Origin of the sequence: Psychrobacter sp. AOP31-B2-9, from assembly GCF_052378005.1 — a bacterium.
Taxonomy (GTDB): Bacteria; Pseudomonadota; Gammaproteobacteria; order Pseudomonadales; family Moraxellaceae; genus Psychrobacter.
On the sequence record NZ_JBQSXG010000002.1, the window covers coordinates 1 to 57,671 of the forward strand.

The 57,671-nt window shown below is 41.4% G+C and carries 46 protein-coding genes and 3 tRNA genes (1 of these 49 running past the window's edge); 21 read left to right on the forward strand and 28 right to left on the reverse strand.

What is annotated here, in order from left to right; translation table 11 throughout:
• Positions 1-138: 138 nt before the first annotated feature.
• From ACT3SX_RS00415 to gltX, 6 genes are all read right to left on the reverse strand, one after another.
• Positions 139-792: a LysE family translocator gene (locus ACT3SX_RS00415; RefSeq protein ID WP_192519321.1), complete on the reverse strand. Its 654-nt coding sequence runs from the start codon at positions 790-792 to the stop codon at positions 139-141.
• Between the two features lie 293 nt (positions 793-1,085).
• Positions 1,086-1,161: transfer RNA gene (locus tag ACT3SX_RS00420), tRNA-Glu, on the reverse strand.
• Between the two features lie 149 nt (positions 1,162-1,310).
• Positions 1,311-1,386, reverse strand: a tRNA-Ala gene (locus ACT3SX_RS00425).
• A gap of 250 nt (positions 1,387-1,636) precedes the next feature.
• Positions 1,637-3,628: an oleate hydratase gene (locus ACT3SX_RS00430; protein ID WP_442069472.1), complete on the reverse strand. Its 1,992-nt coding sequence runs from the start codon at positions 3,626-3,628 to the stop codon at positions 1,637-1,639.
• A 240-nt stretch (positions 3,629-3,868) separates the two neighbouring features.
• Complete coding sequence (locus tag ACT3SX_RS00435; RefSeq protein WP_192519323.1) at positions 3,869-4,234, reverse strand: hypothetical protein; 366 nt, start codon at positions 4,232-4,234, stop codon at positions 3,869-3,871.
• Between the two features lie 143 nt (positions 4,235-4,377).
• Entirely contained in the window at positions 4,378-5,904 is a 1,527-nt protein-coding gene (gene gltX, locus ACT3SX_RS00440; protein ID WP_192519324.1) for a glutamate--tRNA ligase, read from the reverse strand.
• A 336-nt stretch (positions 5,905-6,240) separates the two neighbouring features.
• Here gltX and rsmH point away from each other — a divergent pair, with 336 nt between their 5' ends.
• The 7 genes from rsmH (at position 6,241) to ACT3SX_RS00475 (ending at position 15,689) form a co-directional block, all read left to right on the forward strand.
• Positions 6,241-7,347 carry a 16S rRNA (cytosine(1402)-N(4))-methyltransferase RsmH gene (gene rsmH / locus ACT3SX_RS00445; protein WP_192519325.1) on the forward strand — a complete coding sequence of 369 codons (1,107 nt, stop codon included), beginning with the start codon at positions 6,241-6,243 and terminating at the stop codon, positions 7,345-7,347.
• Between the two features lie 223 nt (positions 7,348-7,570).
• A complete protein-coding gene (ftsL, locus tag ACT3SX_RS00450) occupies positions 7,571-8,056 on the forward strand; it encodes a cell division protein FtsL (protein ID WP_192519326.1) in 486 nt (161 codons plus the stop codon).
• Positions 8,053-10,158, forward strand: a complete 2,106-nt coding sequence (locus ACT3SX_RS00455) for a peptidoglycan D,D-transpeptidase FtsI family protein (RefSeq protein WP_192519327.1) — start codon at positions 8,053-8,055, stop codon at positions 10,156-10,158. The genes ftsL and ACT3SX_RS00455 overlap by 4 nt, the downstream gene beginning before the upstream one ends.
• 83 nt (positions 10,159-10,241) lie before the next feature.
• Positions 10,242-11,906 carry a UDP-N-acetylmuramoyl-L-alanyl-D-glutamate--2,6-diaminopimelate ligase gene (locus ACT3SX_RS00460; protein WP_192519328.1) on the forward strand — a complete coding sequence of 555 codons (1,665 nt, stop codon included), beginning with the start codon at positions 10,242-10,244 and terminating at the stop codon, positions 11,904-11,906.
• Between the two features lie 97 nt (positions 11,907-12,003).
• Positions 12,004-13,470, forward strand: a complete 1,467-nt coding sequence (locus ACT3SX_RS00465) for a UDP-N-acetylmuramoyl-tripeptide--D-alanyl-D-alanine ligase (protein ID WP_192519329.1) — start codon at positions 12,004-12,006, stop codon at positions 13,468-13,470.
• 3 nt (positions 13,471-13,473) lie between these two features.
• Positions 13,474-14,592: a phospho-N-acetylmuramoyl-pentapeptide-transferase gene (gene mraY, locus ACT3SX_RS00470; protein ID WP_192519330.1), complete on the forward strand. Its 1,119-nt coding sequence runs from the start codon at positions 13,474-13,476 to the stop codon at positions 14,590-14,592.
• A 170-nt stretch (positions 14,593-14,762) separates the two neighbouring features.
• A complete protein-coding gene (locus ACT3SX_RS00475) occupies positions 14,763-15,689 on the forward strand; it encodes a putative RNA methyltransferase (RefSeq protein WP_192519331.1) in 927 nt (308 codons plus the stop codon).
• A 36-nt stretch (positions 15,690-15,725) separates the two neighbouring features.
• Here the strand turns inward: ACT3SX_RS00475 and ACT3SX_RS00480 are convergent, their stop codons facing one another.
• The 3 genes from ACT3SX_RS00480 to ACT3SX_RS00490 form a co-directional block, all read right to left on the reverse strand.
• Positions 15,726-16,520: a YdcF family protein gene (locus ACT3SX_RS00480; RefSeq protein WP_192519332.1), complete on the reverse strand. Its 795-nt coding sequence runs from the start codon at positions 16,518-16,520 to the stop codon at positions 15,726-15,728.
• Positions 16,521-16,789: 269 nt separating this feature from the next.
• A complete protein-coding gene (locus tag ACT3SX_RS00485) occupies positions 16,790-17,332 on the reverse strand; it encodes a peroxiredoxin-like family protein (RefSeq protein WP_192519333.1) in 543 nt (180 codons plus the stop codon).
• 223 nt (positions 17,333-17,555) lie between these two features.
• A complete protein-coding gene (locus ACT3SX_RS00490) occupies positions 17,556-18,695 on the reverse strand; it encodes a leucine-rich repeat domain-containing protein (RefSeq protein ID WP_192519334.1) in 1,140 nt (379 codons plus the stop codon).
• A 1,027-nt stretch (positions 18,696-19,722) separates the two neighbouring features.
• Between ACT3SX_RS00490 and ACT3SX_RS00495 the strand changes: the two genes are divergently transcribed.
• The 8 genes from ACT3SX_RS00495 (at position 19,723) to ACT3SX_RS00530 (ending at position 32,364) form a co-directional block, all read left to right on the forward strand.
• Complete coding sequence (locus tag ACT3SX_RS00495; protein WP_192519335.1) at positions 19,723-19,908, forward strand: hypothetical protein; 186 nt, start codon at positions 19,723-19,725, stop codon at positions 19,906-19,908.
• A gap of 40 nt (positions 19,909-19,948) precedes the next feature.
• Positions 19,949-21,739: an N-6 DNA methylase gene (locus ACT3SX_RS00500; RefSeq protein WP_442069469.1), complete on the forward strand. Its 1,791-nt coding sequence runs from the start codon at positions 19,949-19,951 to the stop codon at positions 21,737-21,739.
• 136 nt (positions 21,740-21,875) lie between these two features.
• Positions 21,876-23,456, forward strand: coding sequence for a type I restriction-modification system subunit M (locus ACT3SX_RS00505; RefSeq protein ID WP_442069467.1), 1,581 nt, complete (start codon positions 21,876-21,878; stop codon positions 23,454-23,456).
• The gene (locus ACT3SX_RS00510) at positions 23,453-24,688 is read left to right on the forward strand and encodes a restriction endonuclease subunit S (RefSeq protein WP_442069465.1); all 1,236 of its coding nucleotides are present in this window, start codon (positions 23,453-23,455) and stop codon (positions 24,686-24,688) included. The genes ACT3SX_RS00505 and ACT3SX_RS00510 overlap by 4 nt, the downstream gene beginning before the upstream one ends.
• Positions 24,689-24,720: 32 nt before the next feature.
• Positions 24,721-27,927: a type I restriction endonuclease subunit R gene (locus ACT3SX_RS00515; protein WP_442069463.1), complete on the forward strand. Its 3,207-nt coding sequence runs from the start codon at positions 24,721-24,723 to the stop codon at positions 27,925-27,927.
• 135 nt (positions 27,928-28,062) lie between these two features.
• Positions 28,063-29,316 (forward strand): nucleoid-associated protein, encoded by a 1,254-nt coding sequence (locus ACT3SX_RS00520; protein ID WP_442069461.1) that lies wholly within the window; start codon positions 28,063-28,065, stop codon positions 29,314-29,316.
• An 8-nt stretch (positions 29,317-29,324) separates the two neighbouring features.
• Complete coding sequence (locus ACT3SX_RS00525; protein WP_442064390.1) at positions 29,325-30,602, forward strand: hypothetical protein; 1,278 nt, start codon at positions 29,325-29,327, stop codon at positions 30,600-30,602.
• Positions 30,603-30,711: 109 nt separating this feature from the next.
• Complete coding sequence (locus tag ACT3SX_RS00530; RefSeq protein WP_442069459.1) at positions 30,712-32,364, forward strand: RNA-binding domain-containing protein; 1,653 nt, start codon at positions 30,712-30,714, stop codon at positions 32,362-32,364.
• A 70-nt stretch (positions 32,365-32,434) separates the two neighbouring features.
• Here the strand turns inward: ACT3SX_RS00530 and ACT3SX_RS00535 are convergent, their stop codons facing one another.
• The 7 genes from ACT3SX_RS00535 to ACT3SX_RS00565 form a co-directional block, all read right to left on the reverse strand.
• A complete protein-coding gene (locus tag ACT3SX_RS00535; protein ID WP_442062795.1) occupies positions 32,435-32,896 on the reverse strand; it encodes a hypothetical protein in 462 nt (153 codons plus the stop codon).
• A gap of 134 nt (positions 32,897-33,030) precedes the next feature.
• Entirely contained in the window at positions 33,031-33,291 is a 261-nt protein-coding gene (locus ACT3SX_RS00540) for a helix-turn-helix transcriptional regulator (RefSeq protein ID WP_442062793.1), read from the reverse strand.
• A gap of 160 nt (positions 33,292-33,451) precedes the next feature.
• Positions 33,452-34,339, reverse strand: coding sequence for a recombination directionality factor (locus ACT3SX_RS00545; protein ID WP_442062791.1), 888 nt, complete (start codon positions 34,337-34,339; stop codon positions 33,452-33,454).
• A gap of 106 nt (positions 34,340-34,445) precedes the next feature.
• Positions 34,446-35,585: a YqaJ viral recombinase family nuclease gene (locus ACT3SX_RS00550; protein WP_442062789.1), complete on the reverse strand. Its 1,140-nt coding sequence runs from the start codon at positions 35,583-35,585 to the stop codon at positions 34,446-34,448.
• A gap of 110 nt (positions 35,586-35,695) precedes the next feature.
• A complete protein-coding gene (locus tag ACT3SX_RS00555; protein WP_192992339.1) occupies positions 35,696-36,688 on the reverse strand; it encodes a DUF932 domain-containing protein in 993 nt (330 codons plus the stop codon).
• A 35-nt stretch (positions 36,689-36,723) separates the two neighbouring features.
• Complete coding sequence (locus ACT3SX_RS00560; RefSeq protein ID WP_192518649.1) at positions 36,724-37,014, reverse strand: hypothetical protein; 291 nt, start codon at positions 37,012-37,014, stop codon at positions 36,724-36,726.
• Between the two features lie 117 nt (positions 37,015-37,131).
• Entirely contained in the window at positions 37,132-38,052 is a 921-nt protein-coding gene (locus ACT3SX_RS00565; protein ID WP_442062787.1) for a YagK/YfjJ domain-containing protein, read from the reverse strand.
• Between the two features lie 748 nt (positions 38,053-38,800).
• Here ACT3SX_RS00565 and ACT3SX_RS00570 point away from each other — a divergent pair.
• Positions 38,801-39,898 (forward strand): hypothetical protein, encoded by a 1,098-nt coding sequence (locus ACT3SX_RS00570; RefSeq protein ID WP_442062785.1) that lies wholly within the window; start codon positions 38,801-38,803, stop codon positions 39,896-39,898.
• Between the two features lie 42 nt (positions 39,899-39,940).
• On the opposite strand, the gene ACT3SX_RS00575 is transcribed toward ACT3SX_RS00570, so the two are convergent.
• Positions 39,941-41,302: a tyrosine-type recombinase/integrase gene (locus tag ACT3SX_RS00575; RefSeq protein ID WP_192522964.1), complete on the reverse strand. Its 1,362-nt coding sequence runs from the start codon at positions 41,300-41,302 to the stop codon at positions 39,941-39,943.
• Positions 41,303-41,585: 283 nt separating this feature from the next.
• A tRNA-Ser gene (locus tag ACT3SX_RS00580) sits at positions 41,586-41,676 on the reverse strand.
• A 130-nt stretch (positions 41,677-41,806) separates the two neighbouring features.
• Between ACT3SX_RS00580 and ACT3SX_RS00585 the strand changes: the two genes are divergently transcribed.
• From ACT3SX_RS00585 to ACT3SX_RS00595, 3 genes are all read left to right on the forward strand, one after another.
• Complete coding sequence (locus ACT3SX_RS00585; RefSeq protein ID WP_225739093.1) at positions 41,807-42,703, forward strand: DNA/RNA non-specific endonuclease; 897 nt, start codon at positions 41,807-41,809, stop codon at positions 42,701-42,703.
• Positions 42,704-42,766: 63 nt separating this feature from the next.
• Complete coding sequence (locus ACT3SX_RS00590) at positions 42,767-43,030, forward strand: hypothetical protein (RefSeq protein WP_192518645.1); 264 nt, start codon at positions 42,767-42,769, stop codon at positions 43,028-43,030.
• Positions 43,031-43,296: 266 nt separating this feature from the next.
• A complete protein-coding gene (locus ACT3SX_RS00595; RefSeq protein WP_192518644.1) occupies positions 43,297-43,680 on the forward strand; it encodes a DUF2147 domain-containing protein in 384 nt (127 codons plus the stop codon).
• Between the two features lie 114 nt (positions 43,681-43,794).
• Here the strand turns inward: ACT3SX_RS00595 and ACT3SX_RS00600 are convergent, their stop codons facing one another.
• The 4 genes from ACT3SX_RS00600 to ACT3SX_RS00615 form a co-directional block, all read right to left on the reverse strand.
• Complete coding sequence (locus tag ACT3SX_RS00600; RefSeq protein WP_192518643.1) at positions 43,795-45,057, reverse strand: ammonium transporter; 1,263 nt, start codon at positions 45,055-45,057, stop codon at positions 43,795-43,797.
• A 79-nt stretch (positions 45,058-45,136) separates the two neighbouring features.
• The gene (locus ACT3SX_RS00605; protein ID WP_010197981.1) at positions 45,137-45,475 is read right to left on the reverse strand and encodes a P-II family nitrogen regulator; all 339 of its coding nucleotides are present in this window, start codon (positions 45,473-45,475) and stop codon (positions 45,137-45,139) included.
• A 483-nt stretch (positions 45,476-45,958) separates the two neighbouring features.
• Positions 45,959-46,813 (reverse strand): universal stress protein, encoded by an 855-nt coding sequence (locus ACT3SX_RS00610; RefSeq protein WP_192518642.1) that lies wholly within the window; start codon positions 46,811-46,813, stop codon positions 45,959-45,961.
• 148 nt (positions 46,814-46,961) lie between these two features.
• The gene (locus ACT3SX_RS00615; protein WP_192518641.1) at positions 46,962-48,461 is read right to left on the reverse strand and encodes a SulP family inorganic anion transporter; all 1,500 of its coding nucleotides are present in this window, start codon (positions 48,459-48,461) and stop codon (positions 46,962-46,964) included.
• Positions 48,462-49,061: 600 nt separating this feature from the next.
• On the opposite strand from ACT3SX_RS00615, the gene murD reads away from it, so the two are divergent.
• Together murD and ftsW are read left to right on the forward strand one after the other, a co-directional pair.
• Complete coding sequence (gene murD / locus ACT3SX_RS00620) at positions 49,062-50,474, forward strand: UDP-N-acetylmuramoyl-L-alanine--D-glutamate ligase (protein WP_192518640.1); 1,413 nt, start codon at positions 49,062-49,064, stop codon at positions 50,472-50,474.
• A 266-nt stretch (positions 50,475-50,740) separates the two neighbouring features.
• Positions 50,741-51,937: a putative lipid II flippase FtsW gene (gene ftsW / locus ACT3SX_RS00625; RefSeq protein ID WP_192518639.1), complete on the forward strand. Its 1,197-nt coding sequence runs from the start codon at positions 50,741-50,743 to the stop codon at positions 51,935-51,937.
• Between the two features lie 103 nt (positions 51,938-52,040).
• Here the strand turns inward: ftsW and gluQRS are convergent, their stop codons facing one another.
• From gluQRS to ACT3SX_RS00655, 6 genes are all read right to left on the reverse strand, one after another.
• Positions 52,041-52,982, reverse strand: coding sequence for a tRNA glutamyl-Q(34) synthetase GluQRS (gluQRS, locus tag ACT3SX_RS00630; protein ID WP_192518638.1), 942 nt, complete (start codon positions 52,980-52,982; stop codon positions 52,041-52,043).
• Positions 52,983-53,254: 272 nt separating this feature from the next.
• Positions 53,255-53,692 carry an RNA polymerase-binding protein DksA gene (gene dksA, locus ACT3SX_RS00635; protein ID WP_192518637.1) on the reverse strand — a complete coding sequence of 146 codons (438 nt, stop codon included), beginning with the start codon at positions 53,690-53,692 and terminating at the stop codon, positions 53,255-53,257.
• Between the two features lie 583 nt (positions 53,693-54,275).
• The gene (locus tag ACT3SX_RS00640; protein WP_192518636.1) at positions 54,276-55,124 is read right to left on the reverse strand and encodes a metallophosphoesterase; all 849 of its coding nucleotides are present in this window, start codon (positions 55,122-55,124) and stop codon (positions 54,276-54,278) included.
• A 430-nt stretch (positions 55,125-55,554) separates the two neighbouring features.
• Entirely contained in the window at positions 55,555-56,373 is an 819-nt protein-coding gene (locus ACT3SX_RS00645; RefSeq protein WP_192518635.1) for a metal ABC transporter permease, read from the reverse strand.
• A gap of 99 nt (positions 56,374-56,472) precedes the next feature.
• Positions 56,473-57,279: a metal ABC transporter ATP-binding protein gene (locus ACT3SX_RS00650; RefSeq protein WP_192518634.1), complete on the reverse strand. Its 807-nt coding sequence runs from the start codon at positions 57,277-57,279 to the stop codon at positions 56,473-56,475.
• Between the two features lie 121 nt (positions 57,280-57,400).
• Positions 57,401-57,671 carry the end of a Fur family transcriptional regulator gene (locus tag ACT3SX_RS00655; RefSeq protein WP_192518633.1) on the reverse strand. The gene runs 293 nt beyond the window's last position, so the window shows 271 of its 564 coding nt (coding positions 294-564); its start codon lies off the right edge, out of view; it ends in the stop codon at positions 57,401-57,403.

Sequence of the window (57,671 nt, forward strand, 5' to 3'; positions counted from 1 at the left end):
GTATATAGCGTTAGACTCTACGCTAGCATGAATTTTGTCCATTACACCCTATATAAGAAATAATAGACATAAAAAATCCCAGTCACCGTATGATGACTGGGATTTTTTATGGAAATAACTTTTTCGCTGTTAAGATGCTTAACCCTTCTCGGTCAGCAGTTTAATACCCAAACCAAAAAATATTATGCCGCTAATCTTGTTTAATAAAGTTTCGATAGACGGTTTTTCACGCAGGCTTTTGCTAAAGCGTGACGATAACAGCGACAGACAAGAAAACCAGATAAAACCAGTGATAGCAAAGGTAATGCCCAACATCAAAAATGACAACATGCCATAAGCATAGCTAGAGTCAATAAACTGGGGAAGAAAGGCTAGGAAAAATAGCGCGACCTTCGGATTAAACACGTTGGTTAATACGCCTTGTTTATAAGTTTTCCAGCCTTCTTTATTCTGATTGCTGGCAATACTTTGGTCGCTAGCTAAGCTATTTGCTATCGAGCTTGAGTTTTTGCTTAGCAGCATTTTTAGACCCAAATAGCACAAGTAAGCCGCCCCAATGTATTTAACGATCATAAATGCCATTGGTGAGCTGGCGAGCAATACTGATAATCCTAAGGATGCCAATAGCGTATGTACCAAAATACCTGAGGTAATGCCTAGTACAGAGTGAAACCCAGCGGTCTGTCCTTGTGAGACACTACGAGTAATAATATAGATACTGTCAGTGCCTGGCGTTAGGTTTAATAAAATCGCCGCTAAGATAAACCCTAGATAATTTTCGATACCAAACATTGCAATCACTTCCCTTTAGTCACGCTAAGCCTCATCATTTATCGTATGTGGCTGCACTTTATAAACACGCTTATTAGATCGATAGTAACGAGTATTAGATAAGTTGGCAATAGCGCTATTAGCAGTATGCTAGCAGCTATTAATAATAAGCTAACGACAGCGGAATAGAGGGTGTTAAGAAACCAATAGACATAAAAAATCCCAGTCACCGTATGATGACTGGGATTTTTTATTGTTCGCTTATTAGTCTAACCTGATGCTAAGCAAAAGTGCTAATAAGTGACGCCGAATAGTGGCGTCCCCAGGGGGATTCGAACCCCCGTTACCGCCGTGAAAGGGCGGTGTCCTAGGCCTCTAGACGATGGGGACGCATAGAGTGTCATAACTAAGGGTTACAACGGTACTTCACAATATCAGATGGCTTATTATAAATAAGCATTGCCTAGGTGCTGATATCGTACTTTAGCGAGTATTGATAATGTAGCATCTGTTGATGTTAATCTTTGCTATAAATAGCATGGTGGAGCTAAACGGAGTCGAACCGTTGACCCCTTGCATGCCATGCAAGTGCTCTACCAACTGAGCTATAGCCCCTCGCTAAGAGTGTGCGTATTTTATGTAAGAGCGGCAGCCTTGTCAACTACTATTTTTAAAATAATTGGTTTTTTTCATATAAAGATAATGATTTAACCATTTTTAGGCCATTTATAGTCTAAATTGAGGACAGGCCCTAATCTTATTCTATTGTTTTATGATGAATATAAGCTGATAGTGAGCCAAAAAGAGGCAGAAAAATATCACGGCTATACAAGATAACCGTAATATTAAAACCAGCTTAATAGCGTTATTTGTTCCACAGCCCTTTGATAGCTTCCCACTGTTGAGAGAGTAAATGGTTACTGGGTTTATCGTCTTTATTACTTGTTGAGTCAGATGGCGGCAGGACATGCTCATAGTAAGTGTTTTTGAGGAGATGACGTAATATGCTTTCGCCAATAAAGCCTTTACCATCATTGAGCGTGTTCGCCGCTCTCAGTAAGTGACGGATATCATATTGTGAAGGATCAATATCGGGCACTTGTTTTTTGACATCAAGTAATGAGTAAACAGCAATACGAGCCGTGCGAACAGAGCTTTCGACGGTAAACACCACGTCATTATTGGTTTCGACGAACTGTCCTACCAGTCCTAAATTGGTACAGCCTTTGGGTACAATATCAGGGCGATCGCCTTTGGCTCTAGGCATAAACATTGAGGTAATATAAGGCATATATGCCGTTTTGACGATGGTATTGTCTATGACATTATCGCTCTCACTACTGATTCCCAAATGATAACAAAGCTCGCTTAAAATCTCGCTACCCGTACATTTAGGCATAGGTTTTTTAACATGATTGCCCTCTTTATCCATCAGTAAACTGTATACCCAAAGCACTAAAGTGTCTTTTGGCTGATCAGGGAAATGTGGTTGGCGGTTACAAGTAAAGCTCATGAGCCAGTTTGAATCCGTAAAGGTAATGATGCCACCTGTGGCTGTTTTACCAGAGTAGGGGTCATTAACCGACAAGGTTTTAAGCTTATTCGTCAGCGCTGAAGGCTTGCAGGTCAATGTCGCTGACATCCAAGAAGACTGATCGACATGAGTATTGAATTTTTCAGGATGCCCAAAGACTGTAGATTTTTTTGCTAAGTTATTCCAAAGTTGCCAACCAGATGATTGACCCATGGTGTCTTTATTGAAGTCTAATTTTGGTGAGGTCTCGTTATCGCCATAACGGGTGTCTTCAGTCATGGAGCCTGTGGTAACAATGACAAAATCTTTATCCGTTATTGAGATGTTGGCAGGTTTGCCAGCTGTTTGAGCGATAATCGTGCGAACTTGTTTTTTAGCAGTGTCATCAGCGGTACCATCAACATCAACATCAACATCAACATCAACATCAATGTCTAAGTCGGTCACTAGCGTGTCGTATTGAAAGTTGACGCCTTTTTCGATCAAGTAGTTACGTAATGGTAGGACGAAACCATCGTACTGGTTGTATTTTGGGAATACCAGCGCAGACATATCATGCAGACCATCTAAGTCCTGCAAAAACCGATGCATGTAAAGCTTTAATTCTAGCAAGCTATGCCAGTTTTCAAAGGCAAACATAGTCCGCCAAAACGTCCAAAAGTTACTATTAAGAAAACGCTCACTAAAGTAATCTTCAACAGTCAGATCATCCAAGGTTTCTTTACGTTTTAGTAGTAGTCGGATGATTGCTAGCTGGTCTGCTTTAGCCAAGCCAAAATAGCTAAAATCTTTTATCTCACCCTGATTATGTAGTAAACGAGCAATAGAATAGTTGGGGTCATCGTCGTTGACAATGCGATACTCATCTAACGTACTGTATGGCTCAGGCATTTCAAGTGCGGGTATGTCTTGAAATAAATCCCAAAAATTCTCGTAAGTAAACTCCATCTCGCGACCACCGCGAACCATATAACCGCTTTCTGCTGTACCTTTGCCGTCTAGCGAACCACCCGCTATGTCTAACTTCTCTAACAAAGTGATGTTTTCTGCAGGAACTTTGCCATCTCTGATACTGTAGTAGGCACTTGCTAGCCCTGCGATACCACTACCCACAATGTATACTTTACTGTCTTGATAGGCGTCAGTCGGTCTGCCGATATTGCGCTGATAGTTACCGATTTTGTCCGCGAAAGGTAGGCTTTGCGAGGGGCTGTTATGAAAATAAGTGCTACTAGCATCAGGCTGATGTGTAAAGCTATTGGTTTTATTATTGTGATTATTAAATGCTAAGTCTTCATTAAGGTTATTTTGGTTATCACTCATTGTTTATCTCCATTATGGATTAAATAAAATGAATTATTACTTGATGACAACTTAATAATACGCCTAATGGCTACCTTCTAACACTACAGTTTTAGACTATAGTATTCACATTTTTTATCAGATTGATTTTATGAGCAATTTTAATGTTTTTGATGTGCGATGCCTGAATATCGCTAGATTTGGTGGCATCGCATTCATCGAATCATATGTATGAGCACTAATTACCGTGATGAGTACTAACTAGCGCGGGTTTTGCTTGAGAGCGATTTCTTTGATGGCTTTGTCGGTAAAAAACTCTTCTTCGCTGCCATCAGAAAATAGGATTACACAGCACTCAGTAGGGACATACTGTCCGCCTTTTTCTCTGACGGTTCTGACACCTTTGAAGCCAGTGATTTCAAACGCATTTAATTTACCTAGGTTATGCTTGGTATAGCCACAGTAAGTGGTGTATATCCATTTTAAATCGTCAAAATCTTGGCCTGTTGTCAGGGTGAGTTTTGCGTCAAAAAGCTCTTTTACGATCGCATCATAGTATTTCTGTGCTTCTTTTAGGGTATTAAAGACATAATCTTTGCTTTCTATCGTGACGGTTTTGGCGGCCATTTTGACTCCAATTAAGAGGTTTAATCGTATGAGAGTAGTGATGTTGATTAAGAATAAAAAAGGGTCAGAACTGGCCTGACCCTTCTAAATATGACAAGTTTAGCTCATTGGTTATTTAGCAGATAAGTCATTCAGCTTTTAAACTATTCAGCAGCCAAAAAATCCGGTAACTCAGCCGCTTGTTTCTCTAGCTTTTTCAGTTTCTTTTTGCCAAGGCCACCTAATACATCAACCGCATGACGCAAGCGAGTCAGCGTCATGTCAGCACCGATAATTGCCATAGAGTTCATGACTGGCGTCGATGAGGTGCTACCAGCGATAGCGATAAAGAACGGCGCCATAAAGTCGCGCATCTTAATATCGAGGTGAGCGGCCAGACCTTTTAGCGTGGCATAGATGTTTTCTTCTGACCACGTTGGTAGCACTTCAAGCTTCCAAAGCGCGAACTGCAGCATCTCGATGATTTGCTCAGGTGTGAGCGTTTTATGCGTAAAGCTCTCAGCAGTGATATCAGGTAGGTTCTGGAAGTAGAAACCACCCCAATTAACTGCATCAGACAGTAACTCAATACGTGGCTGAATCGCTGCTGCGATAGCCGTTAACTTATCGCTGTTGCTGGCCCATTCTAGGATTTTATTTTTTAGTTGCTCAGGCGTGAGTGCACGTAGCCATTCGCTATTTAGCCAGTTGAGCTTTTCGATATCGAAGATAGGACCGCCGAGCGACACACGCTGAATATCAAAGCTGGCAATCATCTCATCTAGAGTGAATTGCTCAGCATCATTAGGCATCGAGTAGCCCATACGGCCGAGGTAGTTGAGCAGCGCTTCAGGCAACACGCCTGCATCACGATAGTAGGTGATAGAGGTTGGGTTTTTACGCTTAGACAGCTTTGATTTGTCAGGGTTACGCAGCAATGGCATATGGCAAAGGGTAGGCATCTCCCAACCAAAATATTCATACAGCAGTTGATGCTTAGGTGCAGAGTTTAGCCATTCTTCGCCGCGCATAACGTGGGTGATTTCCATCAAGTGGTCATCGACGACGTTGGCCAGATGATAAGTAGGCATGCCATCAGTTTTGAGCAGCACTTGCATGTCTACCTGTGCCCAAGGAATCTCAACCGTACCGCGCAGCATGTCATGTACTTGGCAAATGCCTTCGGTTGGTACATGCATACGAATGACGTATGGTTTGCCATCGGCGACCATTTTGTCTGACTCTTCACGTGATAAGTTGGCATAACGGCCATCGTAACGAGGGGTCTCGCCATTGGCCATTTGTGCCGCACGCATCGCATCTAGCTCTTCGCTGGTACAAAAACAGCGGAAGGCATGACCACTATCTAGCAGCTGCTCAGCATGTTTTTTGTAGATATCGCCGCGTTCGCTTTGACGATAAGGGGCATGTGGACCACCGATGTCTGGACCTTCGCTCCAATCGAGGCCTACCCAACGCAGCGCATCCAAAATCATTTGTTCAGATTGCTCGGTTGAGCGCGTTTGGTCAGTGTCTTCGATACGCAAAATAAACTCGCCGCCATTCGCTTTAGCAAAGGCTAAATTAAATAGTGCAATATAAGCTGTGCCTACATGAGGAAAGCCAGTTGGTGAAGGCGCGATACGAGTACGAATAGGGCGCGTTGATGCTTGGGTCGATGGTTGCGTCATAAGAATCTCAGAGTGTGTTTATTGATAAATGTATTGGTTAACGAGTCTAGCAATGAAAGAGGGTAATAAAAAACCGCAATGATAAATATATATGACAAATATGAATGAAATATTTGCAAAAATACAGATGAAACAATAGCTGTCAAAGCCAAAAAATAGCGTAAAATATAGCGCTAGTATAACAGAGAGATGGGATATTTTTAATGAAAAGCCCGTCTAGCGCTTGACTACAGATATATCCTTGCGATAATAATGCTAGGCAAGACATAACTTGTTTATTTTCATCTGATTTTTTACTATTACTGGCCAATATGGTCGCCATCTACTGAGTCGTTTGTGTCACTATTAAATAATAAGCCAGAAAAAAAGCCACTATCTAACGTAAATCATTCTGAAACTGCTGACGATACCCACTCTGATGAATTAAGTTTTGTTCATGATGCCGTACTTTTACCAGAGACAGTCGCGGCAGTGTTGGGTGTCAAATCCCTGCCTAAGCAAACAGGCAGCGAGGGTAAAGGCAGTGATGATAAAAGCAATAACGACCAAAATAGCTTGAAGGTAAGCGGTATCTATGTCGACGCCACCTTTGGGCGCGGTGGTCATAGCAGGTTATTATTAAGTCAACTTGCCGATGATGCGCAGCTGATTGTTTTTGATAAAGATCCGACAGCCATTAGCGTGGCTCAAGAACTGGCAAGTACTGATCGCCGCGTAAAAGTGGTTCATGACAGCTTTGCGACACTGACGGACAGCTTAGCTGCGATGGGCATTACTGAGGTGGACGGGCTAATGGCGGATTTGGGTATTTCCTCACCGCAAATCGATGATGGCAGTCGTGGCTTTAGTTTTATGCGTGATGGCGCGGTCGATATGCGCATGGATACCAGTCGTGGACAGTCAGTCGCCCAGTGGCTAGAAACAGTCGATGATGAAACGTTGGCCAATGTGCTTTATGAGTTTGGTGAGGAGCGTCATAGCCGCCGTATCGCCCGTGCCATCAAACAGATGGACAGTTATGAGTCGACGCTTGAGTTGGCAGAGGTTATCAAAGTTGCGCATCCGAACTGGCAGCGTGGCAAACATCCAGCGACCCAAAGTTTTCAGGCCATGCGAATTTTTATTAATAATGAGCTTGGTGATGTTGATGCCTTTTTGGAGCAAAGCATTCCTATTTTAAAGTCAGGCGGACAGCTAGCCGTGATTAGTTTTCATTCGTTAGAAGATCGCCGTATCAAGCAGTTTTTGCAGCGGCATAGTAAAGGTCAGTATCCAGAAGACGAAAACCTACCGATGCCGCCCAATCGCCCGCGTTATTTTAGTAAACCAAAACGCGTCGGTCCAAGCAAAGCAGAAACCAGTCAAAACCCACGCTCGCGTAGTGCGTGGTTGCGACTGGCAACACGTACAGATGTCGATTACCTACCTGTTACTGAGCAATAACTCTTACTTAAGTGATAAGTACTAGGACATGTGTTGTTTCTAGCACGTGACGGGTTGTCTTAATGCTTACGCAGCTGTTAAAAAGCTGTAAACATTATCTGATAGGCTCGGCAATTGCTTTCTTGTTTGTTTACATTTTGATGGTGCTGACGGCTAATGAGTTTTTATCACTCATAGACGATTATCGCTTTTTACATTTTGAAGTTCACTTTTTGAGATCGTCATGGCAATATCTGACAAACCGACAAACCGTCGCGCTGCATCATCTTATAACCCCGATATCGGCGAATTGTTTGTGCGCCGATTTAATGTGGTTAGCATTTATGTGGTGGTGCTCTTGCTGCTAGCAGCGGCGATTATATGGAGCGGTATCAAAACTGCCGAAGGCGTCCAGCAATACCATCAGGATTATAAAACCTTGCAAGACATGAAAAAGCAAGAGCGCAAGCTTCAAGTTGAACACCAACGTTTACTCATTGAGCAACAGACGTTTAGTGCGACCCCGCAAATCGCCAGTCGGGCAGTATCTGAGTTAGGTATGTTTTCACCGACGCTCAAAGACAAACTCATTATTCAACCAGGTGCATCGACTGCGCTAGTGCCAGTTGTTGACGAGCCAGATGTAGATGACGCCACTGATAGTTCAGATGTATATGAATCAGATGCAGATACGTCGCCTAGTTCTGGCTCAGAGGAGGCAGGACAATGAGTGATAAAAAATCCAATGCACCAAAAGGCAAGGGCACTGCGAAAACGCCTAGAAAAAAACCTGCTAGTGGCAAAGTCACCAAACCATTGCGTCCTGCAAGTGCGGCTAAATCTGGGCAAACCAGCAGTAAGGCTGAACGTAAAGGATCTGGCAACCGTAAAGCCAAGTTATTTGATCGTCTAAAAAAGAATGATACAGAAGGTGCTTATACCAGCGTTAAAAACCAAAAAAGCAAAAGAGGGTTTTTGGGCAAGGCGTCAGGGGCTTCTTCGCGTGGTGGCTTCGATCAGGATAAAAACCGTTTTCGTACTATTTGGGCTATTGCACTTATTATATTAGGCTTACTGATCGCACGAGCTTACTATTTACAAGTCGCTAATGCGCAGTTCTATCAAGATAAAGGCGATGAGCTCATTACCAGCACACGCACACAAAAATCCTATCGTGGCATGATTACAGATCGTAATAACTTACCGTTAGCTGTCAGTGCACCACTAGCAACCGTTTCTTTCAGCCCACATGATTATGCTCGCGAATATTATGAGCTCAAGCGTATTATTCTGACCAATCCTGATAGTCCACAACTGATTGCTCGTATGCAAAAGCGCTTAGATGGTATGGATTTAACCAAACTGGCTGCGGCAGCGAATATTTCAGTCAGTAAGCTAGAAAAAGTCACTGCAATCGATGACAGTATAGATGTTACCGATGAAGCAGCGGTTAAGGCTGTACTGCCGTCTGGTCCGGGATCGCATTATCTACCACTATTGAACAAAGTCACGCCTGAGATTGCTCAGAGTGTCAGTTCGCTTGATTTTCCTGGTGTCTATGAAAAAAGCTTCTTTCAGCGTTATTACCCGCAGCCACAACCGAACTCGCAATTGCTTGGATTTATGGGCCAAAACGCCAATGACCCTGATGGTGGCTATGAAGGTCGTGCTGGAATCGAACGTCAGTACGAGAAAGAGCTGGCGGGCGAGGATGGTCAAGTATTGGTACTAAAAGATGCCAAACAGAACAGCCTGAAAGAGATCAAACAAATTGAGCCAGAAGTTCCTGGCAAAGACGTGGCATTGACTATTGATTCGCGTCTTCAGTACTTACTCTATAAAGAACTAGAAAAAGCAGGGCGCTTACAGAGGGCACGTTGGTCGACAGGGATGATCGTCGATGTACAAACGGGTGAGGTACTTGCATTATCGACCTGGCCATCATTTAACTCAAATAATTTGAATGAGATGACCGGTGAAAATCAGCGTAATAGAGCAGTATTGGATGTCTTTGAGCCTGGCTCAGTCATGAAGCCATTTACGGTTGCTGCTGCTTTAGATTCTGGCAAGTATACGTCTACTTCTTTAATTGATACCAATCCTGGATCTATTCGTGTGCGTGGCTATACTATTCGTGACCATAATAACTTAGGCATGATTAATTTGGCTACGTTGTTGCAGAAATCTAGTAACGTCGCTTCTACTAAGATTGCGTTGTCGTTACCAGCTGATGCTATCAGCAATATGCAAAGGCAGTTTGGCTTTGGTGAAAAGACACCACTTCAATTCCCTGGTGAGGGCAAAGGTATGGTTGTCACACCAAAAGAAAAAGAAACGGCAAGGCGTGCAACTGTCAGTTATGGCTATGGTCTACAAGTAACTGTGGCACAGATAGCGCAAGCATACTCAGCATTGGCTGCAGGTGGGGTGATGCATCCTTTGACATTAATCAAAGATGATAAGGCGCAGCCAAGCAAACGTATCATGGAGCATGAACAAGCGATGTCGATTGTTCAAATGCTGGAAAGTGTCACTGAGCAAGGTGGTACGGCAAAAGCCGCCGCTATCGACGGTTATCGTGTCGCGGGTAAAACAGGAACGTCGCGTCGTATCAATCCAGACGGTGGTTACTATAGCGATCAATATCGTAACGTCTTTGCTGGTATAGCACCTGCGTCCAATCCAAGGCTCGTCGGCGTGATGCTGATCGAAGATCCACGTGGTCAGATTTATGCTGGTTTGACAGTCGCTCCAGTCTTTCATAATGTTATGAAAGAGGCACTACGCCTATATAATGTACCATTGGATAAGCCGTTAAAAACTGAAAATTGATGATCTTAGATGTTGGTTCATGAATGTTTTTTAATATTTAACCTTTAACTCTTTAATTTGTTTTAACCGTTTAGGATTTGCCGATGACTATCTTATCGCCCAACAATACGACTGTTACCTTGCAACAGCTGATTCAATCTAGTGACAGTGGCAAACATGGTTTACAACAGTTATCAATGGCGATAGTAGCGGCATCTAAAGCACATATAGCGATTCAAGATACATCTAACCATACGGACATGGCGATCAACACCCCATTTCAGCAGTTTCGTCTAGATAGTCGTCAGTTAGAGACAGGTGATGTATTTGTTTTATTAAAAAGCCAGACTGAAAATGATCAAAAAAGTCGTGATTACCTATATCAAGCCGCTAAAAATGCGGCTTTTATCCTATCAGAAATAGACCCTGTCATATTACTCGCTATGATTGATGACCCTAGCGAGCAGCAGTCATTAGCGGCGTTAAAGTGTCCAGTGCTATATGTCCCGAATATCCGTGATTTTTTAGGTGATTTGATTCAAGCGCGTTTGCAGTATCAGCAACCAGTCGATTTACCCGATGTCGTTGCGGTAACGGGTACCAATGGCAAAACCACGATCAGTCAATTGGTAGCACAATTAACACAGCTGACGGGCATGAGTAGTGCCGTGATGGGGACAGCAGGTAATGGTCGACTTGGTGCGCTGCAACAAGCCAGTCATACCACTGGTGACGCCTTGGCTGTTCAGCAATTTTTATATCAAATGGGTTTAGAGAACGCTGAGATATTGGCCTTGGAAGCCAGCTCGCACGGGTTAGATCAGCAGCGCTTGCAAGGCATGCCCGTGTCTGTGGCGATTTATACCAATTTGAGTCGCGACCATTTAGATTATCATGCTGATATGGCAGAATATGCAGCGGCAAAGGCCAAGCTTTTTGATAGCAAACATTTCCCTGATTTGACCCATGCCATTATTAATATCGATGATGAGTATGTGCAGGTGATGATCGATACAGCAAATGCCAGCGGTCTAACGGTCTGGACTTATAGTTTAGATCCATCAAAAGCAGCAACTTTTGTAGCGACTGAAATCAAACCGAGCTTACAAGGTGTTGAAGTTTGTTTGTGTGCTGATTTTGGTGGTGAACGCCAGAGCCGTACACATATTATCAGTCCATTATTGGGACGTTTTAATGTGGCAAACTTGCTTGCTGCTATTGGTGCTGTGGTTGCTTTAGGAACTGATTTGGATCGTATTGCCACAGTGGTACCGAAGTTGCAAGGTGCGGTGGGTCGTATGCAGCGAGTGCCTTCGAATGATGGCTGTTTTATCGTGGATTATGCGCACACGCCTGACGCGCTCAGCCAAGTACTAGCCAGTTTAAAAACGCATTGCAAAGGCCAGTTGTGGGCCGTGTTTGGCTGTGGTGGCGACCGTGATACAGGCAAGCGCCCATTGATGGCACAAGCAGGACTATCAGGTGCAGACCGTGTCATATTGACAGCGGACAACCCACGTACAGAAGATCCCAGTGCGATTTTGCAAGATATGCAAGCAGGAATGAGTACAGAACAATATCAGCGAACCCATATCGAACCTGCTCGTCAAGCAGCAATTGAATATGCCGTCTGTCATGCAGCGGCTGACGATATCGTCGTTATCGCTGGTAAAGGTCATGAAACCTATCAAGAAATAAACCATATTCGTTATGATTTTGATGACAGTGTTGTATTGCGGCAAACACTAGAGCAAGCCGGACGAGCATAGCAAGTTGGCATATGTCTCAATATTTTTGACGGCCTCATCAGTATCTGAAGATTTGATTTTTATAAAAACTAAGTAGTCATCATATAAGGTAATCACTATGACAGCCGACGACGATAATACCATTCAGGCGCAAGGGCTGTATGTCTGGCAAGTGGATAATCTACTTGCCGCGACAGCATCGCTTGATGGTCATTGGCAGCTATCACCAGAAAAAATAAGCGCAGGGCAGACAGTGCTATCAAAAGATGCGGTCAGTAGTAACCGTATTGCCACTGATACCCGGACGATAAAAGCAGGTGATATATTTTTAGCGCTCAGCGGTGATAACTTTGATGGCCATGATTATATTAATTTGGCTGCATCAAAAGGTGCAGTGGCTGCTATCGTGTCGCGGCCTATCACTATCACTGATCCAAATAATATTCCACAGCTAGTAGTAAGTGACACTCGTCTCGCGTTAGGGCAGTTGGCTGCCTATCGTCGTCAGCAGCATACCGACCTCACTGTGATTGCGATTACAGGATCTAGCGGTAAGACCACCTGCAAGGAGATGCTTGGTAGTATCTTTGGCAGATTGGCACCAACCTTGATTACCCGTGGTAATTTAAACAATGATTTGGGTGTGCCGATGATGCTCCTTGAGTTATCTGATCATCATCGTTATGCCATCTTAGAGTTGGGCGCTAACCATATTGGTGAGATTGCTTATACAACTGAGATTGTTCAGCCTGATGTGGCTTGTATCCTAAATATCGGTACTGCGCATTTGGGTGAGTTTGGTAGCCGTGAAGGTATCTGCCAGACCAAAGCAGAGATTTATAGCACATTAACCGATACTCAGTTTGCTATCGTGCCTGATAAAGATGACTTTGCCAATCAATTGCGCCGTATCGCGGAGACGCATACCTCACATGTGATTGGTTTTGGTAATACGGATGTGAGTGCGAGCCATTTAGATGTCGAGCCCGAACGTAGTGAGTTTAAGCTACATATTGGTAACCAAGTACAGGATATCACTTTGCCGCTAGCAGGAGAGCATAATGTCAATAATGCTTTGGCAGCTGCAGCATGCGCTCATGCCTTAAATATCGCGGTAGACGATATTGTCATTGGGCTTGAAAATGCCCGTCCAGCCAAAGGTCGTTTGAACAGTCAGCTGCTCGGCATGCATCGATTGATTGATGACACTTATAATGCCAACCCGCATTCAGTCCGTGCAGCTGCCAAAGTGTTGGCAGCGCAAACAGGGACGCAAGTCATGGTTTTAGGTGATATTGCTGAATTGGGTGATGCGGCAGTTAGCGAACATCAAAGTTTGGGACGTACGATAGCGACCACGGGTATTGATGCTTTACTGTGTGTGGGTGAGTATGCGCCTTATACTGTAGCAGGTGCAAAAGAGATTTCTGATATCAGTGCCCATGCATTCGCTGATAAAGACAGTTTGTTACAGTATTTACAGCCGTATTTACAAGCGCAACAGGCTCAGCCTTGTACTGTGTTGTTTAAAGGCTCTCGTTCCATGCAGATGGAAACACTTATCAATGCGCTAGTCGAGGAGTAGGCGGTGTTAGTTTGGTTGTTTGGCTGGCTTGGCCAGTATTATACGCCGTTTTCTGCGGTTTCTTCGTTGACGCTACGGGCGTTACTTGCGGTTGTGACCGCGCTTGCCTTTAGTATGATGTTTGGTGGGCCGGTCATTCGGCATCTACGAGCATTGAAATACGGTCAAGCCATTCGTAATGATGGTCCACAATCACATTTGGCCAAAACTGGTACTCCGACCATGGGTGGGGTATTAATTTTGAGCGCGATTGGCGTGTCGACACTGCTATGGGCGCGTTTAAATAACCCCTATGTGTGGATTTTACTCGTGGTCATGGTGATCTTCGGTGCGGTTGGCTGGGCAGATGATTGGCTAAAGATTAAATATAAAGATCCCAAAGGTCTCATCGCGCGCAAAAAATATTTTTGGTTATCGATGGGCGCTCTATTCGTTGGAGGGTCTTTATACTACATAGCCACGCTACAGCCAGATATCAATACCACGCGTGAGATGCAGGATTTGTTGATTCCTATCTTTAAAGATTGGGTGATTCCGTTTTCGGCAGTGCCATTTGGTATTGGCTTTATCATCTTTACTTATTTTGTGATTAATGGCGCATCCAATGCTGTCAACTTGACCGATGGTTTGGATGGTTTGGCTATTTTGCCAGTGGTGTTGGTAGCAGCGGGTTTGGGTGCCATGGCCTATGTTTCAGGTGATGTACGCTTTGCTGATTATTTGCATGTGCCTTATATCGCTTATAACTCTGAAGTGATTATCGTCTGCGGCTCGATGGTTGGGGCAGGGCTGGGTTTCTTATGGTTTAATGCTCATCCGGCGCAAGTGTTTATGGGCGATGTGGGTGCGCTTGCTCTCGGCGCGATGCTGGGTACGATTGCGGTGATGACTCGCCAAGAAATCGCTTTTGCCATTATGGGCGGTCTGTTTGTCGCTGAAGCATTGTCTGTCATGCTACAAGTTGGCTCGTATAAGCTGCGCAAAAAACGCGTCTTTCGTATGGCGCCACTGCATCATCATTTTGAAGAAATTGGCTGGAAAGAAACCCAAGTGGTCACAAGGTTCTGGATTATCGCTATTATCCTCGTGATTTTGGGACTCATGACCTTGAAGCTACGTTAAGACAGTCGTTACGATTGGTAGAAGTTGATATCTTTCATTTAAAAGCCACTTCAAATACATTTGAGGTGGCTTTTTTATGAGCTGCTTTGTCGCATGTCTTATCTTAGGTTTTATTTACTTGGTAAGCCTGAATTTTGGTAAAATGTGCAATATATTGTTATGACTTTGAGATGCTTGTGTCCTTGTTTATTTGTCCGCTTTGCCAGTCACCTTTAACACCTGCTCCTGATACGTGGCGCTGTGATGGTAGCCTAAATCCAAAGCAAACCAATCATCCGTTTGATGTGGCACGTCAGGGTTATGTCAATCTGCTACCAGTCCAACAAAAAAAATCCAAAGCACCGGGAGATAGCCAAGCATCTATTGAAGCGCGCAAGCGGTTTTTAGATGCAGGACATTATCAGCCGTTAAATGACTTGATTTGCCAAAAAATGCTAGCGTTGTTATCGCCAATTGAGCAGGTAAATTGGTTGGATATTGGTTGCGGTGAAGGGTATTACACCCAGTCGATGGCACAACTGGGTTCGGATGTTATGAATACGCTCATCGCAGCAGACATCAGCAAACCTGCCGTGGTGGAGGTTGCTAGGAGCAGTAAAGCTAAAAGCACACTATGGTATCAACAGGATCAAGAGTCAGCTACTCAGTCGACAGCGATTTACCCATTGGTAACCAGTGCTGCGCACTTACCGTTACGCGCGGGTAGTGTGACCGGTATCAGTAGTATTTTTAGTCCCATTTTGCCAGAGGCTTTTGCTGAAGTGTTGGCTGATGATGGCTATTTAATCATTGCCAAGCCTGATGTAGGACATCTGGCGACGATGCGTGATGCCTTATTTGATGATGTTCGTGAGCATGATTCTGATAAATTCTTAATGGAGTTAGCACCGTACTTCACATTGATGGATACTTATCGTATCAATACAGAACTGACGCTATCAGCAGGTGGTTTGGCTGATGTAATGACCATGACACCTTATGCATATCGTGCGCGTAGCGAGAAAAGACAAGCGCTTCTGACAGCAGTGGAAAAAAACGCATTTCATACTGAAGCAAAATTTGTGGTTTATGTTTTGCAAAAGACAGCGAAAAAGTAGCGATGATAAGTCATGGTAGTTTATAGACAGCTAGTATCAATACTCTCCCAATAGCCAACCACTCACAAAGGCAAAATACTCGCGGAACCATGCATTATAGCGAATAGATAAGGGCGTAGGGCTAGCGACGGTGATAGGTTGCTGATAACCTTGATGCTTAGCAATACTCGCTGCGCGAATGGTATGAAAATCACTGGTGACGATCGCGATAGGGTTAGTTATAGAGAGCCCTTTTTCCTCTAGTATTGCTTGGCTATTGGCTAAGTTTTCCTCTGTACTGGTACTTTTACCTTCTTGTGATATGCGTTCAAATTCTATGCCATGGGTCTCATATAAATATGTTGCCATGATATCCGCCTCGCTACGTGTACGCTGAAAACCAACGCCACCGCTGGTGATAACCACTGCATTGGGTTGTGACTTTATTAGTGGTACAGCCGTATCCAATCTTTTGGCGAGGGTTGGTGTGGGTTTGCCTGCGACTGTTCCTGAACCCAATACGATAATGGCTGCAACGCTAGGTGCAGGCTGCTGACTGAGTTTAATCTGCTGTTGTAAGGAGTAGATAAATATTACAAAGCTGATGAGCCAAAGTACGAATATGCCCCACAGTGCATACCATAAACGATTTAACCAAGGGTTTCGGCTAAAAAACCTGCGAATGGCCTGCCAAAATAGTCCATGAGCGACAAATACACTACCCACTAGAAAAGGCACTACCGAGCCAAAGTTAATTTTACCGACAGCCATTAACGCCACGCAATCAATAATAATCACGAGACCAATAATGGTCAAAATGGTACGAGTGGTGATGAGTAGTGTTTTGGACATAGATAAAATACGCTTGTATGTAGATGATCAATATATTGGATAATAGTTTTAAAAGTGCCAAATCTAAGATTATCATAGCCGTACATTATTATAGATGGATAGATTATGAATTTTGTCTATTACAGCTAAATTTTTTAGAACGTCATCAATTAGCGCAAAATCAATTAGCACAAAAAAAGAGCTCACCAGATTGGGAGCTCTTTTTTTGAAAGATATTTATAAACTACTAGGGCGTGTTGAACGTTCAATACGCCCTATTTAAGTAATCTCTAGCGATGCATACCACGAACAGGATAGTTGTTTTCTGGGTTTCTAATAAATGCTAAGCCACCAGCGAGGACTTCTAGGTCTGGACGGGCAAATGGGGCATTTGAGATGTCGAGAATCTGAATATTCCCTTCTGCATTGATAACAAATAGACCTGGTTCAGCGAATGGATGGTCGGTTTCTTTTGCTGAGCGTGGGTCAGAGATGTATAGACCTAGCGTGTGCATCTGTTCAATGGTCAGACCGTACGCGATAGGGAAGTTAATATCTAGCTCTTCTAGGTGTGACTCTAGTTGCTCTTTGCTATCGCCTGAAACAGCGATGATATCAACGCCTACTTTAGCAAATGATTCTTTTATGGATTCAAGCTGAGTGAGGTATTGCGTACATTTTGGGCAATGCTTACCACGATAAACGACAACCAGTTTCCAATCGTGCCCGTTTTCGGGAGTTCCTAATGGTTTGACGTCACCGTTTAGCATGGTTACGTCTATGTCTGGGAATTTTACACCGGCATGGAGTTTTTGAGTATAGTCTGTTGACATCGTTTTTATCCTTATCATTTTTGTTTAAAAAATTTACACATTGAATTTGATTGATCGTTCAAAATGATGAGTATTGATACTACAAATAAATGCTCAATAATGAAGTTGGCTTTTTGTTAGTGAGTGCAAGGTTTTATGACATGCGTTGTTTTTTATCTTTGGTTCATTCCCAAAATTAGGCTGCGCCCTAGACACAGTGACTCACAAAGTCGCGCGCCTTATTTCACAGGCCGTTATCGTCATAAATACACAAATCGCTATTGTGCTTAATACTTTCCGGAAGATTTTTAATATTATTGCCTTTAATATATAGAGTTTTTAACTGGTCTAGATACCCGATACTCTCAGGCAATACGCTCAAATCGTTATCAGAAAGATCCAGTATTTCTAAACGATTAAGCTCTCCAATGCTCGTAGGTAATTCGCTGAGCTTATTGTCGCTAAGCACCAGTTTAGTCAAGTTGCCAAGTTGCCCGATACTTTCAGGTAGCTCATTGAGGTTATTATTATCAAGATTCAGTATCTCTAAACGATGCAGTTGTCCAATACTAGTAGGTAATTCATTAAGGTTATTATCACTGAGAGTCAGCTGAGTTAGGTTATTAAGCTCCCCCAAGCTTTCGGGTAATGTACTGATTTTATTGCCACTAAGCGTCAGTGTCGCTAAGTTTCCAATCTGCCCAATATTCTTAGGTAATGCGTTTAAATTGTTATCAGCAAGAAATAAACAAGTTAAGTTATTAAGCTGCCCAATGCTGTCGGGTAAAGAGGTGAGATTGTTGTCAAAAAGAGAAAGATAAGTCAAGTCCCGAAGTTGTCCGATGCTTTCAGGTAGTTCATTAAGGGTGTTACTACCAAGCGTCAACTGCGTTAAACTTTTGAGTTGCCCAATGCTTTTCGGTAGCACGGTAATATTGTTGCCAGTGAGGCCAAGTGTTTTTAGGTTTTTCAGTTGCCCAATATCAACTGGTAACGCTTCAATACAATTACCATTGAGGCCAAGTTGAAGTAAGTTTTGCAGTTGTACAATGCTCTCAGGTAACGCGTTGAGGTTGTTATAATTTAGATCAAGCCGGTCTAAATTCTTGAGCTGTCCGATACTCTCTGGTAACTTAGTCACGTTTTGAGCTTCTAGAACGATGCTTTTTAATGCTAGCAAAGTTTTTTTATCTTGAGGTATCACGTCATCAGGAATGTCGCAACTATCCGCCCACAACCAAATTTTTCGCATCCAAACATCATCGAGTACTAACTCGCTAGCTTTACGCTCAGTTAGGATTAAGTTGAGCTTATCATAGTGATTACTGGACTCTGCAGGACTTTGAAATTCACTTAAATTTTTCTCAGTATCATTATGAGGCATAAATTTCCTAAACTTTCAAAGAGTGCATTGAGATATTGTTTCAATTAAATCATATTACTTAACCACTATACAGTCTCATGATTTACTTATGCCATTAGATATCCTGAATAAGTATATAAGCATGTTTTTTACTATATAGATGAGTCACGTTGGGCTGAGTTGGGAAAACAGCAGACATAAAAAAAACGCTAGAAGCGTTATTAATAAAGATTTACAAGGATTAGGGTGGGGTAGGACAAGATAGGAAAACTAGGCAGCTGTTATGAAGAGCTAAGATTGGCGGTGAAGGAGGAAGTCAAACTTTATATACAAGTAATTGATTTGATTGTAATTATTTTAGTATAGATACATATTAGACCATCAAATAGACCAACAGCGCTACAGTATTGAAGGCAAGGCAAATAATGGGATTTTTCTCATGATTAATTGTATCAAGATATTTCCAATTAATTATTTAATTTCAAACATATATTATCACCAAAAAACCATTTCTAGTAGATTTTTTTCTATCTCATTGCTTAATACTATTCACTACCGTCTTAAACAACCCAGTAGACCTTATAACAAAAAAAGCCGTGTAATTCTTGCTGTGCATGCAAACAATGATATTTACTTCATATACATATGAAGCGATAGAACTACCGTTATCGACTTAATCTTTCTTCAAATATAGCCTTCCAAGATATAAGCAATATGCTCTGTTACCTAGCTCAATAACTAAATAAAAAATGTAGAAATATTAAATTTGCCAATTGGATTATAAAAATATTATATCAATACTATTTACACCATTAAGTTTCTATGAGACACTACTTGCATCAAATAATGATCGCAAGGAAATTCTGATGAAAGTTTCAACGCATTTAGTATCGAGGATGGGTCAACGGGCTATAGGTAAAGCCGAACTAGATATTGTTATGGCTTTCGGAGAAGTAGACGGGGATAAGGTCATTGTGAACAAACAACGCGCAAAAGAACTACTCGTAGAATTGGAGTTTCTTCTAGCGTGTAAAAGGGAGAGAGTAAGATGAAACTAAGCTGTTATGAGAAAATAAGTTCTGGTGCAGATCTTGATGTCAAAGAGATTCAAACGGCTATTAAGACGCTAAAGAATATTTTGAAAAAAGGTGGGGTAGTCGTTGTTTCTGAAAGCGGTACATTGATTACTACCTATAACTTAGACAGCTATGATCGAAGACTTGCTTTTAAATAGCATGTCTTTCAATACTAAAAATTAAAGGTAATTTCATCTTATGCAAAAATATAAAACTAAAGAGCTGGTCATAAGCTTATATGATCTAATGCATCAGTATGGTATTAGAAAACACAATGAGGTCGCATTAAAGCTAATAACAATCTTAGTGTTATCAAAAGAAGACAAGCTTCCGAAGGGTTTAAAGCTAAGTCAAAGTTTAGCAGAGTATAAAGGCGAGTGGCTAGCGCTTGTGGAGGCTCTTAACGCAAGTGAGGATAGCCAAATACAGCGGGCTTTCTCATACGATAATGCTCTAGAGGATCTGCCATTACCATTTCTTCATAGCGCAATAAATACGTTGTTGAAGTATGAAGACATCACTCTAGAGAGCCCAGCAGTTGATTCAATCAGAACGATTATTTCAAACTTCACTTTATCGACTAGTGAAGGTTTTACAGACTTTAGCGTATATATGCTAGTAAATGCATTATTAGGTGATACAAGTGGTAAGACAACCTATCTAATGTCACCTGCTTCACTTCCTCTAGTTACTATAGTTAGCGAGGAGTCTGAAGGTGTTTATTATGAGACAATCAATCAGTCAGGAATGATAGCAGATGCTTTATCGTTGATGAGCGAAAATAGGTTTGAGATATCATATTCTAATGCATTGGATAAACCTAGTTATACAAAGTCCAAGAACGAATTAAAGACTTTCGATTATGGTGTTAGCTTCTCACCGATGGGCGCAACAGTACCAAAGCATATTTCTGATAATATCGATAGCTATGATCGATTTATCATACCGACTAAGAAGGTTGAATCAGCTAATATTTTGCATTTGCTTAAACAATGTCGTGAAACCGTTGTTGTCTCAGTGACTGAAGGATTCTTGTATTCCACTATGGAAAAAGACTTAAGAGAGCATTTAGTTACTAACGGTATGCTTAAAGCAGTTATATCCCTACCGTCAGGGATCTGGACAGGAACTGCTGTAAAAACATCATTGTTACTCATTGAGCCGAACGGTCATAACCAATCGGTAAGATTTGTAGACGTAACTGGTGAAGAGTTTATTAGAAAGACAACCAAGCGATTACTAAGCTTGAGAAATATAGATATCGCTTTGAAGAACCTAGCATCTGATGAGCAATTAGCTTGCGCAACCACAGTGTCAGCCTTGACTCTCAAAGAGCAAGAATATCGTCTAGATGCTGGGCGTTACCTGTTAGATCCAGAGGAAAAGACGGTCAATAAAATTCTTGAAGAAGCAAAGACAGTCACTCTTGATAGTATTGTCCGTTTTGAGCGTGGCTTATCTGTTAAGCCAGAGGAAGGTGACTATACTGTCTTAGAAGTGGGCGCTAGTGAACTAAACGACATTGGTGATATCTCTACACCAACCAAAGAGGCTTACATATCAGAGTCAGAGCGCACGAAGAGCCAATCAGGTTTTTTACAGCCAAATGATATCATTTTCATTCTAAAAGGTTCTGCTGGTAAGCTTGGTATTGTTCCCGAAGATGTACCAACGACAGATGATGGATGTTGGATGGTGAATCGATCAGCGATAGTGATAAGGCCAATCTCTGATAAAGTGAATCCAAAGGTTTTATATGCTTATCTAAAATCGCATATTGGGCAAACTCAAATTGCTAGCCTAGTTAAAGGGGCTACTATACCCAATATATCATTAAAAGAGCTCAAGCAGATACCTGTTATAGTACCGTCTGATGATGAGCAAGAACAGGCAATTGAGTGTGTAGATAAGAGCCGAGAGACTCAGCAAACCATCCAAAAGCTACTATTAGAACAGCAAGCACGACAAGATCAGCTTTGGAAACTCTAAAATTCAAATCATACTGTCCAAGCTAGTACGATAGAAGGTATGCTGATGTGGTTTTAACTTTCATGATCAGCTTACCTTTTATAGTGCAACATACAAGCAGTAATCATTCAAATATAGATTAGGAAAACAACCGTTCATGGATATTTCAATCAAACAGCTCGAAAGCGACCTATGGAGCGCAGCTGATAATTTGCGTGCGAATTCAACGCTTACTGCCGCTGAATATAAAGACCCTATATTAGGCTTGGTGTTTTTAAGGTTTGTACAGAACCGATATGAAGAAGCTAAGGGTAGTATCGAAGAGTCGTTACCTATTAACCCTCGTACTGGAAAAAAGCGCGAAGTAACCAAAGATGACTTTGTCGCCAAAGGATCTATTCTACTGCCTGAAAAAGCAAAGTATGACTACCTTGCAGCGTTACCTGAAAGTGAGAATATCGCTGAAGCCATCAACAACGCGATGAAGATCATCGAAGTAGAATACCCTTCTTTAGTAGGAATACTACCGAAAAACTATCAAGCATTTGATAGCAAGTTATTGCGTGACCTTGTGCGTGTGTTTAATAAAGACGCAGTAAGAAAAGCCAAAGGCGATGTATTCGGCCGCATTTATGAGTTTTTCTTGATGAAGTTCTCCATGCAAGGCGCGGGCGCACAAGAAGGTGGTGAGTTCTTCACACCGCCATCACTGGTTAATCTAATCGTTAACTTTATACAGCCAGATCATGGTGTCGTTCATGATCCAGCTTGTGGCTCTGGTGGTATGTTCGTACAAACGGCTCATTTCATTCGAGATCATAATCCAGACAAAAGCGTCAATAAAGCCATCACTGTATATGGTACAGAGCTCAAAAATAATAATACTAAGCTTGCTAAGATGAACCTTGCTGTTCATGGTATTGAAGGCGCTATTATTGAGAGTAATAGCTTTTATACCAATCCGCATAACCTCACTGGTAAATGTGACTTTGTGATGGCAAACCCACCATTTAACGTAAGTGGTATCGATGGGAAAAATAAGTTTCTCACAGAAGACGCTCGCTTGCCGTTTGGCGCACCTTTGACCAGAGGCGGTACGATAGGTAATGGTAACTACTTATGGATTCAATACTTCCACAGTTATCTAAATGAGTCAGGTCGGGCAGGCTTTGTCATGGCATCGTCAGCGACTGATGCAGGTCATGCAGAAAAGCTAATACGTCAGCAGCTGATTGAGACGGGCGATGTCGAGTGTATTGTCTCTATTGCCAATAACTTTTTTTATACCCGATCACTACCGTGTCACGTTTGGTTCTTTAATAAAGACAAGAAAGCGGAAAACAAAGACAAAATCTTGATGATCGATGCGCGTAACACTTATCGTAAAGTCAGTAGTACGATTCAAGACTTTAGTGAGGATCAGTTAGAAGGCTTAACTGCGCTAATGAACGCCTTTCGTGGTGATGATCTTGGCATTAGTAAAGACAATGAGTGGTTTGCTGAGCACTTCCCTGATGGCACGTATGCTGATGTCGAAGGGCTATGTAAAGTAGTGGATCTTGATGATTTAAAAGAGCAAGACTATAGCCTAACGCCAGGGCGCTATGTGGGCGTAAATATCGATATTGATATGGATTTTGATTACAAAGGGCGTATGACTGAGATTCGCTCAGAGCTTAGCAGTCTAAATGAAGAAGCAGCTGAGCTTATGAAAAAGATTCAAGGGGTTGAGCTGTGAAAGATGTTTGGGAAAAAGAAACAATAAACGATGTGGCATTAGTGGGTGATGGCGCTCATGCATCAATAAAAAGAGTCGATAAAGGAGTGTTATATTTAACTTCTAAAAATTTTGATTTGAATGGGTTAAAGTTATCAAAAGTTGATTATATATCTAAAGAGGATTATTTAAAGTATTTCAAAGAAGATTCTAAAGCGCTTACAAAACCTAGAAAAGGAGACATACTCTTAAGTATTATCGGTTCAATGGGAGCAGCCCACCTCGTCAATAATGACGATGATTTTGGATTATCTAGTAGTGTCTCAATATTGAGACCAAATACAAATATTATTCCAGCATTCTTACTTTATTGGATAAAAGGACAGTATTTTCAAGAGTCAATTAAAGGGATAAAAAGTGGTGTAGCCCAAAGCTTTCTTAGTTTGGCTATGATAAGAAGCTTGCCTTGTATCATTCCACCACTGCCAACCCAACAAAAAATTGCTAGCATCTTATCAGCCTACGATGACTTAATCGAAAATAATATAAGACGTATCGAGCTATTAGAGGAGCAAGCACAGCTTATTTACGAAGAATGGTTTGTGCGTATGAAGTTTCCCGATCATGAAAACACACAAGTTGACGCAGAGACAGGTTTGCCTGAGGAATGGGAAGATACGAAAATTGGCGAAGTTTTTAAAACATCATCAGGTGGAACACCAAGCAAAACAAAAGAAGTGGAGTATTATGAAAATGGAGATATTCCTTGGGTTCGAACGGGCGAATTAAAGCAGTTCATTTTAATTGAGTCAGAGCGTTATATAACAGAAGTAGGGTTAAAAGAGTCTTCAGCAAAAATGTTTCCTAAAAATACAGTTTTACTAGCGATGTACGGTAACACTATCGGAGAAACGACTTTTGCCGCTAAGTCAGTTTCAACAAACCAAGCTTGCTGTGCATTTCTTGTCGAAGATGACAAAGAGTATTTGTCTTACTTTATTCACCAATATCTACTTTACAATAAAAAATATATTCTGAACTTTAGAATGGGTGCTGCTCAAGAAAATATTAGCCAAAGCATTATTAAAAATATAGAAATTAGAATCCCTTCTACTGACATTTTATTGAAGTTTGAAGAGCTGATTAAGCCTTTATATCTATTGATTGAAAACTTAGCTAAGCAAAACAAGTATTTGAAAGAAGCTAGAGATCTCCTCTTACCACGTCTGATGATGGGTATCATTGAAGTATAAAAATAAAACAGCTATAACTTATAGGGACGGTCATGAGCTACGAGTATTCAGAAGATGGCATGGTTGAAGAAGCGGCCGAAGAAGCGTTAACCGAGCTTGGCTGGAAGGTAGTCACCGCTTGGAAAAACGAAGATTTTGGTAAGGATAGCCTACTAGGGAGAGAAGACAGGTCAGAGGTCGTTCTCACTCGTGAGTTACGCCATGCTTTGGTCACCTTAAACCCTGACTTGCCAGACACTGCTTATGAGCAAGCAATTGAAGTCATCATTCAAAAAACGGCTGATAAAACGCTAGGCAGGATCAATCAAGAAAAGTATAAGCTGCTAAAAGATGGCGTCCCTGTTAAGTTCAATAATAGCGATAATGAGCTTGAAGAGCGTCATCTAAAAGTCTTTGATTATAATGACTATACCAATAATAGCTTTTTGGCAGTCAGGCAATTAGAGGTCGTAAGTGACCTTTATAACCGTCGACCTGATATGGTAGGTTTCGTCAATGGTATTCCATTGGTATTCTTTGAGCTAAAAGCTCATCACAAAGACTTACGTCACGCTTATGATGATAACTTTACTGATTATAAAGATACCATCCCTGCCATCTTCCATTGCAATGGTTTTGTCATACTCAGTAATGGCATAGATACCAAAGTCGGTACGATAACCAGTCCTTATAAGTACTTTCTTGATTGGAAGCGTATCGAAGAAAACGAAGAAGGTATCGTTAGTTTAGATACCATGATTCGTGGTACATGCGATCCCAAGCGCTTGATGGATATTTTTGAGAATTTTTTGTTGTTCGATACCTCATATGGTGAGGTTGTCAAGATAATGGCAAAAAACCATCAATATATCGGTGTTAATAAAGTCATTGATCAAGTGGATGACATTGAAGACTTACAAGGTAAGCTTGGCGTGTTTTGGCACACCCAAGGTAGCGGTAAGTCCTATTCGATGGTTTTTCTATGCGAAAAAATCCATCGCACGATGGGTGGCTCTTATACCTTCCTGTTAGTAGTCGATAGAAGTGAGCTGGAAAGTCAGCTTTATGACACGTTTTCTGGCGTTGGCGTAGTAAACGAAAAGCATCTAATTGCAGGTAACAAATCTGGTATGACGGGGCGTGAGCACTTACGTGAGCTGTTATCAGAAAACCATCGCTATATATTTACCTTGATTCATAAGTTTTCTATAGACCCAAATAAAGAGAGCGAATATCCATTAATCACCAATCGAAAAAATGTCATCGTTATCTCAGATGAAGCTCACCGTACACAAGGCGGTATCTACGCGCGTAACATGCGTTTTTATGGTTTACCCAATGCCTCATACCTAGGCTTTACTGGCACGCCGATTATCAAAGATGAGGAAGAGCTGACCAAAAATATATTTGGTGACTACGTGTCCGTTTATGACTTTAAACGTGCGGTTGAAGATGGGGCGACGTTACCGCTACATTATCTAAATAAGGGCGAGCTACTCGAGATCGATAATCCAGAGCTCGATGAAAAGATGGCTGAAGCTTTAGAGGATGAAAATCTCACCGAAGAGCAAAGACAAAAACTCATCTATAAGTTCAGTAAAAATTATCCCATATTAACTGCACAGTCTCGACTAGAGACCATTGCTAAAGATTTGGTATGGCACTTTAATGAGCGTGGCTATCAAGGTAAAGGCATGCTAGTTGCTCTTGATAAGCCGACTGCGGTGCGTATGTATGATCTGATCAAAAGCTATTGGACTGAATATCTGGTCGAGCTGCAAAAGCGTATCGACGACGCTGAGGATCTGCAAGAAGCTCAAGAGCTGCGCCGCAAATACAAAAGAGTTGCTGAAACTGAGGTTTGTGTTGTAGTCAGTAGTGAGCAAAATGAAGTTGATAAGTTTAAAAAACTGGGACTAGACATCGCGACTCATCGTAAAAAAATGGTAGAGCGTGACCTAGAAAAAGAATTTAAAGATCCTGATAATCCGTTTCGTTTAGCGATTGTTTGTGCCATGTGGATCACAGGATTTGATGCTCAGTCTGTCTCTACCGTATACCTAGACAAGCCAATCAAAGGTCATACTTTGATGCAGACCATAGCACGGGCAAACCGTGTCTATGATGATGAAAAAGAAAATGGCTTAATTGTTGATTATGGTAATGTCTACGAGCAGCTAGAAAAAGCATATTCTGTATATGGTGAAGGTGGGAGTACTGGTGGCGGAGGCAAGGGAGAGGGCACTGGTAGCCCAATAGCAGATCTATCTGAACTAGAAGAAGAGCTCAGAGCTGCTATTGAAGAGACAACAAAGCATCTTTACTCACTAGGCTTTGATCTTGAATCTCTCAAGAATGCTAATCCAATGATGAGAATAAGCAAAATACAAGAAGCTGAAAACTGCGTGTGTTTAAACGAGAACACTCGCGCTACCTTTGAAGTTATGGCGAGAAATGTCTTTAGAAAATATAAAGCTCTTTTTCCTGAACCGCAAGCCAAGGCTCATACCAAAGACCATAACGCAATTGATGCTATTTATAAGCGCCTCAATAAAAGCGTCAAGTCTGCTGATATCACTGAAGTCATGCAAAAGCTACAAGCTTTGGTGAGTGATAGTATCAGTGTCAAACAAAGTGATCATGTAGACGGTGTCTATATTGACCTAAGTAATTTAGATTTTGATAAATTAAAAGACGCATTTGCTAAGTCTGACCAAAAAAATACGATCACCTACACCCTGCAACAAGTTATTGAGAATAAGCTGAAGCAAATGCTGAAGGAAAATCCTTCAAGAGTTGAGTTCTATGAGCGTTATAAAGAAATAATAGACGCTTACAATGCAGGTAAATCTTTAGAGAATACGGTGAAGGTTTTTGATGACCTGAACGATTTTGTTAAAGACTTATCTGCTGAAGAACAGAGAGCTATAAAAGAAAACTTAGGTGATCAGGAAGTATTGGCGATTTTTGATCTACTGACTGAAGGTAAGGAACTGAGCAAAAAAGACGTCAAAGAAGTGAAGAAAGTGGCTAAGAAAACACTAGACGTATTAAAGGCTGAAAAGTTAAATATTGAGCGCTGGCGAGAAAGTCGTGAGGTTATTGCTCAGATTAAGATAGTCATTCATGACAATCTGCTATGGCTACCTCAAGAGTCATATAGTGATGAAGATGTGGATACCAAGGCTGTAGACGTTTATCAGCATATCTTTGCTAGCTATAGAGGCGGTAACGATAGTGTTTATGAGATGAGGGCTTAGATCGAAGTTAGGTTCTATCTCACTATAAATAATGTGACTATGAAAGTTATTTTAACCTCAGTCTGCCTTATGGTTTAAGCAGGCTATGAACTGTAATTGTTTTTAATCTGTACATATTGGCTAATCGGAGTGTAAATGAGTCAACCTAAGGCTGTAGTCCAAGCAAGTATAATCCATCAAATTATAAAAGAGGCTCATCAGAATTCTGTAACGCCTCCATTGATTCGGAGAAATCTTCATGCTGACAGCGTACAAGTGTGCAAATTAATTGAATTTCTTGATAAGCAATTAGAAAAAAATGGGTTAGCCCATTCGCATATTGATGCTTTCGATAGCCCTGACACCTTAGGAGAGGTGCTATCTGACTACCTATGTATAATAGATCTGAAGCTTTTGCATTTTACGAAACCTACTAATGTAGCTTTTTATAATATATTTGCTCGGGAGCTATTAGCATCTGTGCCATCTGAACCTGATGAAGACAGATCAGTATTAAGGCAGGAATCGTTAGCACAAACAAGATATAGACGCATCACTAACCATCTTACTAAAGCCTTGCATTATAATGTATATAAAGAACCTATGACTACTGGTGATCATCTACCAATGATCTTTTATACACTAGATGGTATTGAGTATCTTGATATTGCTCTATTAAGTCTGACAGACGCAATTACTATAAACGAAGAGACAGGAGAAATCATAGATACCAATCATATTGACGCCTCTAATCTGAAAATTGCATGTCGGATCAATATCACAAAGTTTAAAGATCACAAATACAAAAATTTAGAAAGCACCTATCAAGCTGAGAACTATATACAATGGATTCAAAAAGGAACTAGCAGTAAAATTCCTGAATATATTCAAGATTTCTTACCGATAAGGGTTAGACTTGATGATACCGTAGCAACGACTAAACTAATGAAAAGTTTGATTAATTATCTTGATGAAAGCCCATTTGATGAGAAGTCGAAAAAAGAGCTTCAAAGTGAGGTGCTTACATTACTTGGCCATAAAGCCAAAAACAAAGAAAGTGTCAATATTGTTGATGAAATAGACCCAATCCTAGCTACTAAAAGTACATTATCTAACCTGACTATAGCCGTTGAAGATAGCTTTAAAACCTTTAGAGAAAATAACGGTTATGCAGCAACTGATGAAAATAATAGTAATATTTTCGCTCCTGCAACAAAACCACTTCAAAATTATGAAATGTTTTCTCTCGATTTTGGCGAAATTAGTGACGATGGAATTCTCAAAATTAGTGGTAGTCGTAGTTTACTTGGTGAAGAAGTTAAGCTAAAAGAAGGTGATAATGATGAAGCGGTTATCGAAATAAAAGTTAACTCAGAGAACCTACCAGCAGTTAGAAAGCTATTTAAATAGAGGTTCAAATGAACCAGCTACGTGAGCAAGTCTTAACTTTAGTGAAACGAAGTCAGAATGTTAAATTCTCTGGCAAGCGTGTCACTGGTTGTTTTATTTTCGAAAAACAGGAAGATATCACGCTCATTCAAGCATTTGAAGCTGGACACTTTGTCGATATTGCAAAGTTTACTACTAAAGATGATTGTTATGAGATAGATGAAAATATAAGTTATAGTTTAACTATCGTCGATACTGCCGATCAGTATGCTTCATATGAAAGCTATATCGAACATGCCCTTGAAGACGAGAGTTATGACGCTATTTCTGATGAGATAATTGTCTATGAGGATAAGTATGACTTTAGAGATAATAGCGATAATACTTTACTACCTACCTTAGAGTTAATTTTTAAATTTATTAACTGTTTGAAAGAGCAGTATTATTGTAAAGGCAAGCAAATTGTTGTTTTTGCTCAGACTCACTGTGAAATTCCAGTAATGCCTAGAGAAACTAAACGTTACTTAGATATTGCTAGACTTTATCTAAGCTCAGCAAATACTTCTAAACCTAGTAGTTCAGAATCTGGCAATCTGTGTACTATAATTGAAAAATTTACTAGCTGGTTGAACGCAGATATCAATAACGTTGATGATGAGGTCAAAAAGTCACTTCTAGTTCACGAAACTGAAAGAAATACTATTGTTGCAAGTATAGTTATTGATAGTCTAGTCAGTGTAGATAAAGAAAATAGGATTTTTTCGCTACTCCAAAACTTAGAAAGTACGTATCAGTCTGTACTTTCTAAATACGCTCTCTACCTAGATAACTTTAAATTTTCGAAATTTAATGACAAAATAACCGAGCATTCTGAGAAATTTCTTGAAAAAGCTAACGATATAATCACAAACTTACAGACTCAGATTCTAGCTATACCTGTAACCATTGCATTGATTTCAATGGCAAAATTTAGTGCAAAAATCAATAGTCTTGTAATTGGTTCAATCTTCGTATATTCCTTCATGGTGTTGTACGCGACGTTTCAACAGGGCTACAATCTATGGCATTTGAGACGTCAAATTAATAGATTTGTAGCAGATAATAAGATACCTGATGCACTGCTTAATAAATGGGAGTCCGAGATTACCCCTGTTAAAGTCAAAATAATCACACATGCTGGATATTTGCTCTTAGTATGTGCTCTCATTATTTTTGTGATTGTGAACTGCTTGGATTATTTTTATAACTGGGAGATGGTCACACCATTAGAGCAGTTACTATTAAGCACTAATCCTCCATCAAAATAAAATAATCAATAGTATTTAATTTGCTAAAAAATCAAATATATCAATATAGACCCTTAGCGCTTAATGGTATATTGATTGCCACTTTTATTAATTGATTATATTTTCCACTATGCCCAACCACTACCAAAGCCTTGCCCTAAGCCTAACTCAGCAGCCAACCGAACAAGAATGGCTTGAGTTTAAGCATAACTTTCATAGCTCTGATGAGATCGGCAAGCGTATCTCTGCGCTTGCTAATGGCGCGTGCTTGGCTGGTAAGAAATTTGGTTATTTAGTGTTTGGCGTAGAGGACGGCACGCACGATATTGTCGGCACAAGCTTTAGCCCAAGAACAAAAAAAGCCAAAGGTAACGAAGACTTAGAGCATTGGCTGGTAAGCCGTCTAAGCCCTAAGATTCACTTTACCATTCATGAATTACAGATTGATGATAAAGCGGTGGTACTGTTTGAGATTCCAGCAGCTATCGATACGCCTGTCAGCTTTTTGCATGAGCCTTATATTCGTATTGGTAGCGTCACAAAGCTGCTCAAGCATTATCCCGATCAAAGCCGTAAGCTCTGGCAAAATCAAGCCGATGATTGGAGCGCTGAGATTTGTCATGAAGCAACGCTTGAAGACCTTGACCCTAAGGCCATTGCGGTTGCTAGACAAGTTTTTGCGGATAAAAACAAGCGGTTGGCTGAAGATGTTAAAGAATGGGACGACATCACTTTTTTAAATAAAGCCAAAATTACCATTCACGGTCAGATTACTAACACAGCGATTATCTTATTAGGACGTTATGAAGCCACGAGTTTTTTGAGTCCAGCGCAAGCGCATATCACTTGGATTTTAAAGGGTGTTGATGGCATCGAAAAAGACTATGAGCATTTTGAACCCCCGTTTTTGTTAGTCTTAGATGAGGTGTATAACAAAATTCGTAATCTCAATTATCGCTACATGGCATCAGGTACGCTGTTTCCTGAAGAGGTGCAGCAGTACGATCCCTATATCATTCGTGAAGCGTTAAGTAATGCTATTGGTCATCAAGACTACCGCCTAGGTGGACGTATCATAGTAGTTGAAAAAGAGGACTCAACGCTATTGTTTCAAAATAGCGGTGCGTTTATTCCTAAGACCATTGAAAATGTACTACTGCAAGATGCGCCTGAAGCGAGTTACCGCAATCCATTTTTGGTCAATGCCATGGTCAATCTAAATATGATGGACACCATCGGTAGCGGCATCAAAAAAATGTATCAGATTCAGTCTAAGCGCTTTTTCCCATTGCCAGATTATGACTTAACCCGTGAAAGAGTAGGCGTGAAGTTTACAGGTAAAGTGCTTGATCAAGAGTACGCCAAGCAGTTAGCAACCGTCGATAATCTCACACTGCATGACATTATAGCGCTTGATAAAGTTCAAAAAGGGCAGAGCATCACTGAAGAGGAAGCCGACGCGTTACGTAAAAAATCACTGATAGAAGGACGTAAAAACAGCTATATCATCGCCGCTGATGTTGCCAAGCATACTGAGCAGCAGGCGGAGTATATGCAAATGCGCGGCCTAGATGACATGCATTATCAAAGTTTGATTATAGAATACCTCAAAACATTTGAGCGAGGCAGACTAGCTGACTTTGATAAAATGCTGGCTAATAAGCTACCGCAAGTATTGGACGATAAACAGCGTAAGAACAAGGTGCGCAATCTATTGCAGAAAATGCGCCGTGATGGTTCAGTGACATCCGAAAACCAAACATGGTATCTTAAAGATAGCTAAAGGCAGCTAAACGTAGCTAGATGCGGCTAAACGTAGCTAAACCTAGCTACGTTTAGCTACCTAGAGTACTTTAAAAGTAGCCTAGTAGTTGTCTAAGTCTGTCATTTCTCCAGCTTTTAGCTTCTCTGTAAATATATTCACTCATGACATACCTTGCTATATCGTTTATGTAGAAAGATGCGTTTATTTCTGAATATTTGCTATCTGTAACTATTCCATCGGTCTGCATATCATCTAGCTGTTCGTAGATCGCGTCAGTCTGCAACCAAATAGCATTAACTTCATATTTATTTAGCTCTTTGAGCTGTGCTGCTACAAACGTTAAAATCATATCATCGTAGTAACTCCATGAAAAAGACTCAGTAGTTTGACGCTGATAGCAGACATCATCCCATAGACTTTTGAGATAGCCCATATCTAAAGCGGTATCAAAGCTTTGCATCCATCTGATAGTTTGTCTAGTAATCTTCTCTGAGAGGTTTTTAGATAATGCAGCAGCAATATCTGAGGCTATTTCTTTTCTTAAGTCCATAGTGAAAGTCCGTGTCTAATCGCCTTATACTCATAATTACAGCTATATTTTATATTGCATCCTACTAAACTATTAGGTTAAAAAGAAGACAAAAAAAATAAGCCACCCTACGCGGCTTATTTATTCGTCACTGCTCAATGAAATCGAGCAGCTATCTTATCTTCAATCCACTGAGCGACTTCGCTTTCAACCCATGCTACGCGCCCTTTAGATAGCTTAACCTGAATAGGGAAGGTTGGGTCGTAACGATTCGATCTTTTATCGAGCATATCGTAAATCGTTGTGCTGCTAAGCCCTGTGTAGTGTACGACCTGTTTTAGCGGCAGCATTCGTGGTATCTGTGGCATGCTTAGTGTTGATGTGTTTTGCTGAGTGTTTGCGTTTAAATTTTCCATGATTATCTCCTTGTAAGTGAACGAGAGCATCACCTCTCATATACTTACCGAGTCCCATATTTTTTTATGGCATCCCATGCAGTCCGAGCGTTAGCCTTTGATGCAGGTAATAAAAAAAGGAGCTGATTGATCAGCTCCTTTTTTATGCGGCATATTTGCTTTAGCTCACCGCCGTCACACTCTGACGTAGCCCTTGCGCAATACTGCGTGTGTTTGGCTGTGGCTGACTGGCTGTTTGATTGCTGTCATCTTGTGGATAAAACTCTTCCACCACATCAGACATCTCATCGCCATCAACTTCAAAGCACGAATTGGCATAGCCAAGCGTGGCAGCTTGCTCCAACGCTGCTTGATCAAAGCCGTGCTCGCTAAGATCAGTATCAATCGCCTTAGCTTGCTGTACTGCATCTTTGAGTGTCACCCCATCACGCAAGGTTAAATCCACAAAGTAAATCGGCGTACGATAGCTCTGTGTGGTGCTTTTGCCTCTAAGCGTTAATTGCAGGGGTAAGCAGGACAGCTTATTACCTGACACTGCGGCAAAGTAGCTTAATCGTGCCGCAAGGGTGCGAATACTATTAAAGCCTGTGGTACGAAAGATAAACGTGCCTAATTCATCGTCCTCAGACAGATTGACGTACAGTCTGCCATAAGGCTTACAAGCACCGCCTTGTGCTAGCGGACAGCGATCAGGCGAGGGGCAAGGCAGTTGCTCTATGCCATTGTTGGTGCGACGCTGACAGTGTTCGCCATCTCCCACGCATAACGGGCGACCTGTTTGCCGATCGAATAACGTGTACTGAGCTCGTAAATTAAGATCAGGATCATTGAACAGCATACGAACGGGTATTTGTCTGAGCTTACCTTCACTACGTGCGCGGAGCTTTTCATCAAGCGGATGATTGACCCAGCCGTCTTTATTTTGCACTTGGCTGGTAATGGTGAATTGATCGTCTTTGGCAGGTAGGCGTTTGCCATCCTTTTGGATAACGCGTCCAATGCTGATACGACCGAGTACGGGCGGGGTAATCGTTAGACCTTTAATCATGATGATATTCCTTATTTGTTTAATAATTTGAATAAATCGACATAAAAAAGCCCACCTGTGATAGGTGGGCTTTATGCGTTTGGTTAATGAGATTAGCTGTCTTGGTTTAATTATCGTTTAAGATGACGAAGCGACGACTGCCTTGACGGGTTTTACTAAATTTATCCATCAGCTCAGGATGGGCTTTAGTGACGGCTTTACTGTCTAAGCTCACGCTGTCCTTCGAGCGCTTCCACGAGATTGCGCCTTTGTCAAAGACCGCTACTTCATTATCTTTGATTAAGCTTTGCAGTTGATGTTTGATCTGGTCATGCTGCTTTTGTAGCTCACTCATTGAATCACGGTGATTAAGTAACTTAGTGAATAGCTTATTAGCCCCAGCGTCTTCGCTGAAATCGATTTTACTGGTAGGCTCAGGCTTAGGGTAAAGCTGCTTTAAGGCGCGCGCCGCTGACTCTGAGTGATCGGGCGTTGGTGGTGTGTCGGTTTCGACGTATTGCCAAAACAGACGCTCATGCTCCATGATAGACGCAATCAAACGTTCATCGCGCTTAACCTTGTAGATCTTCGCCTCGTGTCCGCAAAGCAATACACAGATATGTGCGGCTTGTTTGCCTGTAACCGCTAGTTGATGCTGTACTTGGCAAGTCACATATAACGGTACGCCATGTTTCCACAGCTTAGCGCCGTGCTCTCCTGCAGTTTTGCATTCCAGTATCTGTACTTCATCGCTACCAGTGATTGCATAATCCAAGTTCGCTAACATAAAATGCTGCTCAGGATCAGGGTGCTGCAAGATGGCGTTGACGCGCCTGACTTTATTACCCGTGTGCTCTTGGTAGTATTTAGCCACCATAGGCTCTAAGGTGTTGCCCCAATACAACGGTGAATACCCTTCGATGCTCTCATCAAGGTTTGATTCCATACGTCCTGTCTTAATCATCCACAGCTCAAGCATTGATAAATACGGATGAATACCACACGCAGCAGCAGCGTCACTACTACCAATACCTTGCTTGCGCACTTCAAGCCATTTGTCATGGCTGAGATGTTTGGTGCTGATTAAGCGTTTTGCTGTGGTTTTGACTGTTTTATCCTTTTGAGCTGTATCGTTGTCAAGATTGGGTTTAGCTGTCTTTGTGTTTACCTGAGCAGCAGGTGTAGCAGGCTTAACGTCTTTGGCTCTAACCGTTAAGCGCTTACGACGTCTCGTTTGAGCGGTGTTATTTAAAGCGATGGTTTCCATGATAGCTTCCTTATAAATAAGTTAGTGAATGTGATCGGTTGAATAATCGGCATAAAAAAACCACGCCCTAAGACGTGGTTATTGTTGGTGTAATAAAATAACTGAGACCGCTAAGCGATTAAAGCTCGCGCATCCTGTAAGCCTTTCTCCTTCAGCTTAGCCCCAGCACCGAACCATGCTGAGTTAAGTCGATTGTCTGTATTCATTGCTCGGCGTTCATGATCGACGTACTCAGTGATACTACAGAGCAAGCCATAAGCGGTATCTTTGGCCGCATCGAGATCCGCCCCGCGTCCTTGACCATTAAACATCTGCATCACCTTATTCATTGCGCGAGCATTGGGCACAGCGTCTTTTTCTTTCTTAGCGCTGTTAAATAGGATGATGTCATTGTCCTGATCGTTAAACACACGGCTTAGATAGTTAGCCGCTTCTGCTTGAGTCACACGGCGCTCAGACAGTTGCTTCATCTCATAGATGTGCTCATCCCACTGCTTAACCGACACGCCTAATTGCTGCTTGACCTTGTCGGCATCAAAAGAGGTGCTATGCGGTACTTTAACCACACCGCCACTACCATCAGCAAGGCTGACCGCTAAGGTGTTATTACACACCACACGGATATTGGTAAACTGTGCTGTGGTAGCCAGCGTACCATCACAAGCGGTTGCCAGCAGTAGATAGCCGTTACTGACATCTCCGCCCCTAAGACTGGCTGACTGGCCTGTACGTGCCAATGCCCATAGCTTACGCCCACCCTTTAACACACCTGCGGTCTCAAGCTCAAAGTGGGAGTGTTCCGTTAGCTCACGATAAAATTCAAGTATTTCTTCAGGCTGAACCTCTTGGTAGCGCTGACTGACCACTGATAATGGATCAAGCGTGTCGGATCGGTACAAGACCTTTTGATCGGCGAAGGGCAAGATGAGATTGTGCCCTCGATCGTTTTCAGCCATAAAGCTGACATCGGATGATTCAATACGCCAATCCATTCCTGCCTCACGTGCCCAAACCTCTAACGGCTGCTTGGGAGATAGCTCATTCCCTAAGCCGTGCCAAGGGGTTTCGCCAACGTATGCCATGCTTTCTACTAAATGTGCCATGATGATTTTCCTTTTGTATTATGATTAAATTGAGTTCAAGTGAATGAGTGAAAGGTGGTGAAGACATGCGAGCAGTCATCACAGCGATATTGTTTATTGACCAGTATTGGCAGCGCTTGATGAGACTGAGTGATCTCAATAAGCGCTGCTACCGTTGTTCCTGCAACCACACCTATAGCAGGATGTACTTTAAGTGCTTTGCAAAGACTAACACCAAGGCTGACTAATACCGCAGGGGATAACAGCTGATCAATAAGATTGATTTGACTACCATCAGTCATCTCGTAGACCAAAGATGACTCACAGCTAGGACACAGGGTTTTCATATATACTCCTAAATTTTGCGCATAAAAAAGGCCTGCTAAAAAGCAGACCTTGATGAAGGAATAAGGTACACACAAACAGGCTGTACTCAATCTCATGGTAATAGTATATATCTGAGATTATTTTGATATGGGTGGTAGTCCTCGGCGGTCGGATGTGTGGTATTGACCATGTCCAAAGGTGTTCATGTTTGGAAGCCATACTTTTAATTTTTGGTCATACTTGCTTGGTTGCGTCAGGTAACACGACGTTCTAAGAGCGTTGTTAACTTCCTGTTCGTTATCCTGATGAATCATGCCGATACCTAATTTACCGTTTCGCTCATACCCCTGCTTAGTCTTTTTATTGTGGTAGTTATAATAGGTGCCAGACCCCTGAGTGACCTGCTTCCATTTTTCACCGACTTCTTTTGCGATATACCAACCATTTTGTCTATCATTACCGTCGTATATCAGCAATAAATGGCAATGTAATCCGCCCTCGATGCCACCATGCTCTAAAGCCCAAGCGTAGCCCTGCAAATCTTCAAAGCACGTTTCCTCATTACCGATAAGATCTCGGAATTTGCTCATGTGATGATAAAAATCTTCAATGCTAACAAGGTGGCTTGTTTCTTTGGCGTACTTTAGGTCGATACGTACAAAGAGCAGTCTTTTGTAATGATTAATCAGATGGCGTACATATTTTTCGAGAGTCCTCTTATTTTTAGACTCCTGATAACTAAACACACTACGTTCACGCTTAATATCTTTTTTATAGTATGACAGTGTTTTAATAAGACGCTGTGTTTTATCGTAATCCCAAATGACATCTTCTGGATATTGATCACCAACGATATATTGCGTACTGCGAAAGAAAGCTTCAATGGGCATCGAGTAAATCAATCCATTGTCACTCTCATAGTAATACATGAACGGATGATACAAATCGTTCAGCTCATATATTATCAGGTCAAATCTCAATTCATTAGAAATGATATCGATTACCAGTTGGTGAACTTTAGTTAATAAGTTACTTTGATTGAGGTTGGTGTTTTCCATGGTATTTCTCCTATGTGGTTTATCTTGCACATAGTAGAGCTACATCATATTTTTTTATTCTGACTACTGGTGGTTTAGTGAGGAGATAGTCAGCGTGGTAACGCTGCGCTATATAATAATATCAATAACCGGTTAGTGGCACTTACCAATACTGCGGAGATATCGGCAATACATTATCCTCAATTGTAGGGATCTTGGTTCATATTGATGTTTTTTGAGTAAATGGAGTTAGCTGATAGAGAAAAGTTAATACACTGTTTGGTGAATAGCAGCATTAATTTGATGCGAGGGTCTAGGTGAGTTGATCATGATTTATTTCTCCAGTATAGGTTCATATACATGAGGAGAGTCATAATATTTTAGGGCGCTATTATTAAGGGTTAATTCATAATCGTTTATCAAGAAACATGATTGTTATTCGTATCACATACTCATAGTGGTCAGCCGATAAAAAACAATAATATATAATAAGCTGTTAAGAAGGCTCATTTTAATGCCCATAACCTAGGGGGTATGGAAACTAAAAATACCGCTAGACTCGGTTATATTAAGAGGATAGAGTTACGGTTTTGGGTTAATAGAACTATATTAATAAGCTTACATTGCATAAATTAGCTCTATGGGCTTATTTATCAACTGCTGACGTAATTTGTTGCTATAAAAATACTAGAAAATAGCCAGTGATAAACTACAAATTTGTGTTAAATTTACTAAGATATATCTATAAGTTTATAAGGAAAAAACTATAATGAATCGACGCATAGATACCTTTTATGAAGTGCTAGATGTTTCTTTACCAGTGTTCGATGACTATGATCGAAGCAATTTTGATGACGCCTCGATGCGCTACGCAAACTCTAAGACTTTAAGGTTTGTAACAGATGAGTTTATTCAAGCATGTAGAAGAGATCGCACAAATATAGAAAGGTTTTTTGAAGCTTTAAGACAGATGAATACTGAAGATGCTAGAGCATTGTTGTACAGCAAAAACCTGATGGATGGCCGTGGTGTCGATAATATAGGTCTTGACGATGATGACTATAAAAATAGTTTAGTGTCATACTTCCAAGATCATCCTGAACCCTTAATTGAATTTAACCATATAATCGAATACAAGATAAATAACCTCTTGCCCGAGTCATATTTAGACTGGTTCAAGGACAATTTGCGTTATTCACTGTTTTTAGCTTATCTAATAGAAAAAGGTATCTGCTATAGTGCATATCAAGGTAAAGACGAGCTGATCGACGCAGTAACATATGTTTTACGCTATCAAACTAATGAATTTATAGAGTTATGGGAAAAAAGCTTACCAAGTTACGAGCATCAGGCTGATTCATTTGGCGATTTCCAAGTAAAAAATGTACTTAAGGCTAAAGCCGTATATTTCAAAAATCAGCTGGATTTGACAAGAGATGCTAAATGGATAGACGCTACCAATACGGAGCAGATAGAGTGGATATACGAATATCTACGTGCCAAAAACCCTCAACAAATTATTCTGGATAGGGTCTTTATTCCAAAGAATATTGAAGAGAAATACAAGCTTATTCTTGCAAGTCTGGATGTTTTGTCCAATGTTGAAAATGCTGATATAGGGACTAAAAAGAACAAAGGCTTCTCTGAACGAAGCTACACGCTATATAGCATGAAAAAAGCATGGGACGGACAAAAGCATTATAGTAAAAAGAAGCAGGTAGAGAATGGTAGCATTAAGATATATAAGAAAAATCAAGATAAGTTAAAAGCGATAATGAAGCAGAAGGGTTCTACTGCAAATCAGGTTATCAATGATTCGATAGAGCAGATGTATGAGCGTCTCATTGTAGAAAAGACAGATGCTTAGAGGGTTACTCTAAGGCAACCCTCAATTTAAGTTAGCGCTAGCTTATCTATCGGATAGCAAGGATTGTAAGTCTTTGCTAGTAACTCCCTTATCTTTCAAAGCCTGTATCAGAGTTTCGCTATCTACTTCTAACAGTGATGCTTGTTTATTCTCGCTTATTGACTGCTCAATCTGCTGCCGCGCTGTTTGAAAGTCTACAACTTCGCCTTTGTCTCTTAGTAAGTCTAAAAAGTCAGCCCAAACCTGCATGATCTTACGGCGCTCTTCTAAATGCTGAGCATGGTTATAAACCGCGCGTATGTTACTTTTTTTGTCATGTGCCATCTGTTTTTCAATCGCGTCGCCCATGTAGCCAAGCTCGTTAAGATTGGTTGAGGCGATGTGACGAAAGCCGTGACCTGTCTGCTTACCAGCATAGCCTAGAATATCTAGCGCGTTATTAATAAACTCCTCACTATACGGCTGATGCATACCCGTATGATAGAACACATATTCATATTGTCCTGTGATGGGTTTCATCTCCTCTAGTACTGCTAGCATCTGATCTGACAACGGTACAACGTGCTTACGTGCAATTTTAAGGTTATCGATATCAACACGCCATAAACGGTTGGCAAAGTCGATATGCGCCCATTTCATCATACGTAGTTCAATGGTGCGGCAAAATGAGTACGCTAAAAACTTCATACCTAAGCGGGTTTGGTCATGACCATGATAATTCTCAATAGCTTGGAGTAGGGCAGGCAGCTCATGGATATCTACATGCTTCATGTGCTGACTTTTGGCTTTAGGATAGAGTGCTTTTAGATCATCGATTGGATTTTGCTCAATGATGCGTTCGCGTTTGGCACGTCTTAAGACATTAGCCACCAGATCGATAGTGCGTCTGGTTACCTCGCGTGGCGGCTCACCGTCTTTGTTCACACGCTTTTCGATCTCATCTGCCATTGATCGACAATCCTCAAAGCTTACATCTTTTAGTGCAATGCCTTCAAAGTGGGGCAACACGTCTTTATGCATACGGTTATAGTCTTGCTGATAGGTACGTGGCTTGACGTTACGCTGACGTTCAGCGAGCCAGTCTAACGCATAATCATTGAATTTTTGTGCATGAACATTATTGAGCCTATCTTGACGCTTTTTATTTTTTGGATCGATACCATCTGCTAGTAGCGCTTTAATCTCAGTATTGGCTTGTCTGGCTTCAGCGAGTGACATGATGGGGTAAGTGCCAAGTGTGAGGCGTGTCTGCTTACCATCAAAGCGATAAGCGCTTATCCATGTTTTTGTGCTTGTGCTACGGACTAAAAGCTGTAGCCCATACTGATCACTATATTTGTCAGGACGTGAAGGCGTACATTTTTCACTTGGTTTGAGCTTGCGGATTTTGCTATCGCTTAACATGTTGGTCTACTCCTTATGCTTCCAAGCCTTGTAATTCAAGCGTTACAAATATAACGTTGGTCTAAAGCTGAATTATAAAGCCTAAATGTTGGTCTTTTTGAGGTCTAATGAAATCATAGACCAACAGATAGACCAACACAAGCCACGGGATAGGTGGGTTATATTCGGATAGATTGGGAAAACACTAGACATAAAAAAAACGCTAGACGCGTTATTTATAAAGGGTTACAGAGGTATATGGGAGTATTTAGGACAAGGTGGGAAAAGGAGTGCTTTATAAGATTGGCGGTGAAGGAGGGATTCGAACCCTCGATACGCTATGAACGTATACACACTTTCCAGGCGTGCGGTTTCAGCCACTCACCCACTTCACCGTTTTTTTGACTGGCTAAGTATAGCGGATACCATTTAAAATGTCACCACTTACGCCTTATCTTTCTTTATTTGCAGACCCCTGCTAGGATAGCGTACCCGTAATAACAAGCACAGATGGTTGAAAGTTGAATGAGAATTTCTGGTAGGCTTAAATATAATTTTAAAAACAGCGTTATCATGGCCGTGATGATGGCTGCTGTTAGTATAGCTTCAGCACATGCTGATGATTTTACTCAGTGTAGTGAGTCTTTTTATGGTGGTGTTTATCCCGAATTTACCAACGATAAACTCAGTAGTAAGACACAAGAGCTATGCATGGACGGCTTTGCAGTTATGTATTCAGGTGTATCACGTACGCCACTGTGGTCGGCAGAGCATTTAGACCGCAAGCGACTACAGCAAGCCGGAGAGATTGATCGCGAAGACAGCTTTCATGAAGAAAGTAAGTTACCAGACTCAGCGCGTGCTTCATTATCAGATTACTCAGGTTCTGGCTATGATCGTGGACATTTGGCACCCAATGCCGACATGGCCAATCGCAGTCAGCAATATGACAGCTTTAGTTTGGCCAATATTGCACCGCAGTCACCGCGCAACAACCGTTATATCTGGCGTAATATCGAATCAGCGACCCGCTATATGACTCAGCAATATGGCGAAATATATACAGTGACCGGCGTTGCTTTCACTGACAAAAAAACCAAGCAGCTCGCTGATCGCGTGCTTGTACCCAGTCATTTTTTTAAGGCCGTCTATATTCCAGCGACCAATCAAGCAGGGGTGTACTACGCACCAAATGATGAATCCGAGCGGATAGAGATCATTAGTGTCCATGATTTAGCCAGTGAAATAGGAATTGATGTCTTACCCGTGCTTGACTCGCAAACTAAAGCACAAGCTTTTGATTTACCATTAAAAGCTGGTGATAGCTCGGACCTCCCTGCTGCTGAGCCAGAAGAAGAGCCTACTTGGATGCTATTTATTTGGGAGATTATTAAATGGCTTCTGGTACAACTACAAGCGTAGAGCGCCTCAATGAAGGGATGTCATACTGAAAAATAAAATGTTATTAATAGGAGCGGCGACCACATGATTGAACCATTTGCCAACAATCACCAAAGTATGCAAATTGGCGACCTTGTCATAGAAAATCAGAAAGACAAAATCACCATTTACGGTGATATCGATGTGACTTTAGATGACACTGGATATCAACAAGCGAAGCAATTACACGAGCTGACAGCTAGAATGATGCAAGCCTTTGATAAGCATAAGCTTTATAGTAACGAGGAAGACAAGTCAAAAGAAAAGGATGACCAATCAGATAAGGATATAGACAATCCTTTTTTATAACTATTTGATATAGTTTTGTTTTTATAGGAATTATAAACTATAAAAAACTACTAGGCAAAATACAAAAATTGCTTATAATGAGGCAAGGCAGCGCTTATTTTTGCTAAAAGCTGTTTAGTACATATAACTTAATAAGTAATAGCGGCTGTTTGTTTTCAATTAATCTCAGAGCGCAAAGCTTGTAATAAAAGATTCTAGCAAAGGATAGGCGTAGAATAGCAGGAACATAATGTTTCGAGCAATCATTGTATGAAGGGAGTCAATCTATGAAATTATTTACAAAAACCACATTAGCCGTTGCAGGTATTAGTTTAGCCAGTATGGCATTTGCCGCTGATCCGCTAGCCAATACGACATGGCAGACATTTGATGAAGGCAAGCCAAAAGGCACCGTAAAAATTACTGAATCAAATGGAGTACTAACTGGTACACTGATCGCGACCAATTCATCGACAGGCAAAAAATACGTTGGTACGAGAGTGATTAAAGGGTTGAAGGCTGATGGCGGTGGTAAATATAGTGGTGGTACAATCACTGATCCTGAGAAAGGGAAAGACTATCGTATGACTGCAAGTTTAAAGGGTAGTACTCTAAGTCTAAAAGGTTATCTTGGTCCGTTTTCACGCAGTCAAACATGGAAAAAGAAATAGTACAAACTCTTTATTGATATGAGATTTTACTGATATAGATATAAAAAAATCCCGCAACACCTTTTGGTGATGCGGGATTTTTATGGTATAGATTTTAAGATAAGCTTAAAGTTCTTATCTTACAAACTCTGGATATGCGTCCATACCACACTCTGCTATATCTGCACCTTCATACTCATCTTCTTCAGAGATACGGATGCCCATGACTGCTTTGATAATTGCCCAAGTGATTAAGCTGGCAACAAACACCCAAACAAAGATAGTAGCAGCACCAGCAATCTGACCTACAAACGAAGCCGCTGGATTGGTAATCGGTACGATTAATAGACCAAATAAACCAACAACACCATGCACTGAAATAGCACCGACTGGGTCATCTATTTTGATTTTGTCTAAGGCTAAAATAGATAGCACCACGATAACACCAGCAATCATGCCAAAGAGTGTTGCTTGCAATGCAGTTGGAGTAGATGGTTCAGCTGTAATAGCAACCAGTCCTGCAAGTGCACCATTTAAGAGCATTGTTAAATCAGCTTTGCCAAAGATAAGGCGCGCTATGATTAAAGCACCAATTGCACCACCAGCTGCAGCTGCATTAGTATTCAAAAAGACCATAGCAACCGAGTTTGCGCTAGCGATATCGCCAAGTTTGAGTACTGAACCACCGTTAAATCCGAACCAGCCCATCCACAAGATGAGAGTACCAAGTGCTGCTAATGGTAGGTTGGCACCTGGAATAGCACGTATTTCGCCGTTAGGACCGTATTTACCTTTACGTGCTCCTAATAGTAATACGCCTGCTAATGCTGCAGCAGCACCTGCCATGTGAACGATACCAGAACCTGCAAAATCAGAAAAGCCCATGTCACCTAAGTTGAACATGCCAAACACATCATTGCCACCCCAAGTCCAGCTACCTTCTAGTGGATAGATGACACCAGTCATCACCACGGCGAATAGCAAAAAGGCCCAAAGCTTCATGCGTTCAGCCACAGCCCCTGAAACAATTGACATACAAGTTGCGACAAACACCACTTGGAAGAAAAAGTCAGATGCAGCAGAGTAGACAGAGTCACCATCAAAGCCGTTTTCAGCTGAAGTAGCTAAAGCACTGGCTACTAATGTATCGTCACCTGCGATACCACTTAAAAACAAGTCGCCACCGTACATAATGGCATAGCCACATATCATGTACATAGTACAAGCGATAGAGAAAAGTGCGACGTTTTTGGTTAAGATTTCAACGGTGTTCTTTGAACGAACCAGGCCAGCTTCTAACATAGTGAAGCCCGCTGCCATCCACATGACTAGCGCCCCACATATCAAAAAATAAAACGTATCAAGTGCGTACTGGAGCTCGAAGATTTGATTTTGCATATTAATTCCCCCTTGAATTGATGCAATATAGCTATCGGTGTGATTCTATAATTCTATATTTATAGGTTAGTCATATGCCTTAAATAGCATCAGGACCTGTCTCGCCCGTACGGATACGAATGACTTGTTCAAGCGCGGTCACGAAGATTTTTCCGTCACCAATTTTGCCAGTGCTAGCGATGCGAGTGATCGCCTCGATAGCAGGTTCGACCATCTCATCGATAACAGCCACTTCGACTTTTACTTTCGGTAAAAAGTCCACCACGTATTCTGCGCCACGATAAAGTTCTGTATGACCTTTTTGGCGACCGAAACCTTTAACTTCAGTTACGGTGACACCTTTGACACCGATGTCAGAAAGCGCTTCACGTACATCATCGAGCTTAAACGGTTTTAAGATCGCAGTGATTAGCTTCATAAAATATTCCTTATTTGTGTGATGCTGCAGGTTGATAGAGGCATTGTGGTACATCGTCTCGCTGCCATGCTTACTAATAAGTTATTCAAGAACTGTGCCAATTTACTCAAGGGGGATAGGTAAGATTGGGGGTTTGTGCTCAAAAACTTTTATTTTTATGGCAAGGAGTACAAACTATGCTACCACGGTAAGCACTATTGTTATGCACATAAATAGCGTGTATCAACCGTTGGCGTTGAATCAACGAAAACTTTATTATAACCAACTTTTTAGGTGCTTGGGGAGGCGATCCATGTATTTCATGTGATGATTTGCTAAATTGATTCACTATATGAAAATGCATTGAAAATTAGGCTTAACAAAAGCTTTAGAGAGTAAGGTGATAAGTCGCATGAATAGGTGACAGCGCTTGACATAAGTACTCGTGCGCTGTACCTGAAAAGACGAAAATAGTTAGCAGTTCAGTGACAGGCCAGTGTGAGCCTAGCCTTTAGGAAATAGGAGGTACGGTGTTTTGGTGCTGCCCAGTAGCTTTTTTGTGTCGCTGCCTTGTAGTAGCTCGCGAATACGAGACTGGCCGAAAGCTCCGGTCATGAGTAGGCCGATATTATTTTCATTTTGATAATAGTTCAAAGCAGCAGTGACATCGCGGCAGTCAAGCAATGCTTTTTTTGCTTTAATGCCTGCTTGTTTGAGCCTTGCATAGGCTTCACGCAGGGCATCACAGTTCTCAGAACTTTCTTTGCCTACCATGACAATGTGAACGGTGAGTGCACGAATAAGTGCTGTTTTGCATAGCCAATTGAGCAGCTTATGGCAGGTTGGGCTGTTGTCAAAGGCAAACAAAGCAGTAGCAGGGGGCAAAAATGGTGCATGAGTCACCAAAATGGGGCAGTGACTGACTCGAATCAGTTGGCTCAACGTTGCTTTACAGGTGACATTGTGGCCTATAACGATGAGCTGTGCTTTATCGTCGACATAATCGATACTTTCGCTGAGGTTTTCATGCCGATGTAAGGTATAAGTGGTTAGTTTGTGATGCTGCTGATCGCAGTAGGTAGTGGCTTGGTGCAGGAGCAATTTACCTTGTGACTTTAGCTCATAGTTACCTAAGTTTTCTTTGGTTGTAAATTGCTCGAGCAGCATATTTTCATCATCGACATTTAAACAGCCAGAATAATTTAACGCCGCTTTTTGTTGCAAGCTCGGTACAGAGTGCAGTAGTCCAATAGGTGCTTGTAAGCGCGTAGACGCCCACATGCTAGCTTCTAGCACTGCTTGTACATGATCAGGGCAGTCCAAGCAGGCGATTACGCTATCTAGTTTCAAATTACTCATAAGAACACCAAATCATTCTAGTCATAAAAATACAGCTGCTTGGTGTCAGAATGGGATGTCAATATTTACCCAACTCTATCAACCAATACAGCTGTTTCTTAAATTACTTCGTAATTAGTCAGCACTCACTTTATAAGTGCAGCATTGCTTAATCTAATAAGCCAATATCTCGTCGATCATGAACAGAGAAGCGATCAATCATCGTACGGCTGGCTTTGTTGAGTCCTACTACTTTGACATCAATCCCTTCGCGCTGCAAGCGCATGACCAGTTTGTCTAACGTATCAATCGCACTAACATCCCAAAAGTGGGCTTGACTAACATCAATCTGTACCTTGTCTAAGGCTTCTTTAGTATCAAAGCTATGCAAAAACTGCGTCGTAGAAGCAAAGAACACTTGGCCCTGCACATAATAATAACGGGTATTAGAGCTTTCGTCATATTCACTAAAGATGGTCAAGAATTGACCAATCTTATTGGCAAATGCCAGAGCAGATAGTAGGACACCGACGCCCACACCATAAGCTAAGTTATGCGTAAACACTGTGGTCAATACAGTCGCTAGCATGACAATGTTAAAGGACATTGGGTGGGTTTTGAATTCACGAAGAGATTGCCAGTTAAAAGTACCAATAGATACCATAATCATGACGGCAACCAATGCTGCCATTGGAATTTGGCTGACCCACTCGCTTAGGAATACCACCATAATTAATAAAACCACACCCGCAATCATGGTTGATAAACGTGTACGTCCACCAGATTTGACGTTGATCATCGACTGACCAATCATGGCGCAGCCTGCCATGCCACCAAAGAAACCTGATACCACGTTGGCAATACCTTGACCACGGCATTCTTTATTTTTATCACTTGGCGTATCGGTTAGTTCATCGACGATTGTCGCAGTCATCATAGACTCTAATAAGCCAACGACAGCCAATGCGATAGAGTAAGGCGCGATAATTAGCAAGGTGTTTAGGTTCAATGGAATATCAGGTAATAAGAACATTGGTAATGAATCTGGTAAATCACCCATACTACCGACGTTACGAATATCGAGGTTCATGTACATGGCAACAGCGGTCAAGCCAACGATACAGACAAGCGGAGAGGGAATCACGCGACCAATCTTTGGAATGAGTGGAAACAGATAAATAATCGCTAGGCCTACGGCTGTCATGATATATACCGTCATACCAACACGTTCAGTCATCGGGTTTAGCTCAGGCAGCTGTGCGGCAAATATCAAGATTGCTAGCGCATTGACGAAGCCAATGACTACTGAGCGCGAGACAAAGCGCATTAAGTTGCCCAGCTTTAAAATACCCATTACAACCTGAATCACACCGCATAATAAAGTCGCAGCGAGCAAATATTGCAAACCATGATCGGCAACTAAATCAACCATCACCAGTGCCATTGCGCCGGTCGCTGCCGAAATCATACCTGGGCGACCACCGACGAAACTGATGACGACGGCGATACAGAAGGAGGCGTATAAGCCGACTTTTGGGTCAACACCAGCAATAATAGAAAAGGCAATGGCTTCAGGGATGAGTGCTAGTGCGACTACCAAACCTGATAAGACGTCACCGCGAATATTGGAAAACCACTCGTCACGTAAATTATCAATAAAAGATGTCATAAGTAAACTGCATAGGGTTAGGGGTAAAAAAAGTAATCATTACTCATTAATAAAATGATCGCGTCGCTACAAAGGTAGCTGTCCATCTTTCTTATGCCACGACAGGCATTGAGTCATGTGGAGGCATTGAATTATTAAAAATTGATAATAAGTATGTCTACTGATTTGTTACTGGTGTCACAAATACGCTTGCCAATAATTAGGATATATTAAACACTTGACCATAACTCAAAGCAGATTGTTTAGTGTAAGGTACTTGAAAAGTATACCTACAATAACAACTGGTGAAATGAGCAATGACTTGTCGCGGTAGAAGTAAGAATCTTTGCTAAAAGAGATGTGACAATTGTATGTTGAATAGGACAACATGCTAAACTAAAAGGCCTGGCTCAACACCTAGTCACATACAGATTAGGGCGGTTATTATAGCACTAGCCACGCAATATAAAAACAGGCGCATAATAGCATAAAGTCAGAAAAAATCAGTACCGAAATCCGGAGGATGCCGTTATGATGCTTTTCATATCCATGGCATCCTTTACTGCTTGATAAAGTCGATTTACTTAATACCATTTTGTCCGACCAATAAAAGGAATAAATATGACCGCTAATACTGCAACTGATGCCTTACTTCATAAAGGCAATGGTCTACAAGTCGTGGTTGGCTTAGGTCAATCGGGGTTGTCCGTAGCGCGTTATTTGGCCAATCAAGGTTATCAGGTAGCAGTCACTGATGCTCAGGCACATCCTGGTTTAGCGGATCAATTACCAGTTGATATTGATATTCGCCAATTTGGCGAGATTGATGCTGAACTTTTACAGCAAGCAGCCCGTATTATTATCAGCCCTGGTATCTCTCTTGCTACGCCAGCTGTTGCTGCGGCACGTCAAGCTCATATTCCAGTGGTTAGTGATATCCAGCTATTTTGTGAAGCCTGCACAGTACCAATAGTGGCTATTACAGGCTCTAATGCCAAAAGTACCGTGACTACATTGGTTGGGCAGATGGCAGCGGATGCGGGCGTCAATGTTGGCGTCGGTGGTAATATTGGTATACCTGCACTTAACTTATTGGACAATCCTGATATGGAGCTTGCAGTACTTGAGCTGTCTAGCTTTCAGTTAGAGACTGTAACCAATCTAGGTGCACAGGTGGCAACGGTTCTGAATATGTCGCCCGATCATCTAGATCGTCATGGTGATATGCTTGGTTATCACCAAGCCAAACATCGTATCTTTCAGGGTGCTAAGTCTGTGGTCGTTAATCGTGAAGACGCATTAACGCGCCCATTGGTTGCCGACAATTTACCGAGAGTGAGCACTGGTATTCATGCTCCTGATAAGGGGCACTATGGACTCATTACTGACCCTGAAGGTCAAATTTATCTTGCTCATGGTACAGAAAGGCTACTATCGGCAGATAAACTGTTGATTAAAGGACGTCATAATTTACTCAATGCACAGGCAGCATTAGCACTTGGTGAGCTTGTTGGCTTACCCATTGATGGTATGCTAAATACCTTGCAGCAGTTTACAGGCCTTGAACACCGTTGCCAATATGTAGCAAAGGTTGCTGACATTGATTATTTTAATGATTCAAAAGGCACTAATATTGGCTCAACCATGGCAGCCATCGAAGGTTTAGGCGCTGTTTATGCCCCAAAAGACGGTAAGCTATTATTGATTTTAGGCGGACAAGGTAAAGGCCAACAATTTGGTGAGCTGACGCCCTTTATTAATAGATACGTTAGCCAAGTGATTTTCATCGGTGATGACTCGCAATTGATTGAGCAGCATCTACGAGACGCTGATATAAGTGCTGATGTGGCACTACATCAATGCCAAAATTTAGAAAATGCTTTTGCCATGATTCAGCAAGTGACATCGAGTAGCTTATCGCAAGTGCAAGCCGTATTATTGTCACCCGCCTGTGCGAGCTTTGACCAATATAGTGGCTTTGTGGCTCGTGGTGAGCATTTTAGTCAATTGGTTAGCCAACTAGCAGGTGGGTAAGTAAACAGGTTCGTATGATTGCTCACTAAGTATTTTGATAAATAATCAAATGACGTGATAAGCCGCTACTGAACGATTCTTTATCTTAAGCAAGCATTTTCTGTATAAATGATTGTTTTGATTATAGATTACTGCTACTGTCAATCATAACCAGTTAATCACGTAATATGCCGAATTATTTACTTTGGTTTGATTTATCTTATATTTTTTTAAACGGTGGCGTTTTATAGACGCCGTGTTTTTCGTTCGTTAGTGTATATAAAATTATGGCGATCTCTTCTTTTTTTCGTTCTTCCTCTCAATCAAAACAAGCTACTGGCTCTGATGGTATTCTTTCTATGCCATCCGCACGCGCTGTTTTAATATCAAGCGTCGGCTGTATGCTGGTGCTCAGTTTGTTGATGGTGGCCTCTGCTTCTATTCCTTTTGCACTTAGTCGTGGTATGACCGAGCTGCACTTCTTCAAAAATCAGCTGTTGTACATGACAATCGGGCTAATTATGGCCGCTATTCCTTATTATATGGTGTCTTTACGAACGCTATATAAGACTGAAACGCAGTTTGTTTTATTAGGTATTACAGGCGTTTTGCTAGTGGCAACATTGTTTAGTACGCCGATTAACGGCTCCAAGCGTTGGCTAGATTTGGGCGTGTTTAACTTTCAGGTGGCAGAATTGGCTAAATTGGTCATGATTGTTTTTGTCTCTGATTTTGTGGTGCGTCGCTCGTTTGAGGTTCGTAATGGCTTGGATGGCTTTTTACGAATTATGCTGGTGGTGGCTCTCATTACTATGTTGTTATTATCACAGCCGGACTTTGGTTCTTTTGTCGTGATTCTAGGTACTATCTTTGCGATTTTTTATATCGCTGGTGCGCCTTACAAGCACTTTTTAGCACTGGCTGCAGCGGCTGTTGGTGGTGCGGTTTTGATGGTAACAACAGCGCAATACCGATTGGTACGTGTGATGTCATTTATAGATCCATTTGATGATGTACAAGACACAGATTATCAGCTAGCACGTAGTTTGATCGCCTTTGGTCGTGGCCAGTTTACGGGTGTGGGCTACGGAGAGAGTGTACAAAAATTATCGCATTTACCAGAAGCGCACACGGATTTTTTATTGGCGATTACCGGTGAAGAGCTAGGTTTTGTGGGGGTGACTATGATACTCATCCTTGAAGCACTGATTATCGGTAGTGCGATGCGTATTAGCTATAATGCTTTGAAACGTCGGCAGATGCGTATGAGCTATACAGCTTTCGGTATCGGTGTGGTATTTATTGCACAGACTATCATTAATGCGGCGATGAATATGGGCGCGATTCCGACCAAAGGTTTGACCATGCCGTTCTTTAGCTATGGTGGTTCCTCTATGTTGATTAGTTTAGTCATGGTTGCGCTGTTGCTAAAAATATATAAAGAAAGTCCTGAGATAGAAAAAAATCAATGTCGTTATTATTAGAACGCACTGAGCACTCCACGAAAAACGTTTGGTGTCATGTAATTTACTCAAAAAGCGCCGCTAGCTAGCGGCGCTTTTGTTGTTTATTTTTAAGTATCGCTGTTTATAAGTTAGGCAAGTTCAACTGGTGTTTGTGTTGTAACGGTGTATTGTCCCACTGGGTAATTGCTTGCTTGAGCATGTTTTCAGGCGTATCTCTATCGACAGTTGGCTGTTGCAATAGCTTCAGTGCATGAGCGATTAATTGACTTGGATTGCGTGTATCAATTGGTTGTGCGAGATTTTGTTTGGAGAGTTTTTGCCCATCCGGATTACATATTAATGGTAGGTGATACCAATGATCGACAACGGGTAAACCAGCTGTTTGCATGATACTAATTTGTGCTGTGGTCATGGGTAGGATATCCAATCCTCGCATGACATGTGTAATCTGCTGTAGCCCATCATCAAGACTTGCTGCCAAAATATAATTAATCATATTATCTTGGCGACGTACCACCATATCACCTAAGGTTTGCTGAGGATTGTCCCATTGTATTCCTTGAATACCATCATTAAAGCCAATCCTATAATTTGGTAGCTGTATGCGCAGTTTATGTCGTTCTCTATCAAGGTCCGCTGTGACACAGCAACGTGGGTAGCGATGTCTATTTGGTGGTAATTGGTTGTGGGTATGATGTGGGCGTTGTTGCTCTTGTGACCAATATTGTTCTAAGTCTTTACGTGAGCATTGGCAACCATAAGTGAGCGGCCATAGGGTTGAATTGAGATAATCATTATAGATATCAATACGCTCAGACTGATAAATGATATCGCCATCCCATTGTAGTCCAAGCGCTTCCAGATCGATCAAGATTTGCTCAGTAAACTGCTTATCACAGCGTTCAGTATCAGTATCCTCGATACGCAATAACCACTGACCACCGAGTGATTTTATATGGCAAAAGCTAGCAAGAGCAGTGGTTAAAGAGCCAAGATGTAGTTCGCCAGTAGGTGAAGGTGCAAATCGACCAATAGGCTGAGTGGATACGTTTGAAATGGACATAGGTGTCTAGATGCTTTTCAAAATAAGGGGTTATCGATAGTAGTGTTATACCACTAGGATAATAAGGATGAGCCAAAAAAGATATTTATTAAATGCATCAATTTTATTGTGGCTTACATTTGTCATGATTACTATAAACCATGGACTAAAAAAGCGATAGCCTAAAACGCAACGAGCGACCAATATATGGTCGCTCATTCTTACTTACTCTTAGGTTTTTATGACTGTCAATGCTTACTACTGATAATTGAAAGTCATACACAATATCTTCTTTAAGCGCCTTGGTTTTGACGTTCTTTAATTTCAGATAGTGTTTTACAATCAATACATTGAGTGGCTGTTGGGCGTGCTTCTAGGCGACGAAGACCAATCTCTACACCACAAGTCTCACAAAAGCCATAGTCATCATTTTCTATTTCTGCTATCGATTTATCGATTTTGCGAATGAGCTTGCGTTCACGGTCACGTGTACGTAATGCTAAGGCAAACTCTTCTTCTTGGGTGGCACGATCATTGATATCTGGCATGGAACTTGACTCATCTTGAATATAAGTCTTGGTACGATCTGCTTCGCCAATCAATTGGTTTTTCCAGTCCAACAGAATAGCCCTGAAATGCTCTAATTGAGCATCAGACATATACTCTTCGTCTTTGGCTGGCACATAAGGAGTAAACTTTACTTCACTCGGGTTCGTGGTCACGGTGCTCATATGGGTATCCTACTTTTTCAAATTAATTCAATAAAACGACGTATCAACAGATAGCACGTTATTAATTTTACGAACATTGTAATGTGGTCCATTTATAAAACGTTTTACCACTTGGTAACACAAGTAACACAGTTGGTCTAATAGTATGAATATATCGATGGTCAGACATATACTTATACCTGTTTTTATTTAAATATAGTCAATGCCAGATAAAGAAGATACGGTGTCAGGCTTGCTTAGCCTACTACTTGCCCAGCGCTCACTCACCTTCTTTTTCTCTAAGTTACATGGAACTGACTAGATATCGTAATGCCTAAAATATGTCACCAACTGCTGACGGAAAAAACGACCCTTTTTACTCAACTTAGCCATCCTAGCTATTATGATTTTGCCTAATATCAAATATTAGGTGGTCTTCGCTTTATTTTATAAGTTGTATCATTGTTTTTAATAATAATGAAGTTATTTTTTATCTTAATAGCAACTTTACTTGGTTAGCCATTATATATTTAATCAAGGAATATTAACCAAAATATTGATATAAAACAGATTTAATTGATATTTGGAGCAATCAAACTGGGCGTCAAGTATCCAGTCTTTCAATCCAGCTTGCAACCTTTCCATTGTTGCCTAATTGCAACCAACGATAACCAGGTAGAGCGTCGTTATCGTAGGCAAAGCTATCTTCATTAGGCATAAACTGATAGCAAGTAGACGGTGTGCTATAGACGGTAACGTCTTGACGGTGGCGAACTTGCTCTTGATGAATATGTCCGCTTATGATTACTTTTAGATGCTCAAATGCCGCCATATATTGCCAAAATCTCTCGCTGTTTTCTACCATATGGTTATCAATCCAGGCAGAGTTTACTGGTACGACATGATGGTGGAGGGCGATCAATGCAGGTTTATCACAGGCACTGAGTCTCTTGCACAACCAGTCAATATCATCAGGTGTTACTTCTCCTGCCACTTTACCTGTAATAGATGAGTCTAATAACAATAACTGCCAATGATCGGTTTCGATAATATGTTGACTTAATAAACGAGGGTCGGTAGAACGCCCGACCAGCGTGCGCTGAGGGAAGGGCAAATGACTGTCAATCTCATCAGTCACATCATGATTGCCGGCAATACAAGCAAAAGGAACACCAGTTGCTTGTAATACTTTGAAGATATGATCATAAATGACAGGCTCAACTTTATTAACTAAGTCACCAGTTACCAAGATTAAATCACAGCGCATATCTGCGCTTAATGCTTGCTGAAGTACTTTCTCAAAGCTATGTTGATAAATAGCAGGTTTATCATGATCACTACTATCATTGTCAGACATAAAATCAACAGGCGTCGATAAATGCAAATCAGTGACTTGCAATACATTGACCTGCTTATCTGGCGTGCTGATTTTACTGACAGGATAGGTTGGCATTGGGCCACTTCCTTATTGAGTCAGAACATTTCATGCTGTCAAAATGACTGTAAATAAATGAGTCGCTGTGATTTGTTTTCACTACTTATTTTCCCATTCGATATAGTATTTAATGGTAGTTACCACACTATACTTGCAATCATCATTATAGGCAGCTTTTTATTCATTATAATACTGATAATATTAGGGAAAGTTTATAACATAAAGTGAATCAAAGCTCTAGAAATACTAATCAAATAAAGTCGGATAATACAATAAAAAATGCTTTTAGGGTAGTTACTTAGTCACTCTAGCATGTTCTCCTTTTTAAAAATGGGGATAAAAATGAGAAAATAGCACGGATAAATTCGATAGTATCAAAACATTACCCTGTTATTTAACGATATGTTTGGCTTGTTCAAACGACTATTAATTGAATTAATGGCACCCTTTAAGAGCGTGCTACCCAAAATTTTGAGGTTATTAACTTTGAAAAAATAAGTGCGATAAAAAATAAAATAGCCAATATTAATACAATAGACAGTCCTGTCTGAATATCTAACCAAATACTACCCCAAACGCCCAATGTGACCCCAAGCTGCGCGATAAGTAATGATATGACGACCATTTGTTTGGGTGAGGTCACCCATAAGCGTGCGGTGAGTGCTGGTAATACCAACAAACCACTGATCAGCAAGCTACCGACCGCTTGTAGCGCAACGGCACAGAACCCTGCCAATATTCCCATAAAAAACAATCGTTGACGTGTTGGGTTAATGCCCTGAATACGTGCCAGTGCTTCGTGAGTAGCAAGCTTAATTTGTGCTGGCCATATATAGCGTAGTAAGCCCAAACCCACTAGCACACTACCCGCGAGTAAAGGCAAGTCAGCCCAATCGAGCTCTAATAGATTGCCAAACAAAAACCCCAAGACGTTGGATTGTTGGTCGGTTAGCTGTGTGAGGGTCAATAAACCCAAGCACAGTAATGATACGGCAACGACCGCCAGTACGGCATCTGCAGGTAGACGTTCATCATCAATCAATACCAGTCCTAACACTACCATGACACTGACTAGCAAGACACCAATGCCCATGGGAATTTGCCACCAAGCGGCTAAGGCCACACCTAGTAAGGTGCCATGTGCTAGAGCATCAGCAAAAAATGCCATACGGCGCCACAACACCAAACACCCTAAAGGTGCTGATAGTAATGCTAAAATGCTGCCAGCAATCCAAGCAGGAGCGATAATGGCTAACCAAGTGGTCATAATAAATATCCGTAAAATTTTTATAAGGTCTTAAGACGGTATCAGTAAATGTCAAAAACATCGGACTAAACACAGCCGTAATATGTGGGGTTTTGATGGTTATGGTTCGATCTCATTTGGTGCGTGATGCTGGCAAGCATGTGGCTGATGCACATAAGGCTGCTCATAGTAATGACCAAATAGTTTTTTAAATTCGGTGCTAATGGCCAGTTCGCTTGGTTGTCCCTCGCAGCAGATATGTTTGTTGAGGCAAATAACGCGTCGACTGCCTCTCATTACCCAGTGTAGATCATGGGATATCACCAACATGGCACAACGCAAGAAATCTGGGAGCGTATCAATGAATTGATACAGCCAAACTTCAGTATCAGGATCAAGCCCTTGCATAGGTTCATCCAAAATTAATAAATTGGGTTTATCTAATAAGGCTCGGGCTAATAAAACGCGCTGTGTTTCACCACCTGACAAGTGCAGCATCTGCCGTGATAGCAAATGCGTCAATGCTAAATTATCAAATATGAACTGGCGTTGCTCTACGGTTAACCGGTTTTTATTTGCTTGATTCAGCAGGTCGCTGACTCGCAAGGGCAATATTGGCGGGACTGTAAATCGCTGCGGTACATAGCCAAGTCGCAGTGGTTGATGCGCAGTTATGTTGCCCTGAGTCGGCTCAATCAAACCCAAAATTAGTTTGACTAGCGTTGATTTACCAGCACCATTAGGCCCAACCAGGCTCACCGTCTCATTGGTAGTAATATCAATATTGATATTTGAGAGAATACGTTGCGGTCCGACATGGTAGTTGATATTGCTCAAGCTTAGCAGCTGTTTAGTATCGTTCGCGGTAGGGTTATCAGCAGTAGGGGAGGGCGGCTGATTAGATATTAAGGTAGAAGAGAGGCTCATAATATGACAACAAATGGATAAGTAAAGGATAGAGGTAATCAGAATATTGCTATAGAGAGTTAGAGCATATCATCATATACAAATACTGACGTTTAAGTACAGAAGTTCAAATGCTCATATATTACTGGCACGCTTGGCATCGACCACTAAGCTCAATCACACTGTTCTCCACAACAAACCCAACATCTTGCTCAGCAAAGCTCATCATCTCTTGTACTGGTAAGCTGCTACATTCTTGTACACGCTGGCACTGATCACAGATCAGGAAAGCTGCCGTATGCTGTGCCCTTGGGTGACAGCAAGGAATATAAGCGTTAATAGACGTCAACTGATGAATTAAACCTTCGCTCAATAAAAACTCCAAACTGCGATAAACTGTAGGTGGAGCGACG

Coding starts and splice junctions, on each gene's coding strand:
- ACT3SX_RS00480 (WP_192519332.1), bottom strand. CDS start 16,520: ATGTCCAAAACACTACTCATCACCACTCGTACCATTTTGACCATTATT.
- ACT3SX_RS00540 (WP_442062793.1), bottom strand. CDS start 33,291: ATGGAAAATTTAAACGCAAACACTCAGCAAAACACATCAACACTAAGC.
- ACT3SX_RS00535 (WP_442062795.1), bottom strand. CDS start 32,896: ATGGACTTAAGAAAAGAAATAGCCTCAGATATTGCTGCTGCATTATCT.
- ACT3SX_RS00640 (WP_192518636.1), bottom strand. CDS start 55,124: ATGCCAACCTATCCTGTCAGTAAAATCAGCACGCCAGATAAGCAGGTC.
- ACT3SX_RS00525 (WP_442064390.1), top strand. CDS start 29,325: ATGAACCAGCTACGTGAGCAAGTCTTAACTTTAGTGAAACGAAGTCAG.
- ACT3SX_RS00585 (WP_225739093.1), top strand. CDS start 41,807: ATGAGAATTTCTGGTAGGCTTAAATATAATTTTAAAAACAGCGTTATC.
- ACT3SX_RS00595 (WP_192518644.1), top strand. CDS start 43,297: ATGAAATTATTTACAAAAACCACATTAGCCGTTGCAGGTATTAGTTTA.
- ACT3SX_RS00465 (WP_192519329.1), top strand. CDS start 12,004: ATGACAGCCGACGACGATAATACCATTCAGGCGCAAGGGCTGTATGTC.
- ACT3SX_RS00555 (WP_192992339.1), bottom strand. CDS start 36,688: ATGGCACATTTAGTAGAAAGCATGGCATACGTTGGCGAAACCCCTTGG.
- ACT3SX_RS00615 (WP_192518641.1), bottom strand. CDS start 48,461: ATGACATCTTTTATTGATAATTTACGTGACGAGTGGTTTTCCAATATT.
- ACT3SX_RS00560 (WP_192518649.1), bottom strand. CDS start 37,014: ATGAAAACCCTGTGTCCTAGCTGTGAGTCATCTTTGGTCTACGAGATG.
- ACT3SX_RS00575 (WP_192522964.1), bottom strand. CDS start 41,302: ATGTTAAGCGATAGCAAAATCCGCAAGCTCAAACCAAGTGAAAAATGT.
- ACT3SX_RS00460 (WP_192519328.1), top strand. CDS start 10,242: ATGACTATCTTATCGCCCAACAATACGACTGTTACCTTGCAACAGCTG.
- ftsW (WP_192518639.1), top strand. CDS start 50,741: ATGGCGATCTCTTCTTTTTTTCGTTCTTCCTCTCAATCAAAACAAGCT.
- ACT3SX_RS00415 (WP_192519321.1), bottom strand. CDS start 792: ATGTTTGGTATCGAAAATTATCTAGGGTTTATCTTAGCGGCGATTTTA.
- ACT3SX_RS00545 (WP_442062791.1), bottom strand. CDS start 34,339: ATGATTAAAGGTCTAACGATTACCCCGCCCGTACTCGGTCGTATCAGC.
- gltX (WP_192519324.1), bottom strand. CDS start 5,904: ATGACGCAACCATCGACCCAAGCATCAACGCGCCCTATTCGTACTCGT.
- ACT3SX_RS00435 (WP_192519323.1), bottom strand. CDS start 4,234: ATGGCCGCCAAAACCGTCACGATAGAAAGCAAAGATTATGTCTTTAAT.
- ACT3SX_RS00485 (WP_192519333.1), bottom strand. CDS start 17,332: ATGTCAACAGACTATACTCAAAAACTCCATGCCGGTGTAAAATTCCCA.
- ACT3SX_RS00430 (WP_442069472.1), bottom strand. CDS start 3,628: ATGAGTGATAACCAAAATAACCTTAATGAAGACTTAGCATTTAATAAT.
- ACT3SX_RS00570 (WP_442062785.1), top strand. CDS start 38,801: ATGAATCGACGCATAGATACCTTTTATGAAGTGCTAGATGTTTCTTTA.
- ACT3SX_RS00455 (WP_192519327.1), top strand. CDS start 8,053: ATGAGTGATAAAAAATCCAATGCACCAAAAGGCAAGGGCACTGCGAAA.
- ACT3SX_RS00530 (WP_442069459.1), top strand. CDS start 30,712: ATGCCCAACCACTACCAAAGCCTTGCCCTAAGCCTAACTCAGCAGCCA.
- ACT3SX_RS00550 (WP_442062789.1), bottom strand. CDS start 35,585: ATGGAAACCATCGCTTTAAATAACACCGCTCAAACGAGACGTCGTAAG.
- ACT3SX_RS00650 (WP_192518634.1), bottom strand. CDS start 57,279: ATGAGCCTCTCTTCTACCTTAATATCTAATCAGCCGCCCTCCCCTACT.
- ACT3SX_RS00505 (WP_442069467.1), top strand. CDS start 21,876: ATGGATATTTCAATCAAACAGCTCGAAAGCGACCTATGGAGCGCAGCT.
- ACT3SX_RS00495 (WP_192519335.1), top strand. CDS start 19,723: ATGAAACTAAGCTGTTATGAGAAAATAAGTTCTGGTGCAGATCTTGAT.
- ACT3SX_RS00600 (WP_192518643.1), bottom strand. CDS start 45,057: ATGCAAAATCAAATCTTCGAGCTCCAGTACGCACTTGATACGTTTTAT.
- gluQRS (WP_192518638.1), bottom strand. CDS start 52,982: ATGTCCATTTCAAACGTATCCACTCAGCCTATTGGTCGATTTGCACCT.
- ACT3SX_RS00565 (WP_442062787.1), bottom strand. CDS start 38,052: ATGGAAAACACCAACCTCAATCAAAGTAACTTATTAACTAAAGTTCAC.
- ACT3SX_RS00520 (WP_442069461.1), top strand. CDS start 28,063: ATGAGTCAACCTAAGGCTGTAGTCCAAGCAAGTATAATCCATCAAATT.
- ACT3SX_RS00590 (WP_192518645.1), top strand. CDS start 42,767: ATGATTGAACCATTTGCCAACAATCACCAAAGTATGCAAATTGGCGAC.
- ftsL (WP_192519326.1), top strand. CDS start 7,571: ATGGCAATATCTGACAAACCGACAAACCGTCGCGCTGCATCATCTTAT.
- ACT3SX_RS00610 (WP_192518642.1), bottom strand. CDS start 46,813: ATGAGTAATTTGAAACTAGATAGCGTAATCGCCTGCTTGGACTGCCCT.
- dksA (WP_192518637.1), bottom strand. CDS start 53,692: ATGAGCACCGTGACCACGAACCCGAGTGAAGTAAAGTTTACTCCTTAT.
- murD (WP_192518640.1), top strand. CDS start 49,062: ATGACCGCTAATACTGCAACTGATGCCTTACTTCATAAAGGCAATGGT.
- ACT3SX_RS00645 (WP_192518635.1), bottom strand. CDS start 56,373: ATGACCACTTGGTTAGCCATTATCGCTCCTGCTTGGATTGCTGGCAGC.
- ACT3SX_RS00515 (WP_442069463.1), top strand. CDS start 24,721: ATGAGCTACGAGTATTCAGAAGATGGCATGGTTGAAGAAGCGGCCGAA.
- ACT3SX_RS00475 (WP_192519331.1), top strand. CDS start 14,763: ATGCTTGTGTCCTTGTTTATTTGTCCGCTTTGCCAGTCACCTTTAACA.
- ACT3SX_RS00500 (WP_442069469.1), top strand. CDS start 19,949: ATGCAAAAATATAAAACTAAAGAGCTGGTCATAAGCTTATATGATCTA.
- ACT3SX_RS00490 (WP_192519334.1), bottom strand. CDS start 18,695: ATGCCTCATAATGATACTGAGAAAAATTTAAGTGAATTTCAAAGTCCT.
- ACT3SX_RS00605 (WP_010197981.1), bottom strand. CDS start 45,475: ATGAAGCTAATCACTGCGATCTTAAAACCGTTTAAGCTCGATGATGTA.